Origin of the sequence: Anaerobiospirillum thomasii (assembly GCF_900445255.1) — a bacterium.
Classification (GTDB): Bacteria; Pseudomonadota; Gammaproteobacteria; order Enterobacterales; family Succinivibrionaceae; genus Anaerobiospirillum_A; species Anaerobiospirillum_A thomasii.
Genome location: NZ_UAPU01000007.1, coordinates 911,371 through 969,041, shown reverse-complemented (window position 1 = coordinate 969,041; position 57,671 = coordinate 911,371). Strand labels below are relative to the sequence as shown.

Below are 57,671 nucleotides of genomic sequence, written 5' to 3'. Positions count from 1 at the left end.
GGCGCATTAAGAACCTGTGTTGATCCTTCATGCCGCAAGGCTATTGCCTTAAGAGCCACCTCAGGTTCATCCATGGTTCAGGATGATCTTTCACAGGAAGTGCTGGCAGTTGATATGGAAGATTGTGTACGCATGAATGCTGACTGTATCGCTATTCAGACCTTCGTAGGAGCTGATGGTCAGTTATCATCATTAGATAATCTGTCACGTGCTGTAAATTTAGGCCAGAGATTCTCTGTACCTGTTCTTGGTGTGGTTGCTGTTGGCAAGCAGATGGAAAGAACAGACAGATTCTTCAAGCTTGCAACCAGAATGCTTGCCGAGCTTGGTGCCAATCTCGTTAAAACATATTACTGCGACAACTTTGAAGAGGTTGTAGCTGCATGTCCGGTACCTATTGTTGTTGCCGGCGGTAAGAAATTATCAGAGCAGGATGCTCTGACTTTAGCCTACAACTCAATCAAGGGCGGTGCCAAAGGCGTGGATATGGGTAGAAACATATTCCAGTCACTCCACCCTGTAGAGATGATTCAGGCTGTACGCAAGGTTGTACACGAAGGCTTTACTGATAAGGAAGCTTTTGAATTCTATACAGATCTTATCAACAAATAATTTCTGTTAAGGTAAGTTTTAAAAGGGCACTCTGGTGCCCTTTTTGCATTTGTGCGCGAGGCATGCACACTTTCCAATGGGTGAAAGTCCCTAGACCGGTAGCAGAGACAAGGTCAAAGCCGAACGCTAGACGGACACCGTGAGGTGTTGGTCGGAGGGAGCGGGCTAGCATAACTCAACGAGCTGACGAATAAAAATCAGATCAGGCATCAATTCGTAGGTGATTTTGCAATACAAGAAGTAGCCTAAATTCTGCCGTAAATTTTGGTGTATATCCTGCGGTGATAAGTTAAAGGAAGATATAGCTTACCCTTGGAGGTCTGTATGGTGAAAGCCATGCAGAAGTTGTATGAGGCCATAGTATGTCGTGAGTATCGACGAAGGGCTAAAGCATCAAATATGTCAAATGAAGTAGAACCCAATCTAGTTGAAATCTGAAAACACGGACACCACGAAGCGGAAGTAGCCTTAGTAATGGCAAGATAAGCTGGTGGAGACTAGCTAGGCAGGGATATAGCAACAAAGTAGCAGAAGGACATGGTAACTTTAGAGCAAATACTTTTCGTATGAGAACATGCTGAATGCCTGTAAAGCTGTAATCAGAAATAAAGGATCAGCAGGTATAGACGGGGTCAAATGCCAAGATCTTGTTAAATGGTTTTACGACCATCCATACATTGTCTCAAAGTCCATAGAGGATGGCTCGTTCAAGCCGTCACCAATAAAAAGGGTGTACATACCTAAAGACAATGGGGAAAAACGCCCACTAGGCATATCAACGACTGTTGATCGTACTGTGCAAAACGCCATAGCAAATAAGCTCATAGAGCTATATGACCCGAAATTCTCGGACAGTAGCTTTGGCTTTAGGCCGGGGCGTGGATGTCACGGTGCAGTAAACAGAGTTCTCCAATACGCCAATGAAGGCTACATCTATGTGTAGACATGGATTTGGCAAAGTTCTTTGATACAGTAAATCACAGTAAACTATTGCAGGTCCTATCCAACGAGATAAAGGACGGAAGGGTAATATCGCTAATTCACCGCTATCTGAGGGTGAAAATAATAGACGGAAACAAAGCAATCAAGAACAAAGTCGGACTCCACCTGGGCAACAATTTCTCACCGGTCTGTGCAAACATCCTCCTAAACGAACTCGACCAAGAGCTTGAAAAGAGGGGCGTCAAATTTGTAAGATATGCTGATGACTGCATGTTGTTTGCCAAGAGCGAGAGGGCTGCTAGGAGAATACTAGAAAGCACAACTAGGTTCATAGAGAAGAAACTCTTCCTAAAAGCAAACCTGGATAAAACTAGCGTTGGAAAGCTTGGTTATGACACAAAATTCCTAGGCTTTGAATTTCGCAATACAAAAGACGGATGGACCACTGTGCTTCACAAGAAGAGCAGAAAGAAATTCGTGGAAAAGATGCGGACTATCCTCACTAGGAGGTGCCCCAAAGGAATCGAGAAGACACGCAACACCTACAATACCTTTTTGAGAGGCTGGTATCAGTACTTTAAACCTTGCATTAGTAAGTCCACTATGAAAACCGAAGAGCAATGGATAAGAAGGAGAATACGTCAGATACTCATTGTGGCATGGAAAAGGAACTACACATGCTACAAGAACCTGTTAGGGTACACTAAAGGTAAACAAGAGGAGCACTGTCGTATGGTAGCTTTCTCCCACCTAGGCAAATGGGCAAAGGCGAAGCACTCTAATTATATACTGACAAACAAGCTCCTACATAGGGAGCTTGGATGGCAGTGTGTCGCTGACCTTGTAGAGGGATATACAGTACAAGATCAGTATTTTGTTTAATGGGAAAGCCCACTGCTATGAAGTGGCACGGTGGGTTTGACGAGAGGGGCGAAAGGGCCTAAAGCCTTTCCCCCTACTCTACTTTGTAGTAGCGCCAATTCTTATTTCCACATAAAGAGACTTTAGATAAGACAGGAGATGTAATGCACTAAAAGCTGTCTGTCTGTAATGTAGAGTCTTATGTCATAGTGATATATATCCTGAGACACCCTGAGGTGATGATACTAAAGAGGTAGGCAGCACATTATGTCTGTATATGTACTATAAAGATAATATAAGGCCTTACCTTATAGGATGAAACATAATATGCACTGCAATAAAAAAGGCCATGAACATGTCATAGCCTTGCTTAGTATCAATTAATCTTGAGCGTCTCTCCGTTATCAAGATTCTTAATCTTGACATCAAGCTGATTGAAAGGAATTTCAATGTTTTCTTTGGCAAAACGTAGCAGAGTCTGAGTGCTCAGATAATCATAAGTACCCTTTCTGTCTGCAATCTGGTTTACAAAGACCTCACACATAATGCTTACGCAGCTTGCATCAAGGCTCTTGACATAGATGCGAGGAGGCTTGTCTGTTGCAAGCGTTCGACAGCTTTTAACAATCTGTGTCAGGATCTGCTTGGCCCGTACCACATCAGCATCGTAGGCCACACCTACCATAAACTCAAGCATGGTTACAGTGTTGGTCAGAGACCAGTTGGTCAGTGCAGAGGTAATAAACTCACGGTTTGGAATTACTACCTCTTTGTTATCAAATGAAATAATGGTGGTGGCACGTATTCTGATACGGTTTACTGTTCCAGACAGACCATTTAGAGTAATGATGTCGCCTACACGGATCTGTCTTTCAAAGAGAATGATAAGACCTGATACAAAGTTGGCGAAGATCTCCTGCAGGCCAAAACCAAGACCCACAGATAAAGCAGCCACCAGCCACTGCAGATTATCCCAGCTGATGCCAAGGGCACTTGCGGCAAAGATAATACCTAAAGCTGTAATCAGATACGAGGTAATAATCTTTACTGTATAGCTTGTGCTCTTATGCCCTATGGAGAATTTGAGCATAAACAGACGCTCAAGCAGAGGCGGCAGGTTTCTGTTAAGAATTACCGAGACTATAAGGATGATTATAGCTGCAGTAAGATCTGCAAGAGTCAGTGAAATAGTAACAATCTCCTTGCCATCAACCACAGACTTTGAGGTCCACAGTGATATGGTATCAAGGAAACTTAATACGCCGGCCAAATCACTCCACTGCAGATACAGAAGACATGCAGTACCAACGAGTAGGAATATATTTATAAGTTTAAAGGCCTTGGTATTGATAAGCTCAAAGCGTAGCTGTTCAATTTTATTGGTCTTGTGACGCAGTGTTGACAGATCCGGTAGTCTGCCTTTGATATTTTTGCTGTTGCGGCGTGACTCCTCTTCAGTTTTGTTCTTTTCTAAAAGCTGCTTTATCTTTGAGGTGCGCAAAAGTTTGATTTCAGCTACATATAGCTCACGGCGTATGAGATTTGATACCAGCACATAGAGCATACATATATAAAATGTATAGGCAAAGCGATTAATCAGTTTGATGGCCGTATAGTAGTAGCCAAGTGAGAGCATTATGATTAAAGACAGAGGTACGGTAATGGCAAAGATGGACTGTACCCAGTCTTTAAACTGCAGATCCTCATTTTCAAACTTGGTCTTTAATGTCTTTAAAATAATATAGGTCAGATACAGACAGGAGCTGTACACAATCAAAAAGCCAAAGATATCAGCCGAAATTTTTATAGGCTCAATCTCTCTGATATTGGCAATGGTCAATACAGGAATAACTGCAAACCAGACTTTATCAATAAAGGCCCTTTGCATGACAACTTTATCAGGCGGTGTACTAAAGTGTCTTTGCGACAGAGAGTTGGTGCGCAGTATTTCAAGGAAGAACAGGAACACCACAACGTGCAGAGCCAGCATGCCCATGACGCGATAGTGTGATGTAGGATTTTCAAGGGCTGTATAGATAATAAGCGAGCCTATGATAATAATCAGCACTGCCTTTGGAATAATTAAAATAAATTTATTAAACAGGGCAATAGGAGTGACAAGATAGCCGTCTGTGGCCTTGTCAAGACGCATGGCAAGTTTATTGTCTATTCTGACTATATAGCGGCGGATAAAGGATATAAAGCCGCCAAGCAGCAGCAAAGGAATAACTACAGGTAGCAGTATATTGTCAGCATTGCTGATAAAACCATCTGAAAACAGCGTAGTCTTGATAGAAAGCAGCTGCAGTTTTATGGTTGTAGGCAAAGATACGATAAAGTCTCTGCCAAGAGGCAGATTTGAGGCCAGCCAGAACAAATGATCATTGATGAGGGCTGATACCTTGTTTTTTATATCTATGTACTCATTGTAGTTGAGCTTTAATTTGATAGCCAGAGTCTGTGCCTCTGACAGGCCCTGATAGAGCTGATCATAAAGCACACGTCTTTGACGCACTATACTCTCAATCTCTGTCTTGTGATCTTTAAGAGTAGGGTTTTCCTTGATGACATTATCTACATAGGAATTAATGTCAAAAATATTGTCTCTGAAGTTTCTAAGATCATACATCCAGATATTGAGATTAGGTATGAGCTCATCAAGATTGAATGATATCTGAACAGACGGAATCTCACTTTGCTGACGGTTTAAAAGACGCGAGAGAATAAGTGAGCCGTCAAGCTGATTGAGCTGTTCATTGAGGTTTTTCTCAATCTGTTTGACAGAGGCCAGGGCATTTTCCACATCAAGAAATTCCTGACGCATTCTGACATTGTCCTTAAGGCGGTTGTCAATGTAGTTGATAAGAGCCTTGTTTCTGTCAAACTGTGCCTTAAGGGCAGGAATGGACAGCAGCTCTTCATTTGCAGTTGGTGATTCATTGATAAGATTATCAGATATTATCTCATTCTGCCTGGTCTGCAGTGAGCGTATGTAATCTGTCAGATATTTATTTTCCAAAGACAGAATCTTGATTCTGTAATTTGATACATCCTGCAGCTGTGTTCTGTAGTTTAACTGCTTTTGTAAAAAGAGATTTTCAGCCTCAAAGTAGACTATTTTGGTTCTGACAAGCTGTATTTCATACTTGGACAGAGGCTTGGTCTCTGTAAGCTTCATATTGAGAGCATTTAGCTCATTTGTATTCTGAGTAATGATATCCTGGGCTTTATTTGGCAGTGACTGATAGTTTACATATTCACTGTTGGCCTGGTTGAGATTTTCCTGAACCTGCTTTTGACGGCCTGTAAGTTTATTAAGCTCCTCTGTTATCTCCTTTTCGGTAAGGTCTGAAACAGATGGGGGCTCTTTTGAGTACTGTTCATTGGCCTTGCCAAGCAGTTTCTCATATTTTTTAATCTGATTTGGCAGGTTTTCTATGGAGTCTGAAAAGCTTTTTTCATTCTCATGCAGAGTTATAAGCTTGTCATAATAGCTGTCAGTCTGTCTTAGAGTATTTATCTGCGACTGCTTGGCCTCATCAGACAGTGCTCCTTGTGAGTTTATCTCTTCAATATACTGCTCAATCTTTTTGCGCTCGTGTTCAAGGGCTGTCACATTCAGCGAGGTGTGGCTTAAAGGGTCTGTTACCTCATCATTTGCAATGACATCAAGCTGCTGTGTACTGCTTGTGATATTTTCTGTAGCGTTTGCCTGTGCACACAATACAGTGGCAAAAATGGCAAAACATAAAAAGCGCAGACTGTTGAGCATAGTTTTCCTAAAAATCATGATATATTAAGGCTATATCGTCTTTTATATAATAAATGCTGGTAAGAATAAAGAAAAATACAGTATAAAGATGAAATTAAATCTTAGTTTTATCACAACTGAGGCTTTTTCTGTAAAGACGATGAAAGACTCAGGCTGAAAAGAGATGTAACTGCCGTATCAGGTATGTTTTAAAAAGATAAACCTTCGTTTAAGAAACAATGGAATTGAGAGTGTAAATAAAGGCAGGCTTAAGTCTATACATTTATAAAAATTAAGTGTATAATTTTGCACGGGCGAAAAGTCCTGTAGAGATTACATACGGCAAGCCTCTCTTTAAAAGCTAAGATCAAAGATAAAGTTACCCTGTCAAAGCCTAATATAAGACGAGCTGCTCTCTGGGTTTTACATTTTATGTGAAGTGCATATATTTTATTGCATTTTATGTAAATTATATGTAAAATACGCCTCCATTATTGCCCTTAATGGGCTTACTGTTTATGAATTTTTTTAACGCGGGAGCAAACAGCATCCTGCAGTTAACCGGAGTTTGAGCTATGTACGCGGTTATATTTTGCGGCGGTAAACAGCACAAGGTCTCCGAGGGCGACGTGCTAAGCGTTGAGCTCCTCGATGCTGAAGCTGGCAGCACCATTGAATTAGACAAAGTTTTATTACTTTCAGATGGCACTAACATCAAGGTTGGCGCTCCTTACGTTGAAGGTGCAAAGGTTACTGCTGAGGTTTTAGGCGTTCACGGTGGCGAGAAGATTAAGATTGTTAAATTCCGTCGTCGTAAGCACCATCAGAAGGTTACTGGCCACCGTCAGTGGTACACAGATTTAAAGATTACCGGTATTGCCGGTTAGGAGTTAGGAATAAATGGCACACAAAAAAGCTGGCGGTTCCGTTCGTAACGGCCGCGATTCCCAGGCTCAGCGTTTAGGTGTAAAGCGTTACGCTGGTGAGTTAGTTTCAGCTGGCAGCATCATCGTTCGTCAGCGCGGTACCCACTTCCACCCAGGTGAGAACGTAGGTATCGGCCGTGATGATACCTTATTTGCCAAGAAGACTGGCAAGGTTCAGTTTGTAACTCGTGGTCCTAAGGGCCGTAAGTTTGTACAGATCGTTGAAGAGCAGGTTGCTTAATTCAGCTTGATTTGTAAAAAGGCCCCGCATCAGCGGGGTTTTTTATTCATAAAAACCTCTTTCCCTTATATTTTCTATATACTAGACATATATCTTCTTTAAGCTAAAAAGTTCAGTCCCCTGGAGGTATAAAAGTGAAATTCGTAGATGAAGCCACAATCCGAGTAGAGGCTGGAGACGGCGGTAACGGCTGTGTCAGCTTTCGCCGTGAAAAATATATCCCACGCGGAGGCCCAGACGGTGGCGACGGTGGTGATGGCGGTCATGTCTATTTCAAGGCTGACAATAATTTAAATACACTTGTTGACTACAAATTCACCAAATTCTATAAGGCAGGACGTGGCGAAAACGGCTCATCTGCCGACTGCACAGGTGCCCGTGGCGAGGATATTATTCTCAAGGTTCCTGTAGGTACCCGTGTCTCTGATGTACAGACAGGTGAGGTGCTTGGCGATTTAAGAGTGGAAGGCGAGATGCTGTGTGTGGCACGTGGTGGCCGTCATGGCTATGGCAATACACATTTTAAAAGCTCAACCAACAGAGCTCCACGTCAGAAAACCAATGGCACTCCAGGCGAGAAGAGAGTACTTGAGCTAGAGTTGCTGCTTGTTGCCGATGTTGGTCTTTTAGGTATGCCAAATGCCGGCAAATCAACATTTATCAGATCAGTATCAGCTGCAAGACCTAAGGTTGCAGATTATCCTTTTACCACACTTATTCCAAATCTTGGTGTGGTCAAGAGCACTGATGGTAAAAGCTTTGTTATTGCCGATGTGCCAGGTCTGATTGAAGGTGCCTCAGATGGTGCCGGTCTTGGTCATCGTTTCCTGCGCCATTTAGAGCGCTGTCGAGTGCTTTTGCATCTTGTTGATATTCTGCCTGTAGATGGCTCATCTCCTGCAAGAAATGCTCAGATTATTGAGTCTGAATTAAAAGAATATGCTCATGATCTGTATGAAAAGCCACGCTGGCTGGTGCTTAACAAGATAGATCTTGTAAACGAAGAAGAGGCCAAGAGTGTAGAGCAGGAGGTTATTGATGCCCTTGAGGTTAAACCTGAGCGCGTCTTTAGAATCTCGGCTCTTAACAAGAGCAATATCAATGAGCTTATCTTTGCTGTGCAGGATCTTGTAGATGAGATTAAACAGCGTGAACTTGACGCTCTTAACACCAAGGCAGATGTGGCCAGAGAGTCAGAAGAGTTCGTGTGGGCTGAGCCTACAGTTAAGCATGCTCCACCTGATGTTGTTGATGAGGACTATGAGCCTGAAGATGACGGCCCTGAATTTATCTACAGGAACTAGTAATGGCATCAGTTGAAATAGTAGTGGCTATAGCCAGGAATTTTGTTATTGGCAAAGATAAGAAAATTCCCTGGCATTTAAGCGACGATCTTAAGCATTTTAAGGCTGTAACTGTTCCTCATCCTATAGTGATGGGGCGCAGAACCTTTGAGTCTGTGGGCAGAGTATTGCCACAAAGAGAAAATGTGGTAGTAACCAGAGCTGCAGATCTTGGAGTGCATGATGAGCATCTGCATCTTGTCCCATCTTTACAGGCGGCCATTGAGCTCTTTAAAGACAGTGAAAAAATAATGATTACAGGTGGTTTTGCACTGTACAAAGAGGCTCTGGCATTGACTGATGTTATACATCTGACACGTATAAACAGAGATTTTGAAGGGGATACCTTCTTCCCTGATTTTTCACATTTAAATTTCAGACTTGAGAACAAGACTGAGCATTTTGCACCCGATCTTGAGTGCAGCTACAGTTTTGAAACCTGGGTAAGATAAATAATTAAGGCAGATTTCTCTGCCTTAAATTTTATGCATTTTTAATCTCAGAATAGCCTACAGATTTTACCGAGAAGATCCTGTCATCATCATAGCGCCAGGCAGAGAGTCTGTCGCCCCAGACACAACCAGTGTCCAAAGCTATAACATGCTCCTTTTGACATTTAGCTCCAAGGGCCGCCCAGTGTCCAAAGACAACTGTATACTGCTTGTTTTTGCCACGACCGATATCGCCCAGATCAAACCATGGATACAGCCCCTGATCTTTGACCTGTGAGGGGGCAATAGCCGAGTTTTTAAAATCAAGAGTACCTGCCGCATCGCAAAGGCGCATGCGGGTAAAGGCATTTAAAGTAAAGCGCCACAGCGCCAGACCCTGCATACCAGGAACATAGGCCTCAGGTGTGTTGCCATACATATTAAGTAAAAGGATCTGACGTTTTACATCATCTTTTAAAACAGCAGATAATTCCTTTGCGCGTCTTTTAGCATCGGCAAAGGACCAGAGAGGGTAAAGGCCTGCATGACATACAGCAAGCTGCTTTTGCTTGTCCACATGTAAAAAAGGCAGAGAGCAAAGATACTGTACATACTCATGACGGCGCTGTGAGTTGAGTAAAACCTCAAGATTATCTTTAGCACGCGACTTGACAATGCCTGCCTCTACTGCAAGAAAGTTTACATCGTGATTGCCCAGGGTGGCAGTGGCGTGATCGCCAAATGACATAATAAGATCGAGTGTTTTATCAGGATATGGTCCACGGCCTATAAGATCGCCGGTAAAGATAAGATAGTCTTTTTGAACATTGAATTCTATTTTGCACAATAGCTCTTTGAGCTCATTGTAGCAGCCATGCACGTCGCCTATACAATATGTTGCCATCTTGATTTAAATGCCTGATATTATTAGTGTATAAAAAAGATAAATTCAATTTTAAAGCATAGATGTATATTTGTGAATAATTACAAAAGAAAGAATAGGCCTTAGCTTGTTATAATAATGCTACTCTGATACGGAAATTTAACCATGCCTCTTATAAATAAAAGTTTTATTGCAGACAGGCTGATGCCGGCCATTGATATAGAGAAATTTATCTCACAGTATCTGCCTTTGAAAAAATCAGGAGCTCAGTCATTTACCTGCTGCTGCCCTTTCCATAAAGAAAAGTCACCATCATTTACTGTAACCCCGTCAAAGGGCATGTTCTACTGCTTTGGCTGTAAAGAGCATGGAACTGTGCTTGATTTTATAATGAAATATAAGAATTTAAACTTTGTGGAGGCGGTGCAGGAGGCAGCACAGTATGCAGGTTTGGAAGTAGTGTATGAAGAGGGCGGCAGTATAGACAAAGAACAGCTTGGTCGCTTTAATCTTTATTATGATCTCATGGATAAATGCGCCTCATTCTTTACCTCATGTCTGTATCAGAACCGCGAGGCTCTTGAGTATTTTGCCAAAAAAAGAGGTCTTAGCGAGGAGACTATAGTCAAAAGCAGGCTCGGTTTTGCTCCAAATTCCTATGAAAACTACTTTAAAGTCACGACAGGGGATAATGAGGCCTATACTAAGGCACTTGTAGAGCTTGGCATGCTCAAGTTATCAGAGAAGAACAATCAGCCTTTTCCTATGTTCAGAGGCAGAGTCATAATACCTATACTTGATATAAAAGGCAGGGTTATAAGCTTTGGAGGCAGAACACTTGGCGATGAAAAGCCAAAATATCTTAATACATCTGAAAGCCCAATCTTTAAAAAGAGAAAAGAGCTCTTTGGCCTGTATGAGGTGCTAAAGGCCCACAACAACAGACCATCACGTATAGTCATAGTCGAGGGCTATATGGATGTTATTGCCCTAAGACAGTATGGCCTTGATATTGCTGTAGCCTCACTTGGTACAGCCACTACAGAAAATCAGCTAAGACTGATGTTTCGCTACACTTCACAGGTTATATGTCTGTATGATGGTGACAATGCAGGACGCAAGGCTGCAGAGCATGCCTTTGAAACTATTACGCCTTTTATTGATGCCACTATGGATATGCGCTTTGCCTTTTTGCCTGCAGAACATGATCCTGACTCATTAGTCAGAGAAGGCGGAGCTGATGCTGTTAATGCCATTTTAGACAGCTCGCAGTCCTATCCTGAATTTTTAATCAAAAGTCAGCAGCAAAGATTTAATCTAAGCGATCCTTCGCAGATGGCGATTTTTCTAAACTCATGTATTGAGATTATTGGCAGAATTACAGATGATGTATTGTGCACTATCTGTATCAGACTTTTAGCCTCAACCCTTAATATTGAGCAGAGCGTGCTCTTTTCTATGTTAAAGCAGAAAAGTGTCCAGAAGCAGAATAATGCTTATACAAGGCAGGAGAGTGAAGTTAAAAAGGAGGATAGCAGGGATTTGCTCAACACTCCTATGCGCCGTCTTATTGCTTTTATTCTGCAGCAGCCTATGGTGGTACAGACTTATTATGAAAAATATCGTATCAGTGAGTTTGTATCCTTGTGCTCTAAGGCTAAAGTCAGAGGAGTAGGTGAGCTTGAATTTTATCTTTCATTAATTCACAGGGATAATGCTGTAAGTACGGCAGCCATTCTTGAGAGTGTCAGAGAGACAAAACGTGAAAGAACAGTAAGAGCTTTAGTTGATGTGTTATTTATACCTAAAAAATCAGATGGCTCTGAATTATCAATTGAAGACAGAGCCGAGCTGTTTTTCAAGCTTATTGCTCAGACTCTCTATGGGGCATTATCTGACAGAGTTGAGAGTTTAAAGCTTATGGGCAATAACATAAGTCAAAAGCAGTTAGAGGAGATGTTTGCACTAAACAAGATTATTAACAGGCGCTACAATTAGCCAAATAGCCTTGCTATGCCCTTATATACAGAAGAGCCTTGTATTTAAGTAAAATAATCTCTTTACTCACATAGGCTCTTTATGTATAATACGTGCACACCAAATATGTGGCCCATTAGCTCAGTTGGTTAGAGCAAACGACTCATAATCGTTGGGTCTCCCGTTCGAGCCGGGAATGGGCCACCACTTCTCAACCACAATCCCTTGATTATGATTTTTAAAAGACCCTAAGATCGCACACCAAACATACCGAGAATCAATCTTAATTTCATGACCAGAAGCCGGCCGCCGGACGCGACCAGATCTTCTTTTTTTATCTATCGTTTAAAGCTAAAACCCTCTTCTTTGGCATATGCTGCACGTGTCAGCGTATCTAATGGCTCAATGCCAAATGAGCGTATTAACTCAGACTGCCTTTTTAATATTCCTCCAGAGAATATTATAGATCCATTTTCTTTATCAATAGTGGCCTCTATAGCCTCCAGAGAGCGCAGTGTGCCTCTAAATGAGTTATGACAAAGCTTTACAGGATGCAGATTGTTTTTAATCTGCTCTTTATTAAAGACTTTATTAGCCTCGAGCATTTGTCTTTGCACCTCTGATGCAAGAGACAGTATGAATACTTTGGCATTTACTGTCTTATCGGTGGAGGCATTGAGTGTAGAGCCTCCAAGCTCGCCTTTAATGATACTATAGCCCACCTCTACATTATTTCTCTGCGCATATATTTCATTTGCCTCAATAACATTATCCACACAGTCAGAAACCAGAACTCTGGTGGCTATTTGTCTGCATAGCCTTGATATGGCATAGTATCTTGGGTAATAGCGTTGTTGAGGCTGCTCCTTTTTGTCAAAAGAGGAGTCAGTGTCTGCAACCTCATCACTATATTGAAATAAATCAACGAGCTTGTCTTTTAAAAGATTGGTATGAGCGGCAGTAAGCTCAGATGGCTCTTTACCTGCAATAACCTCCTGCCAGTTGCTGGCTATATCATAGGCATCATTGAGCTCTTTGATTAAAACCCGATATTTATTCATGCTCTCTTCATATATCTCGCGGGAGAAAATAAAGTGTACATACAGATTTTTCTCTTTTTGCCTTACAGGCTTGTAAGACTCATTATTTTCTCTTGCCATTTTACTTAGAATCTTCTGTGTATAAGACCATGGGAGCTGTATAGTCTTTCCTGCAAGCAGTTTAGGAGCAGTGTCTGTAATATCTGCGCTACTGCTAAAAACCAGACCCCTGTCTCTTAGCAGATCGCGTGATATTGCATCTACCTGCTCTTTGATAAGTTTGCTCTTGGCTATATTACAGTTGCACACAAAGGATATATTATGCTCAAGCATGGCCGAGATATTGTTGATAGACCAGAATCCCCTGTCACAGACTAAAGATATATTGTCGCCGGCGCCTCTGTCCACAAGCTGCCTGCATACTGACTCCACAGTCAGCACATCTGTAATATTGCCTGCATATGTAACAGTGGAAAACAGCTCATGTGTGCTCTGGTCAACCAGTGTTATAAAATTAATAACCTTGTTGTCTGTACCGCTTTTAGATTTGCCGTACTGTGCCTTAGTCAGGCAGTTGCCGGCATTGTCTACGTTAGTACCATCAAGAGCCAGAAACTGCATGTGCTTATTGCCATTTTTCTTTTTATGATACTGAGTTTTAAATTTGGCAAACTCATTTATAACGCCGTTTTCATCTATGTATTTATACAGTCTCTGTATATGATCTTTATAAGAGTTTATATCTAAATCAAGAGCGTGCTCTCTGACAAAAGCCTCAATCTCATAAGATATAGATTTAATACCCTTGGACAGACAGGTCATTATCATGTATACCAGCAGGATGTATTTGTCATCAGGCATAATCTTTTTAAGGATATTAAATGATGGCATCTTATCCATAAAGGATTTGAGCAGATAATAATCGCCAAACTTACGAGCAGTGCCGCAGGTCTTGGGGGTAGCAGAGCCAGAATTTCTAGCAACAGAGGCCTTGGTGCGTATGCCAGGTTTAGATGGATTTGCTTTAATATCATCCAAAATATCCTGAGAGTCGGCTAGTTTTTGTTTTATTTCCTTGATTTCAGCTTCTGAGCGTCTTTCGTACTCAAACTTTCCCTGCCCCACACGTATAACCTTCCATGGAATAAACTCAGGATTTTCAGAGAGAAAGTTAATATTAAAAACACACTCACCAATACCATCTTTGCTTTTGATAGATCCAATCTGAGTTGGTGCCACACGGGTTGAATAGCCTTTTTCAGCATTCCATACAGATTTCCCCTGCAAGAGAGCATAGGCATAGGTTCTCTTGCTGGCAACAACGTTCTTGAAAACTGGGTGATTTTGATTCTTATCTTTACTGGCCATGATGTCCTCCTATTGGGTAAATCGTACCATAAAACAAGAAAAAAGTCAAGGCATTTAGAAAAATAATTCAAAAAAAATTTGATTGATAACAAGGAATTTTTGGTAGGATAAAGAAAAATAAAAAAAACTAGGTATTTTTAACCTGCGATCTCAGGGAAAAGAGCATAGCTGTATCTGTATATATTGTTGTTTGCAAAATAAACCCGAGTTTAACAGTATTAAAAATTTAAAAACGCTATAAACGGCATATAAATCGCCATCATAGCGTTTTTATTTTGTGAATCTCTTTATTGCGAATTATGCCTGAGCCATATAAGATTGAATCTTGCAGTTGTCAGCACCGACTAGTTGTTCATAGCCACCAAAAACCTTTAGGCTTCTTGCTACATCCTTTGCATTCATAGCTCCAATCAATGAAGCCAAATTGACAGATTTCAGAATAATATCTATATGACTTTGCCCATTTTTTAATTTATTAATATATCTATCAATAGGAGTAAGCATAGGATCAAGAGGATCTATCTTTGTGTTTTCAATAGAATAAATGTTGTCGTGACATTGGGCATTAGTAAAATATCCATCAATACCATTAGAGCTATGAGCTACTATATTGGCGTTTCTTAAAGCACTGCTTATTTCATCTACACTAAGTTTATTGCCACTTTCTTCAATCTTGATTTGTAATATGCGCAATAAGATCAAAGCCATAACACAAATTGTGATATGTCCTGAAATATGCTCTTTATTTCGCACAAACATAGGTCTTATTGAAAAATTGCTTTTCATTACTCTAAAGCAATCCTCAATACGCACAAGCTTTTTGTAAGAGCTCAGAATATCAGCATCATTAAGCTCTTCTTTTATATCTTCAGGTTTTTTATAAACCATAGCACTAAAGCCGGCAAGACGTCTGCGCTTTTTAATTAGCTCTTCCTTTAATCCCTTTGCTATATACAGGCTTTCTTTTTTACCCTGTGCACTGTCTGCATCTGTAACTTTTACCTGTACTATAGAACGCCAGCCAGAGCTACATACGGGGGCCATATCTTTTTGGTCCTCAACAGCTTTGCGCGCTTTGATAATATCACTCTCAAGTTGTGCTATATCTCTTTTTTTACGAGACTCACTAAAGGTAAAGACAATCTGACATTCTACTTTTTCCTTACGCTTTTTACCTGTTGATGGGTCGGTAATATAACCGCTCTTTACATATGGAAGTTTACGGTAGTACAGATTATTAGCTCCGTATGTATTTATTTCTTTATCAATATAATCAAGATTTTCATCAAATATATCGATAAAGCTTACATCAGAAGCTCGTATATTGGTATCCTGTGCACTGGTCTTAGTGTATGATTTAAGATCTAGCATCTGAGATTCAAGTTCACTGCTAAGCGCCGTAACCTTTTGAGCTACAATAAAACCAAGTTTGTGATCTAAAAGATTTAAAAGGTTACCAAGTGAGTTTAGCCCTCTATCTGCAACAACGACTGCTGTTTTAATGTCATATTTACTCTTCATCTGCTCAATAAGAACAGGTAAAGTCTTATACTCTGAGGTATTTCCTGCAAAAATTTCAAAATCAATTGGTATGCCTTTATCATCAATGACTAAAGCTACAGAAATTAGTGGTAAGTCAAACCTATGCTCCTTCGATAAACCATGCATACGTACAAGTTGCTCACCATCATCTATGGCTTCATTGAACTTGGTTGTAAAGGCATCACTAAATTCCTGAGAATTAATGTACTCCTCAAACTCCTTAAGTGACATACCATCATTAAGTTTTTGAGCCTTGATATAGTTGATTACCTTACGCTCTAAAAGCTGTTTATCATCATATGGTGACTCAAAATAGCAGTTGGTGCAGTCATAGAAGACCATGGTCATCGAGCGATTGAAATTATCACAGATACGATTGTGTATATGGATAAAAATTTCATCCTTAAACTTATGGGCAAAGTCCAAAGCCCTGTATAGGTCGTGCAAGCCTATATCCTTAAGAGGCGAACATAAAAACTTTGTTTGATGATTAAAGGCCTTAAACTGAGATTTTGGATCAACCACCTTTAGAAAAGTCAGATAAGATAACACAGCATTTACATCAAACTGTACTGAGCTTTTACTGTTCTGAATATAGTAAATATGACGCTTTAACGTCAGTACGTTATCCCATAAAGGTTTTAAAGCCCAAAGCCCATAGTTAAGACTTATGGATACGGTCTTTCTTTGTAAATCTGCCTGGGAAATATCAATGCCTTTAATATGTTTCTCAACTAGATCTGCCCTTTGCTCTCTATATTGTTGAATATTGTGCAAGAAGATCCGAAGAGTCGGAACATGAACTTGTATTTCAGTGCTCTATTTGCACCTAAACCTGCGGTCAATTTTTAGCTCCCCTCGATTTGAAGTTTTGTTTCAAATCATAGTAACAAAAACTAACATTTCCTCTCCTTCGTTCTTACATTGGCATCTTTGGTATCTTAGAGTCTCCAATTTTTAAAGGAGGCTTTATGCCAAGGATAAATTACATTGCAAAACATAAAAAGAAAATTGGTAGTGGAGGACAAATGGATCCAGATACCTTAAAGCGGGCTTTAATTAAAGCCCTGACTATGACGGCAGCACAGCTGGAGCATGAGGGGTTTTCTCATGGCACGGCACAGCGTCTGCGTCGTAAAGTTGCTGAGCTCAAGTTAACCCGAGAGTCTATTGGAGGTATGACCAGTAAAGAGCTTCATAAACTCTACTATAAAAAGACAAGGCCTGTACAAAGCAACAATAAAATTATGCCTGATATAGATTACCTACAAGACAAATATATCAAGTCGCATCTTGAGGCAAAGACACCGTCACAAAAGAAACTGGCTTTAACCAGGAAGTCAGTGATTGAACTTTATTACTTCAATGATCCAAAAAATAAAGAGCTCGTTGAGAGTGGAGAGAGTAGCTTCTTGTCTTTATCTCGTGTATGCCATATATGGCGGGAGCATGAAAAACAGATTAAGAAGCCTGTCTATATGAAAGAGCATGAAATGGCTGGTGAGGCTGAGTATGACTTTACAGGAGTTAGATTGCCCTATGTGGTTAACGGCGCCACCCACTATGCCACATTTATCGTGGCTGTACTTACCGGATCGCGCTATATCTTTGTCAAAGCTATTGCCAATCAGTCTCAACCTGTGGTGTGTGATGCCATAGCTGACAGCTTTAGATATTTTGGTGGCTGTCCCCATGTCATACGCATTGATAATTTCAAAGCAGCTGTTAAGAAGGCTGCTCGTTATCAGGGTCAGCTTACAGATGAGATGATTAATTTTAAAGAGTTTTTTAATATAGGGGTCTTTACCTGTCGCAGCGGACGGCCTAAAGACAAGGGCGCTGTCGAGGCTGCCGTAAAGTATGTTACCCGTTATGCTCTGTCTATTGCCAACAACCACGTAAAAGACGGCAATCCTTTCAGTTCATTAGATGAGATAAACTCTTTTATCGCGCCTCATATTGCCAGGATGAATGAATGCAAGGTAAGGGGCATGAAGAGCTCAAGAAAGGAGCTTTTTGATATTGAAAAAGGTTTATTGCAACAGCCTGCCTCATGGGATTACAGGTTCTTTGAAAGCTTCATTATAACAGTGTCTGAGACTGCCCGCTTTACTTTTGAAGATCATACATACGCAATACCATCTAAATGGATTGGACAGAAAGTCACAGTGCATACCACTAATCAGACAGTTAGTTTTTTAAGCCTTGATACTGTTATTGTAAGTTATAAAAGAATGGATGGCGTAAAAGGCCTGTCAGCCATCCATGGTGTTATTGAAAAACAACACCTTATATATGACATCTTTAGCATAAAAAATCAAGAAGATTTACTGTTGGAGTGGGCAGAAGCTATTGGGGAGCATGTTAAAAGCTGGTGTGATTTCCAGCTCACGCACTGCAAATATGGATATGCTGACAAAATAAGATATATACACAAATTCCTGACCATTGTTAAAGCCAATAAAGCTCACTACAGCATCTTTGATCGCTGCGTCAAAGAGCATATGTACAAAGGCTTTGACAGTATCATATGTTCTGAGCTTATAAAGATATGGGAGAGATATGAAAAGCCTGCCATATACAATTATGATGACGTCTACAATGACAAGACCTATATGGCCCTTGGTGAAGCTGTCATCTTAGGACATTGCGATCTCATGCTCTGGCCATTGCCTCAAAAAGAAATCACATCACAAACCTCATCTACGCAGGGTTCTGAGAACCAATCTAGGCCTAAAGAATTTTTAAATGGCCATGCTGTATACGATGAGCGCTTTGCTTATATAAAAAATCAACTTAGCTAGGAGTTAATTATGTCACTTACAAATATTCAATCTTTATTACGTGAGCTGGATATGAGGGGAGCTTTAGAGCAGTTTAATGCATATGTAAACAACCCTCAGGAGCTGGAGGCCACCAGCATTGATACCATTTTGACCAATATGCTCACAGCTGAGCAGAATACAAGAAATAAAAGACGTCAGGAGTCTTTAATTAAAGCTTCTAGACTGCCGGTAAAGGCAGAGCTTTGCATGATATTAAAAGATCTAGAACGCAGTGACCCTACATTTATCAATAAGATAGATAGCTTAAGCTCTCTTGAGTTTGTAGAAAAGTGCTACAACCTGACCATATACGGTAAAGCTGGATCTGGTAAAACCTTTATTGCTTCAGCTTTAGGGAGACGCAACTGCTGTCTTGGCAACTCAACTTTATACTACTCAACCAAAGACATTATAGCCAACCTGCACATGAATTTAGGCTCTGCAAGCTACGCCACCAAGTTAAAAGTTATAACAGGTAAAAGCATGCTTATCCTGGACGACTTCTGCCTCACCCCATATGATGCTGACGAGAAAAGCATTTTATTTGACATTCTGGACAAGCGATATGGCAAAAAGAGCACAGTGATTCTCTCTCAAAAATCCCCAGATGCCTGGATTGATATTTTAAAAGGAGGTATTGATGGTGATTCACTGTCAGAATCTATTGTTGAGCGATGCTCTAACAATAATTACACACTTATTGTACCAGGCACTTCCCGCCGTACTTCTGTTGATGAAGATTAAATCAAAAGAGCATGCTCTTTTAAAACCTGGAGAATAATTATTATGACAACATCTAAATCAGATAAAAAAGCTTTTCGTGACGATCTGACCAAAGAGAAATTTGATGAGGCTGTATCTACCCTTAATAAGCAAGGTAAAAAACTGACTATACGTGCTATTAAAGAGCTTGTCGGAGGCGCTAATAAAACCATATCAGCATTTATGCGTCAGTACAATAAAACCATTATGGAGGCCAGTTTTAATGAAACTATGCCAGAAAGCTTCCAGCAGGACATGCAAAGGGTGGCATTAAACCTGTTTGAGTCTTTTAGAGATAAGATCAATGCCGACAGAACCCGACTGCAAAATGAGTATGATGCAAAGCATAAGGAAATAGGTGAGCTTATGTCAGAGGCACAAAAGGAGCTGCATCTAGCTCAGGAGAAGCTAAAAGAGCAAGATGCTCAAATTGCTAAAAAGGATGAAAGGATAAAAGAGCTTGAGTCTCTTTTAGCGGAGCAAACCAAGACCAACGCACATTTAACCAAGCGGCTGGAGCAGCAAAGCGATGACAAGCAGCAGGCTATACTGGAGGCTATAGCCAGGCTTGGTAAATAAAACTGGGTAAAGTAGACAAGGGCTGGCTTAAAAGCTGGCCTTTTTTGTTGAGTATCCACTTGATTATAATCAAAAAATTACAATTAAAGGAACATTTAAAGGTACAAGTTAAAAGAACATGTTCTTTTAATTAAAGGAGCATGTTCTTTTAATTAAAGGAGCATGTTCTTTTTAGACAAAAGGAGCGTGTTCCTTTAATTTACATATTATGTGACATATGACGCCAATATGTTAGATATCTCTCAAAAACAATACAAGTTATGGTGCTTTTAAAGATCTTCTAAAAAAATATTTCAAGATCTTCTAGCGTAGCACAGCCAGATCTTTATGGACAATATTTCCTTATGTATCAATATGTTGTTATTGAAATTTGTTTTGCTACACTAGCTAGATTTAAGCCTCATGGGTTCAAAGTAACGGGAATTTCTACAAAAATAAGGTATTGACAAATTAAAAATGATGATGAAATAATAAAAAAGTAAGCCAAAAGGGATGAGATTTTGTCTTTTTGTGAGCTAAAAATACCCCAGAAGGTCATATTAAAAATTACCACTCCACGGATCTTCTAACACAAGATCGTCAGATCTTCTTCGCAATATTCAACAATATTTTAAAGTAGGGGTTTGATATTCCTTGCGTAATTTGGTTAAGGCATCAGGATCTTTCTCAAGAAGCTTATCTAAAGGTCCAAGAGATTTAATAGTCTTCTGTTTTTGCTTTTTGACACCATTAACCTTTATAGATGTAACCTCAACAATGGAGACATATTGGACGCCTTTAGTTTTTTTAACGGCGACAATAGTAGACATAGCAAGACCCCCAATAAGCTTAACTATAGCACCATTATATCTTGTATCTAAATAATTCGCAATAGTTTGCAATAACAGAATTCAATAAGTTTTAAGTCAAAAAAATTGGCAATCCTCGATGGAAAGCCAATTGTATTAATTGTCGTGATTACAACCTAAATTTTTCATGCAATATATAGTAGTTTGCCCAGCCATTTATATTTACTGATCATTTTTTAAATAATTTACTGTTAGCAATGATTTTTTTAGTAAAACTCATTGCTTTTTTATTGTTTTTCTGTATACTATATATTACCAGTTTAAGTTATTTGTATAGTAGTGATTTTAGGGAGCTTTTCATGATTTATTACGAAATAACATATGCTGTTCCTCAAAGCAGGTGCTATACACAGTCTGAAATACGTGGTGGCAGGCCTATTAAATATCTGTATATGTACACTTCCTTTTTTAGAAATGAAAAAGGACAGTCCCGCAATAAGTCTGTTATCGTTGGTCGAGTCAGTGAGACTGATCCAACACTGTTTCACCCTAATGACAAATATTTTGCTATTACCGGTGCGGCCATCCCTCAGGTGGTATTAGATAAAAAGGAAGAGCGTAAAGCTAAAAAGCAAAAAAGAGGTTCAAAGATTACATCTATATCTCATGGTGTACCTGTGGTTAATGGTGATGTTGTTAAAGGCAGCTCTCTGATATTAAAAAAGATTTTTGAAAATACAGGTTTGAGTGACTGTATAAAAAAGATCTTTGATAAAAAAGAGTCTGACTATTTAACTGCAACAGCGTGTCTTATAGCCTCTGGTGATTCAACCATGAGTAATATTGATGACTTTTCAAAGACATTTGTCTTTGATGAGCCTGAGATTGGCTCTGTTAGTGATTCAACAATATCAAGGCTGTTTTCTCTTTGTGAACAGGAAGATATAGATTCATTTTTCGAATTATGGCTGAAAAAACATATGGATCTGAATGAGGCAATATGTTACGACGTAACTTCATTTTCCTCATATGCACAAGAGATACAGCATGCTGAGTTTGGTTATAACAGAGATAAAGAGGATTTGCCACAGGTTAATCTTGGCATGTTCTCAAGTATAAAAAGTAAAAAGCCACTGTATTATTCAATGTACAATGGCTCTCTGAATGATTCTACGCAACTACCATACGTAATCAATGATGCCAAGCGTCTTGGTATCAGCACGCGCAATGTCTGCACCTTTGACAGAGGTTTCTTTAGCCAGAAAGGTATTACTTTTCTTGACAATGCTGGGCTAAAACTCATTGTTGGTGTTTCTCTTAGCAGGTATAAGCAAGCCCTTGAGGTTATTGAGGCTCTGTCTAACTCTCAGGCATATAGGTTGCCAAAATATGAATTGTCTGAATATCCAGGAATTTACGGCCATCACATAGAGCATACAATAGAAGATGTAAAAGGGGTCCTGCATATTTACCATGATATGAATAAGTGTTATGACGATAATAAAATACTCAGTCAAGAAGTTGCCGCTGAGATTGAAAAAATCAAGGAAGTTAATGATGATGGTATGCCAATAACACAAAGAAAAGCTAAGTCTCTGTGCAAGTTTCACAATTGCATAAAAGATGACAGTAACCCTTGTGGATACGTATTTAAAGAGGATGAAGATAAAATAATAAAAGCTCAGAAGCTGCTTGGCTTTTTTGCACTGTTTACTACTAACTCTGATCTTAGTGGCGCTGATGTACTGTCTGCCTACAGGCACAAAGATGTGCAGGAAAAGATCTTTGATACTGCCAAGAACACTTTAGACTGCGATAGATTAAAAATTCATAACTCTAATACTGCAAGAGGTAAAATGTTTGTGATTTTTATGGCTCTAGTTGTACACAGCTTTATACAGGAAGTTATAAATAAGCTAAAGGTCGAAGAGCCAAAACGCTTTATTAAAATGACCTATGAGAAACTACTAAGAGAGCTTGATGATATAAGTATTAAACGCTCGAAATCGGATATTTTTCTGACCAAGGCTCTGACAAAAACCCAAAAAATCATCCTAGGTGCATTAGGTGTTGATCTGTCGGCTATAGAGCTGGTTTAAACCATGCGTTCTCTAAGATCTTGTATACTATAGGGCATGCAGAATTTAGGTTACAAACTGTCAAACTCGGGAGCTCAGTTGGTTAGAGCAAACGACTCATAATCGTTGGGTCTCCCGTTCGAGCCGGGAATGGGCCACCACTTCTCAACCACAATCCCTTGATTATGATTTTTAAAAGAGCATAGCTGTATCTGTATATATTGTTGTTTGCAAAATAAAAAGCAGCTAAAAACTGCTTTTGTACAGACTATATCAGATTATCTTTTGCACTTTGAGACAGGATCGGCAGTTGCTGTCTTATAGCCTGATGTGGTCAGAACCTGTATCTGTATACCGTTTTTATGATTTACCATACGGATTTTTGTATTTTTTCTGATAAGGCAGGAGTACAGCGTATCTACAAGCTGCAGTCCATTGGCTGTATCAACAGTAAGACGCATTCCGTCGGCACTGTTGCCTATCATGGAGGCACCGCCGCCTATAATGGCACCAATACCTGCACCTATTAATGTACCCTTGGTATTGCCCCCTATGATCTGACCTAGTACAGCACCACCTGCAGCGCCTATACCTACATTCTTGGTATTGTCATATTTTTTCTGATCTATACTGATAACTTCTATATCTTTAACTACGCCTTCTGTAAAGTATGCACTAGTACCTGCAGTTGATGTAGGGTTGGTGCATGCAGTCAGAGTAAAAGCTGTTACAACTGATATGGCAAGCAGCGAAAGATTAACTACTTTAATCATGTTGACTCCAAAATATTAACTTTTATCAATAAGATTTTAATGATTATTGTATGCTAAGTATAGGATATTTTGAAAAAATGCAAAATAATGTAGATACACGCGTATAACTTTTAGAGCAGCTGTATAGAAAAAAGGCTACAATAGCGCCGTTTGGTGCAGAGGATAGTTATGAAAGAGCTTAAAATTGAAAAACTCTCGGATCTTGGCGTTGGTATTGCCTATGATGGTGAGGATGAAGTCTATATTAAAAATGCTCTTGTAGGTGAGACAGTATTAACACAGATTAAAGATTATTTTGTCAAAGGATCAAAACGCCGCGAGGGTGTGGCTGTAAAGATTATAAGTCCATCACCTGACAGGGCTCAGGTGTTCTGCAGGCATTTTTTTGAGTGCGGCAGCTGTCATATACAGCATTTAAATACTAAGGCGCAGCATGAACTTAAAATACGCGCCATTAAAGATGCCCTTAGTGACTTAAAGCTAGATGACAAGATTGCAGATACTCTGCTTGGTGCAGACAGGGCTGATACAAAAGATCCATATCGCAACAAGAGCATAAGAAAATTTGCACTGCAGCAGGGGCAGATTATATGCGGTTTTTATGAGCCCTATTCTCATAAGGTTTTAGCTGTAGATATCTGCAGTGTTGAGCCTTTATGGTTTTCTGCCATATGTTCTGATTTGTGTCAGGCCTTTTGTCAGCACAAGATTGAGATTTATGATGAGACAGAGCACACTGGTACAGTAAGAGAGATACTGCTGCGAGAGAGTGGAGAGCAGCGTCTTGTCATGCTCTATGTTACAAAGGATGAAAGCGCAGAGCTTGATAACATTCTTTATGCCATGCAACAGAAATATCATCTTGATGTTGTTGCTCTGTCAGTGCGCCCGCAGCGTGACAACAGTCTAAATCGCGGTGAAATACGTTATCTGGGCAGCAAGAAGCATATCAGGGCCTCTATTCTTGATTTTACCTTCAATATAGGCGTCAACACCTTTATGCAGGTTAATGACAGAGCCATGGATAAAATGTACAAAGAGGTTATTGATTTTGTAAGCTGTGCTAAAAACAAAGATAAGGCTTTGGATCTGTGCTGTGGTGTAGGTACTATGACCCTGCCTTTAGCCCGTCATTTTAAAGAGGTCTGCGGTGTTGAGATAGTGCAAAGCTCAATTGATGCAGCGAAAGAAAATGCAGTTTTAAACCATATTGAAAATGTAAGTTTTGTCTGTGCCGATATGGCAGATTATCTTTTGCACAATGTAGGCGATGATGTAGGGGCCATTATTGCAGATCCCTCACGCGTGGGACTTAAAGAGCAGAGCTGCAAGGCTATATGCGCTTTAAAACAGCCTTTGCATTTGGCCCTGATCTTCTGCTCACTAAAGGCCTGTGAGCGCGATCTGCCGCATTTTATTAAATCCGGATTTAAGGTACATAAAATTATTGGCGTGGATATGTTTGAGCACAGTATGCATGTGGAGACTGTGTGTCTTTTAGAAAGACTATAGAGTGCGGTCAAATAACAAGGGGGCAGTATATCTGCCCCCTGTTATAAAATCTCTGTCTATGATGACAGACCGTTGTGATCAAGCACAACCTCTCTTTCAAAAACTCTTTCACAGTAGTGACAGCGCATCATGACCTGCTCACCTTCTTTAGATACTTTAAATCTAGGTGTTGCGCCTTTTTCCACATGGGTTATGCAGTTGCTGTTAGGGCAGTCAAAGGCTCCTACAGTTTCCTGTGGCAGATGCAGATCATATTTATCCACAACCTTGTAGTTGTCAATCTGATTTACAGTGGCATTAGGAGCTAAAAGGGCCAGCTGCTGTGTCTCTGATGGTGAGAACTTAACATCTTCAATCTTGATGATGTCCTTTGAGCCAAGCTCACCTGAGCGCAGGTTAAAGCCTACAGTAATATGATTGTGACGGCCAAGGAAGTTGAACAGGCGCAGAATATTCATAGCCTGACCTGGGGCTATATGATCAATAACTGTACCGTTTGCAATGGCCTCAACTAAAAGCTTATCTTTTGAGATCTCATTTGTATTGTTATTGCACTCTGACATATTAGATCTCCTTATTTAATACTAAAGATAAAATTGCCTGACGGGCAAAGACGCCGTTTTTGGCTTGCTCAAAGTAGTAGGCATGATGTGAAGCATCAACATCAAGAGTAATCTCATCAATACGTGGTAGCGGATGCAGAATCTTCATGTTGCGCTTGGCCTCTGAGAGCATGCTGGCCTGCAGAATATACTTAGAGCGCAGGTGCTGATATTCAGTTTCATCAAAACGCTCTTTTTGTACACGTGTCATATAGAGAATATCAACCTTAGGCATGATCTCCTCAATAGTCTCATGTACTGAATACTCAATACCAGCCCTATCAAGATGCTTGAGAATATAACCTGGCATGGCAAGTGACTGAGGGGAGACTAAATAGATTCTTGCGCCGTAAAGTGACAGAGCCTCGGCCAGGGAGTGGACTGTACGGCCGTATTTGAGGTCACCTACAAAAGCTATGCTGATGCCATCTAATGTGCCCTGTGTCTCTCTGATGGTGAAAAGATCAAGCATGGTCTGTGATGGGTGCTGATTGGCACCGTCACCGGCATTGATTACAGGTACAGGAGAAATGTCGGCGGCAAGACGTGCGACACCTTCCATATGATGGCGCATGACTAAAGCGTCGGTATATGAGGTAATAATTCTGATTGAGTCGCTTAAGGTTTCACCTTTTTTGCCAAGAGAGGTGTTTGAGGCATCAGAAAAGCCTATAACCTGGCCTCCTAGACGATGAATGGCAGTCTCAAATGACAGGCGGGTTCTGGTTGAACCTTCAAAGAAAGTTACACCAACTAATTTGCCTTTTAAGAGATCATCACGTGGATTGTCTTTTAGTTTCTGGGCTGTATCTAGGATAAGCTCAATATGATCACGATTAAACTCAGAGATTGAGATAATGTCTTTTTGAAAGAGGGCATTGGTCATAAAATTGGTCCCTTTTGACTGACTGTTACAGTTGGAACGGGACGCGCAGCTTCAGGATGTCGCTTTTTGCGCTGTTCCTGAAAGTTAAATTATACACAAAAATAAAGACTAAATAAATATTTTGTTAAGTACATCAAAAAAATCAGCACTAAAATGGCATATAAGCTTTGACACAGAAGGAACTTTGCTTACTTATGCGCGTCATACAGAGGCAGTCAATGTAAAAAAATCATCTTTTTTTCATCTTTGATGTTTACAATAGGTATTTTTTTAGGCATAATACACCGCATCTTTTGCAGGGGCATAGTTCTAATGGTAGAACAGCGGTCTCCAAAACCGATGGTTGAGGGTTCGAGTCCTTCTGCCCCTGCCACTTCAGATTAAATCCCAAAGTTTTTAAGACAGAATCATGAAGATAATTTTTTAATCTTCACGCTATCCTATTGTCTTTACGCGACAAAGTAAAAAACGCTAGAATTAAACTGTCGAGGCGCTGCAACGCTCCTTTATCATCACAGATTACAAACTTTTTGTGTCTGCTGTACACTAAGGTTTAGATGCATAAGTTTAAAGGTTTGCCATGTTAGATTTTTCCAGGTTTTATAATAAAAAAATCAAATGTGCAGGTATTGGTGAGGTTTTATTTGATGTCTTTGAGTCAGGAGCTCAGATAGGAGGAGCGCCTGCCAACTTTGCCTATCACTGTAAAAACAATGGTTTAGATGCTCTGCTCATAAGCTCTGTTGGCAATGACAGTCTTGGTTTTAGAGCAAGAAATCTGCTGGCCATGCGCTATCTGCCATCACTGCTTTTAGAAAACAGCAAACCTACAGGCTGCGTGTATATAAATCTAGATGACAATGGAATTCCTGCCTATACATTTGCAGATGATACTGCCTATGACAATATAGCCTTTACTGATGAGCTAAAGGAGATTGCATCTGAGCTTGATCTTATCTGTTTTGGATCGCTTGCACAGAGAAGTGAAACAACACATAACACCATAATGACTGTGCTTGAGAGCATGCCTGAGGGTTCCCTAAAGGTTTTTGATGTCAATCTGCGCGGTGGTTTTTACAATCGCTGCATAATAGAAAATTCTTTAAAACACTGTGATATTTTCAAGTGCAATGAAGATGAGCTTCCTGTTTTGTCTAAACTCCTTAATCTGAATGTAGAGACAGCTACTGACTTTTATGCCTATCTTAAAAGTGTGGGCATATACTGCTTTATCTTTACTGAAGGGGCAGTACAAAGCAGCGTGTATCTAAATGATGATCTGTCATGCATTAAAACACCTAAAGTTAGCGTTGCAGATACAGTAGGAGCAGGAGACAGCTTTACTGCAACAGTTGTAAGCTCACTTATCAAAGGTCTTAAATTAAAAGAGGCCCATGACAGAGCTGTTAAAGTCTCTGCCTATGTCTGCACACAAAAGGGGGCTATGCCAGATATTCCATCAGATCTGTAGCCGTTTGACATCACAAATACAAAGTGCCAAGTTTTATACAAAGCACTAAATGACTTAACAAAACTGATATAGAATATACAGACTTATTTTATTGCCAGGGATATTATATGCAGATTGTGTATCTCAATCATTCAGGTTTTCTGATCCAGACAGAAGATAAAAAAGTAATTGTGCTCGACTATTTTGGCGACAGCTCTGCGCACAATGGCTATCTTCACAGTCTTTTTGACAAAGACTATAAATTTTATCTGCTCTCATCCCACCACCATCACGATCATTTTGACAGGGCTATTCTTGATTTTCCTGTAGACAATAAAACCTATATTCTCTCTGATGATATTTTAAGCACCAATACTCTTGGCAAAGATGAGCTTGCCGATAACATACATTTTATCGGCAAGGGTGGGGTTTTTGATGATGGCAGTGTAGTTATAAAAGCCTGTGGCTCAACTGATGCCGGAGTATCTTTTGTTATCAACGTTAATGACAGATGTATTTTTCATGCAGGCGACCTTAACAACTGGCACTGGACTGATGAATCCTCGGTAGCTGAAATAAGGGCTGCCGGTATGTATTTCAAGCGTGAACTTGGGTATGTGGCTGGTGTAACTGATCATTTTGATGCCGTCATGTTTCCTGTTGATCCGCGTATGGGCAGTAATTTTGGTCTGGGTGCGCTGCAGCTGGTGCAGAGGGTTAAGGTCGATACCTTTATTCCAATGCATTACTGGAATTTAAAAGATAAGGCCATGGACTTTGGGCGTAAAGAGCTTGCGCCTTATGTAAAAAGATTTGTAACCATTGAAGGTTGCGGACAGATTATTAATTTGGATTAGCTAAGGGGATTTTTATGGAAATAAAAGCCAGATTTGATCATATGAATATCAATGTTCTTGATCTAAACCGCTCTATTGAGTTTTATCAAAAAGCTTTAGGCTTTGAAGAGGCAAGACGCAAGGAGGCCTCAGATGGCTCCTTTACACTTGTGTATCTTAAAGATAAATATACAAACTTTCAGCTGGAGCTGACCTATCTTAAGGACAGAGAAGAGCCATACGAGCTTGGTGACAATGAAACCCATCTTTGTGTCAGAGTTGAGGGTGACTATGATGAGTATTTTAAATACCATCAGGAGATGGGCTGTGTGTGCTATGTAAATGAGAAGATGGGCCTTTATTTTATAGAAGATCCAGATGGCTACTGGATTGAAGTTCTGCCGCTTAAAAAATAATTATGCTAAGAACTACATGGAAATTAAAGGCAGGAGTTAAACTGCCTTTTGCCCCGCAGGATTCAGATGCAAACACCATTGCTGCAAAAGCTCCTCAGCTATCTGTAAGTGAGGCGGATATTAGTGCCTCAGGAAAAACGCAGCTGACAGATAGTGACACTGCTGTTAAAAAAGCGCTGCGTCCTGTGCAGTGTGATCTTTACATAGAGTCAAGATCTGATATTGCCTATCTGCCGTCTTTGTGCTCATTTCTTAGCAGCAAAGGTATAAGTATGGCACCTTACAGTGATGATTATACGTATGCAGATACAGATGTGGTTTTACTGTGTGCAACTCGTCCTGAACTTCAATGCAGAGTCTTTGTTATGAGTGCAGACAAGGCACCTCTGTGGTCTTTTTTAAAACAGAATTTTGCAGATAGATTATAAAATGGACAGGACAGAAATTAAGGTTCTTGAATTTGATGAAGAGCTTGCTAAAAAGCTTTTTTACATTGACTGTCTGTGTCACACCCACCCCTGGACCTATGATGGCATCAAAGAGAGCTTTAACGATAACAGCAAGGTCATAGGTATCTATCATGACAAAGAGCTTATTGGCTTTAGTGTCATATCCTTGCTTTTTGATGAATGTGAGCTTTTTACCATAGGTATTGTGCCTGCCATGCAGGGACGTGGTTTTGGCTCAAAGCTTTTAGCCTTCAGTCTGTCTCTTGCCTACAGTCTTGGCGGGCGCAGATGCTTTTTGGAGGTAAGAGTGTCAAATGAAAAGGCTATTGCGCTGTATAAAGCCTATAACTTTGAGATTATGGGAGTGCGCCGAGGTTATTACAGCGCATACACAGGTCAAAAAGCCGAAGATGCCTACACAATGAGCTGTGAAATAAAGCCTTAGAGGCTAAAATGAAAAATTTTATCTATTTGTTTTGAAATTTTATTTTTCTCTTAAATAACGGTAAATACTCACTTTTTTCAAAGAATCTCACTCTTGTAGTGCAAAAAATTTATATTAATTAGGCATTTTTTAAGCTTAAATCACAACGCAAACTTACATTCAATAATATAATAACCCGGTAAACTCAGACATAGGTTCTGTTATTAACAACGATAATAGAAGGCTTTTTAGCCATAAGTTACAGGAAGACGCCATGTTAATAGGTATTCCAAAGGAGAGCTTACGCGGAGAGACCAGAGTTGCAGCAACTCCGGACACCGTAGGCAAGCTTATTAAATTGGGCTTTGAAGTTGCCGTTCAAAGCAATGCTGGTGCCGACGCTAGTTTTGATGATGCATCATACGAGCAGGCCGGTGCTAAAGTTCTAAAGGGTCGCGAGATTTGGAACAGCGACATTATTTTTAAGGTTAACGCCCCATCAGATGCTGAGGTTGAGCTTTTAAAAGAAGGCCAGACCTTAGTCAGCTTCATCAGACCAGCTCAGAACAGCGAGCTTGTTGAGAAGTTAAATGCCAAGAAAGTTAACGTGCTGGCTATGGACATGGTGCCACGTATTTCCCGTGCCCAGTCATTAGATGCTCTGTCATCAACTGCCAACATTTCAGGTTACAGAGCTGTAGTTGAAGCTGCCCACACCTTTGGCAGATTCTTCACAGGTCAGGTAACTGCAGCAGGTAAAGTTCCTCCTGCAAAAGTTCTGGTTATCGGTGCCGGTGTAGCAGGTCTTGCTGCAATAGGTGCAGCCCACTCTCTTGGTGCTATCGTTCGTGCTTTCGATACACGTCTTGAGGTGGCAGATCAGATTAAGTCTATGGGCGGTGAGTTCTTAAAGCTCGACTTTAAGAATGAGGACGGCGGCTCTTCAGACGGTTATGCAAAGGTTATGTCAGATGAGTTCATCAAGGCAGAGATGGAGCTCTTTGCAGCTCAGGCCAAGGATGTGGACATTATCATCACTACCGCTGCAATTCCAGGTAAGGCAGCTCCTCGTCTTATCACCAAGGAAATGGTAGAGTCCATGAAGTCAGGCTCTGTAATTGTTGACCTTGCTGCTGCAACCGGCGGTAACTGCGAGCTGACTCAGGAAGGCAAGATTGTTACTACAGCCAATGGCGTCAAGATCATCGGCTATTCAGATTTGGCCGCAAGACTTCCAGCCCAGTCATCACAGCTGTATGGCACCAACCTTGTAAACCTTGCCAAGCTTCTGTGCAAGGAGAAGGATGGCAATATCAACATCGACTTTGAAGATGTTGTACTGCGCAATATGACAGTATCCAAGGATGGCGAGATTACCTTCCCACCTCCAAAGATCAGCGTATCTGCAGCCCCAGCTGCCAAGCCAGCTGATGCTCCAGCTCAGAAGGTAGAGCAGAAACAGGTTTCAAACAAATTCAAGATTACCTGTGTAGCAATGCTTGTTGTTGCCTTTGCTCTTATCGGACTTTATGCCCCAGAGAAATTCTTACCACACTTTACCGTATTCGTACTTTCCTGCGTTGTAGGTTACTACGTAGTATGGAATGTTACCCACTCACTGCATACACCGCTGATGTCGGTAACAAACGCTATTTCAGGTATTATTGTGGTTGGTGCCGTGCTGCAGATCAGCTCAGGCAGCTTTATCGTTGGCCTCTTTGCCTTTATCGGTGTGCTTATTGCATCTATCAACATCTTTGGTGGTTTTGCTGTAACACGTCGTATGCTGGCAATGTTCAGAAAGCAGTAATGTAGGCCGGAGGAAGAAAAAATGGTATTTGGTCCTATACATATGGCCTATATTCTGGCCGCACTGCTATTCATTCTAGCTTTAGCAGGACTGTCAAAGCAGGAGACTGCAAAATTAGGTGCTCTGTCTGGCATCGTTGGTATGGTTATTGCCCTTCTGGCTACATTTGCTCAGATTGATACCTTCATGGGCTTTGGTCTTACCGTTGTTGCTATGGCTATCGGTGCCGTTATCGGTGTCTACGTGGCCCGCAAGGTTGCCATGACTCAGATGCCTGAGCTTATTGCATGTCTGCACAGCTTTGTAGGTATGGCTGCTGTTTTAGTTGGTTTCAACAGCTTCTTTGAGTTAGGTGTTGTTGCCCCACAGAACATCACAATTGCAGCTAATGCCTCTGCTGATGAAGTAATGGCTATTTTAAGTGCCATTCAGCAGCCTGTTGCCGAGAGCGCCCACGCTATGACCTCAGCTGAGCTCAACACTCACTTAGTTGAGATCTTCTTAGGCGTATTCATCGGTGCTGTTACCTTCACTGGCTCTATCGTTGCCTATGGTAAGTTAAACGGCACATTCAAGCTCCGTATCTTCAAGTCAGCTCCATTAATGTTACCAGGCGGTCATTGGCTGAACCTGGGTGCTTTAATTGTTTCACTGTTACTTTTAGTATGGTTCATGTCAGCTGATGTTACCCCAGTAACTCCGCTTGTAATCATGACAATTATTGCATTCCTCTTTGGTATTCACTTAGTAGCTGCTATCGGTGGTGCCGACATGCCTGTAGTTATCTCAATGCTCAACTCATATTCAGGTTGGGCAGCTGCAGCCTCAGGCTTCATGTTAAGCAACGACCTGCTGATTGTAACCGGTGCTCTGGTTGGTAGCTCTGGTGCTATTCTGTCATACATCATGTGTAAAGCCATGAACCGCTCATTCATCTCCGTAATCGCAGGTGGCTTCGGTAATGAAGGTGCTGCTGTTGAGGATGATGAGGTAGGCGAGTATCGTGAGCTCAAGGCCGCTGATGTTGCCGATCTGTTAAAGAACTCAAGCTCAGTTATCATTGCTCCAGGCTATGGTATGGCTGTAGCCCAGGCTCAGAATGCCGTTGCCTCATTAACTGAGAAGTTAAGAGAGCGTGGTATTGAGGTTCGCTTCGCCATTCACCCTGTAGCAGGTCGTCTGCCAGGTCATATGAATGTGCTCTTAGCCGAGGCTAAGGTTCCTTATGACATCGTTCTTGAGATGGATGAGATTAACGATGATTTTGAAAACACCGATACCGTACTGGTAATTGGTGCCAACGATACAGTTAACCCATCTGCTCTTGAGAATCCTAACAGCCCAATTGCAGGCATGCCTGTACTTGAGGTCTGGAAGGCACGTAATGTGGTTGTCTTCAAGCGTTCTATGAACGCAGGCTATGCCGGTGTTCAGAACCCACTGTTCTTCAAGGAGAACTCAAGCATGTGCTTTGGTGATGCCAAGAAGACAGTTGAAGAAATTGTTGCAAATATCTAAAACCGAAATAAAAGAAGGGGCGCAAGCCCCTTTTTTGTGTTCGCAGCAGTTTATTTAAAGTCCATTGGGGCTTAGTGTTTAAAAATATTGTTTTGTTTAAAGATGTTATAGGTGACATTATGAGTTATGTAAAAAATTTAAAAGTGCTGACCCTAGCTTTAGTTGCATGCTCTGTAGTTGGTGTTTCATCAGTAAATGCAGCTCCTGTAAGAATACCAAAAGATATTTTAAGTCTTGAGAGCAAGTGTAACGGAGGTGATGTAAACAGCTGTCTTAAGGCTGGCGACATCTTTAAAGAGGGCAAAAGAGTAAGACAGAACCTTGACAGAGCAGCTAAACTCTATACTAAAGGCTGTGATTTAAACTCAGGTGTATCATGTGAGCAGGCTGTTGGTGCCTACACACAAAAAGGCTCAAAAGAGGATGGACAGAAGATTATCAAGCTTATAAGAAAAGCCTGTGATCTTGATATGAAAGGCAGCTGTACTTTCATAGAAGAACATCCTGAGATTTTCAACGGTTAGATATAATTTACACAGATTTACAAAGGCGGCAGTTTTGCTGCCTTTTTTGCTTTTTATATTAGATATTTAAAAAATTGTGATGCTTTGGAAAGTTACAACGTAAATTCATTGCAAATTCTATGCTAAAATTATAAAAGTGGGAATTTGTGGTTTTTTGTGGTGCACAGTATGGCAAGTGGGCTGTTGTTCAGTGGCACAAATGTTTTGTCACTAGACGATAAAGGTAGAATTGCTCTGCCTGTCAAATATCGTCAGCTTATAAAAGAAAGCTGTGACGGCGAATGTTATCTTGCCAAAAGCCTCTTTGATGAATGTCTGTGGCTGTACACCAAACCGCAGTGGGATGAGCTAGTTGACAGCTTTACTGCATTAAATACCGTATCACAGACAGCACTGCGCTCAATACAGCGTACACTTTTAGGATCGGCAGTCTACTGCAAACTTGATGCACAGGGTCGAATCTTAATCCCACAGGAATTGCGCAGTCTGTGTCTTCTTGAAAAGAAGGCAACGCTAATTGGTATTAATAATAAATTTGAAATATGGTCTGAGACCTGTCTTGATAGACAGCGTATAAAGGACGCCGAAGTTTTACAAAATTTAAGTGACAGTGCTATTTTAAACGAGCTGGCCTCCATAGCACTTTAAGAGAACGACATGACATTTTCTCATATACCGGTTTTATTGAATGAATGCCTTGATGGTCTTAATATCAAGAGCGACGGCGTGTATATCGATGCCACGTTCGGACGTGGAGGTCACTCACGCGCCATTTTGCAAAGACTAGGCGCTAATGGAAAATTATTTGCCATAGACAGAGATCTGCAGGCAATTGAGGCTGCAGCATCTATTGACGATGAGCGTTTTTGCATTACGCATAATACCTTTTCAAATATAAAGGATGTAGCAGCCGAGCATGGCATTTTGGGCATGGTTGACGGCATTCTTATGGATATTGGCGTCTCCTCACCACAGCTTGATGATGCTCAAAGAGGATTTTCCTTCGACAGACAGGGTCCTCTTGATATGCGCATGGACAACAGCTGTGGTTTAAGTGCAGCTGATATTGTCAATACCTACAGCAGCGATGATCTGTCATATATATTCAAGGTCTATGGTGAAGAGCGTTTTGCACGCAAGGTGGCAGCTGCCATAGTCAGAGAAAGAGAAAACGCAAAGATTGAAACTACAACACAGCTTGCCTCAATCATTTCAAAGGCCATTCCAGGAGCACCAGGTCCCAAGCATAAGGCCACAAGATGTTTTCAGGCACTGCGTATTGCAGTAAATGCCGAGCTTGATGAGCTCAAGCAGGCCCTTGAAGGAGCTATTGATGTGCTGGGCAGAGATGGCAGACTGTGTGTTATAAGCTTTCACTCACTTGAGGATCGTATTGTAAAGACTTTCTATCGTGACAAGTCTTCAGCTCCTCCTATTCCACGCGGACTGCCAATTACCGACACCGAGCTTGCAGCGCTTAAGGCGCAGTATGCCAAACTTGAGTGTGTAGGCAAGGCCATTAAAGCCAGTGACAGTGAAATCATGCAGAATGTACGCTCACGCTCAGCCGTGTTGCGTGTGGCAAAGAGGCTATAGTCATGCACAAGAGCAATACAGCTGTAGACTATAATGATGTGCATGTGCAGGAGCATGTTATAGCCCTTGATGACAATGGCTATAACAATATTTCCTATACTCAGTCAGAGCCTGTAGATATCACAGCATCTTTAAAGACAGCCGAAAAGACTGTAAGCCGTGCTGCCAATTATGATTATGGCAAGCATAATGAGCTGCGCATTGTACGTGTTATTTTAAAGGATCTGTTAAAAAACAGTTTTACCTATTTTCTGTTGTGTGTGCTTACTGCTATGGCTTTGTACAAGATCCATCAGGTACAGCAGACACGTGATATAACAGCACGCTTCAATCAGGTTATAACAGATAATGAAAATCTGCATAAGAAGTGGCTTTTGCTGACTGCTGAAAAACAAAAACTATCAGAGCATACCAAGATTAAAGAGCAGGCTCTTGGCAAACTAAAAATGATATCGCCAAAAACTGATTCAGAGCTTGTTATCAATCTTAATTAATTATAAAAATGTCTGGCAATTTCATAGATTATTCACAATTTAAAATCAGCCGTTTTCGTATAGTCGTCACATGGATGGCTATACTGCTGTTATTTGGCTTTTTAATTACAAGACTATTATGGATTCAGATTCTGCATCCAGAAAGGCTTATAAGCGAGGGTAACAACAGAGTGGAGCGCCTTTACTCCTTTGAGCCGGCGCGTGGCCTTATAACTGACAGATTCGGCAAGATACTGGCTATTTCTGTGCCGGTTAAGGCTATTTATGCTGATGCTTTTGTTATCAATGACAAGAGAGTGATTCACGATCCTGATAAAATCAGGGCTATTGCCGCCATTTTACAGATGGATCCGCGCGATCTTTTTAATAAGCTTAGCAATAAAAGAAAACGCAATGTGCTTTTAAGCCGTCATCTAGCAACAGACAAGGCACAGGAGCTTGAAGCTTTAAAAGTGCCTGGCATTATGATACGTGACAATTATCAGCGCTATTATCCAACAGGTCGCATCAATGCCCATCTTATAGGTCTGTTAAATGCCGATGGCAAGGGTACCTACGGCGTGGAGCAGAGCTTTAACACCTATTTAAGTGCACAGAAGGCCTCACACAAGGCCATTAAGGATGGCAAGGGTCATATTATTGAAAATCTCAATGTTGTGCAGGAGGGCAGAGCCGGCGGTAATTTAAGACTGTCAATTGATGACAGACTGCAGACCTTTGCCTTTTCAAAGCTCATAGAGACTGTAGAGGAATTTGATGCCTCATCGGCCATGGTTGTGATGATTGATGTTAAAACAGGTGAAGTGCTGGTTATGGTCAATTATCCATCCTTTGATCCAAATGACAGAAGTCATTTTATAGCCGAGCATGCCACCAACAGAATTATTACCGACACCTTTGAGCCTGGATCTACTGTAAAGCCGATTATTGCGCTCTCAGCTCTTGAGAATAAAGCTGTAACCTGGAATGAGGTTTTTGATACACGTCCTTATGTGGTGGATGGCAAAACCATACGCGATACGCATTTTATGGAATACGGCACCCTAAAGGATATTTTAAAATTCTCATCAAATACAGGTATGGCCCATATTACACAGAGAATGGGTCCTGCTCCTGTTATTAATACACTGCAGCGCTTTGGCTTTGGTCAGGCTACAAGCTCTGGTCTTGTGGGTGAGTCAAGTGGCAGGCTGAATGAAAACAGAAGGTTCTGGGCTGAAATTGACAAGGCAACCTTGGGTTATGGTTATGGCTATACAGTAACAGCACTGCAGTTGGCCTCGGCCTATGCCACACTGGCCAACAACGGAGCAAGGCATCCTGTCTCCATTTTATCCGTGCACAAACAGCCAGAGCAGATGCAGGTTGGCAGCATTCAGGAGATAAAGCGTCTGCAGAGCGTACTTGAGACCATTGTGTCTGAAGGTACAGGCAGCAAGGCCTCCATTACCCGTTATCGTATTGCAGGCAAGACAGGTACAGCACGTGTGGCCACAAGAAAGGGTTATAGTGAAAATTATATTTCAAGCTTTGCAGGATTTGCTCCTATATCCAATCCACGCTTTGCCATGGTGGCTGTGGTCAGAGAGCCAAAAAAGAAAAGTTATTATGGTGGTGCAGTATCTGGTCCTATATTCAAAGATGTGATGACAAGGGCTCTGCAGCTGTATAATGTACCACCTGATGCACAGGAAAAACCTTAAAGCAGGTTAAGTAAATGAAGAGTTTATACGCTATTAAAAAATTTATGGGCTTTTCAGCAGAGAGCCAAGATAAAGATATTCTTTTTGAAGATATAGAAATTGATTCAAGAAAATGCAAGGCCAATGACGTATTTTTAGCCAGATGCGGCAGCAACCACAACGGTCTTGATTATATTGATGATGTAATTGCAAAAGGCGTATCCCTGATTTTAATTGACCCAAAGGCCAACAGAAAGGAAGCTAAAAAGCTGCTTGAGAATAAGGATGTCAAGTATTTCTTTTTAACAGCCACAAGATCCATAGGGCGTTTTGCATCATGGTTTTACGGCGAGCCTTCAACCAAGCTAAGACTTATAGGTGTCACAGGCACCAATGGCAAGAGCACAGTTGCCTATCTAGTGGCTACTATGCTCAATGCTCTTAACTATAAGTGCGCCATTTTCGGAACCTTGGGTTTTGGTTTTCCAGGTGAGCTTGAGCAGAGCTCCAATACCACGCTTGATGTTGTATATCTCAACCGCTACCTTGATCGCTATGTGCAAAAGGGAGCTGATCATGCTGTGCTTGAGGTTTCATCTATAGGCGTTGACCAGGGACGCATAGATCATCTGACCTTCTCAGTGGGTGCCTTTACTAATCTGACCCGTGATCATCTTGATTATCACAAGACCATGGAGGCCTACAAGGAAGCCAAGGCTGCTTTTTTAAGAAGACTTAATACCCAGAAGATTGTTATTAATACAGATGATCCTACAGGTCTTGAATTTGCCTCACAAAAAGAAGGCTGCACCTGCTATGGTATTGATTCAATGACACAGGTCAGTGCTCTAAACGGCAGACGCTGTATAAGCTGTGAGCATCTGAGCTTCAAGGATGACTGCTTTAATGTCAGCATTAAAACCTCATATGGCATGCTTGAAAATCAGAATGTGCATCTGCTTGGCAGATTCAATGTTTCAAACTATCTGTGTGCTGTTGGTATACTGCAGACACTTAAGATTACATTAAAGGAAATAGGTCAGGCCAGTGCCGCCATCAGGCCGGTGACAGGACGTATGGAGTGCTTTTCACAAAAGGGCAAGCCAAGAATTATTGTCGATTATGCCCATACACCAGATGGTGTGGAAAGTGCACTGCGCGCTGCCAGAAATCACTGTGAAAACGGAAAAATCATATGTGTTCTTGGCTGTGGCGGTGACAGAGACAAAGGCAAACGTCCAATGATGGCTATAAAAAGCAGTGTCTTTGCCGACAGAGTTATCTTTACCATGGATAATCCACGCAGCGAGGATCCTAAGAGCATTATTGATGACATGCTGCGCGGTGTCTCTCTTGCAAGCAATGTAAGCGTAGTGCTTGACAGAAAGGAGGCCATTGCCAAGGCCTTTGCACTTGCAGATGAAAATGACTGTGTGCTTATAGCCGGCAAGGGACATGAGGATTATCAGATTTTAAAGAATAAGACTATTCATTTTTCAGACAGAGAGCAGGCATGTGCCCTGCTGGGACTTAGCTGTGATTGATTTTAAGTTAAGCGAGCTTGCTGCAAGAGCAGATGGCAGACTGCACGGATCTGATGCAACTGTCAGACGTGTAAGCACCAATTCAAAGGACTGTGCTGACAGCAATACTCTTTTTGTGGCGCTCAAGGGCGAGCGTTTTGATGCGCATGATTTTATTGAAGATGCCAGAGCCAATGGCGCTTCATTTTTTGCTGTAAGTAAAAATGTCGATATTGATACTCCATATATAGAATGTGGCGACACACTGCGTCTTTTAGGCAAGGCCGGTGAGATTGTCAGAGATAAAAGTGGAGTTAAAGTCTGCTCAGTGACAGGCTCATGCGGTAAAACCACAGTAAAAGAGATGTGTCTGTCAATTCTTTCATGCATGGGTAAAACACTTGCTACCAAGGGCAATTTCAACAATGATGTGGGTGTGCCGCTTACTCTCTTGCGCCTTGATGAGAGCTATGACTATGCAGTTATTGAACAGGGTGCAAGTCATCTAAACGATATAAAAAGAACCTGTGAATTTGTAAAGTCACAGGCCTGTGTTATTACCAATGTAGGAGCTGCCCACATTGAGGGTTTTGGCTCTTATGATGGCGTGTACAAAGGCAAATCTGAGATTCTTGATGATGTGCTAGAGCGCGGTGGCTTTGGTGTTGTTCCATCTGACAGTGCCTATTATGAAAGATGGCTTGCAGATTATGCTGACTATTGCAAAAAGGGTCAGTTAAAGACCTTTGGTTTTAAAGAAGGCTCTTTTGTCACAATAACCAATCTTAAAGAATCGCTTGATGGCTGTGCCTTTACCCTGGTGTGCGAAAACTTCAGTGCCGATATAAAGCTTAATCTTTTAGGCCGTCACAATGCCCAGAATGCAGCCGCTGCCTGCGCCTTATGTCTGTGCATGGGAGCTGATAAAGAGGCTGTTGTCAGGGGGTTGAATGATGTGCAGGCCACTCAGGGGCGCTTTAATATTGTTGACAGAGGCGATTTTATCTTAATAGATGATTCATACAATGCCAGTGTCAATGCAGTTTTAGCCGCCATCGACACACTATCGCACTTTAACGGCTTTAAAATATTCGTGTTCTCTGACATGGGAGAGCTTGGAGATGAGGCTGTGGCACTGCATCAGAAAATAGGTGCTTATGCAAGGCTGCACAATATTGACCGCATGCTGTGCATGGGACCTCTGTCCATGCATACTGTCAAGGTTATGGGCAATCATGCCATGCACTTTGCCAATCACGAAAGTCTGTATACCTTTTTAGATTCAATGCTCAATGAGCATGTAAAGCCAGTGGTGCTGGTCAAAGGCTCACATGCTATGCATATGGAGAAAATTGTTGAGCCTTTAATGAATAGGAAATGTAAAAAATGCTAATTTTGCTGTCTGAGTGGATATCGCAGTATATACCATCATTTAGAGTTGTTGAGTATCTGACTTTTCGTGCCGTAATGTCACTGTTTACAGCCCTGGCCCTGTCATTGTGGCTAGGTCCTGCAGTTATACGCTCGCTGCAGATGCTGCACTTTGGTCAGGTTATAAGAAAAGACGGTCCTGAAAGCCATCTTAAAAAGCAGGGCACACCTACGATGGGCGGTCTTTTAATCAATGGCACCATTGTTGTAACCATGCTTTTGTGGTGTCGCTTTGACAATCCATATACCTGGTACACCATAGCCACTCTTCTCTTTTACGGCGCCATAGGTTTTGCCGATGACTATTTAAAAGTTGTGCGCCACAACTCAGACGGTCTTAGAGCTAAATACAAGTATTTCTGGCAGTCAACGGCTGCCATTGCTCTTGCCTGCTGTATCTATGGCTTTTCCACAACCGAGGCCGAGACTACACTGGTAGTACCGTTTTTCAAGGAGTTTATGCCTGATATTGGCTTTTTACTCATACCTCTGGCCTATTTTGTACTTACAGGCTCTTCAAATGCTGTAAATCTAACAGACGGACTTGATGGTCTGGCCATTACCACCACAATCACTGTGGCTGCAGGTCTTGGCATTATTGCCTATCTGACCTCAAATGCCAATTATGCACAGTATCTGTTTATTCCATTTGTACCAAATGCCTCCGATCTGGTTATTGCCTGTACAGTAATTGTAGGTGCAGGTCTTGGCTTTTTATGGTTTAACACCTATCCGGCCGAGGTGTTCATGGGTGATGTAGGCTCACTGGCCTTAGGTGCAGTGCTTGGTATTATTGCCATTTTAATCCGTCAGGAAATACTGCTCTTTATCATGGGCGGTATCTTTGTGCTTGAAACCATAAGTGTGATTTTACAGGTGGGCTCTTATAAAATGCGCGGGCGCCGTATCTTTAAAATGGCTCCTATCCACCATCATTTTGAAAAGGGCGGCTGGCCTGAGCCACGCGTCTTTATGCGCTTTTGGATTATAACTTTAGTGCTTGTTTTAATCGGCCTTATCACTTTAAAGCTGCGTTAGGTGTTGTATGAACAGTAAATTAAATGGTAAAAAGATTGCAGTTATAGGTCTTGGTATTTCTAATATTGCAGTTGTTTCATATCTGTTAAAGCACGATCTTAAGCATCTGGCCGTGTTTGATACAAGATACAATCCTCCTCATCTGGAGGAGCTTCCTGCAGGGCTTGATATCAATCTTGGCCCTCTTGATGCAAAGGTTTTAAAAGAGTTTGACATGATAGTCATCTCCCCAGGTCTGCCTTTGTATCATGATGCTTTTAAAGCCATTGTCAATGACGTTGAAATCATTGGTGATGTAGAGCTTTTTGCCCGTGAGCTCAATGAGAATAAATCAAAGGCTAAAATAGTCGGTATTACAGGCTCCAACGGTAAATCAACAGTTACAGCTCTTACAGGTCATATGCTCTCACAGGCAGGTCTTAATGTGGCTGTGGGTGCCAACTTTGGCAATGCTGTGTTTGATATTTTAGATGACAGCATTGATGTGTATGTGCTTGAGCTGTCATCATTTGAGCTTGAGACCACCTCATCACTGCACATTGATGCAGGCGTGATTTTAAATGTTACAGAGGATCATCTTGATCGTTATGATGGCTCTATTGAGCTGTACAGACAGGCCAAACACCGTATCTTTGCCAATACCAAAAATATTATTGTCAACCGTGAAGATGCTGGCACCTATCCTAAGAATGCAAAGTATTGCGCAAGCTTTGGTCTTGATGACAAAGACTATGGCCGCAAAGTTGTAGGTGGTGTGACCTACCTTACCATCAATGGTGAGGAGTTTATAGATACAAGAGAGCTTACCATCTATGGCACACACAATGAGCTCAATGTGCTGGCCGCTATGGCTCTGTGCGACTGTCTTGGCATAGACAGACAGGTACAAAAAAGTGCCGTCAAATCGTTTATAGGTTTGAGTCATCGCTGTCAGCTCGTACGCGTACTTGACGGTATAAGTTTCTACAATGACTCAAAAGCCACTAATGTGGCATCAGCAGAGGCTGCCATTGTAGGTCTTAGTGGCAAGCATAAAAAGGGAATTATTCTGCTCGCCGGGGGGCTTGGCAAGGGTCAGGATTTTACTCCTCTTAAGCGGTATCTTGGCCGTGAGGTTAAATTTATGTACTGTTTTGGACAGGATGCAAAACAGTTAATTGATCTAAACCCTGAATATACCAAGGGGGTTTTGAACTTGCGTCAGGCTTTAAATGAGGCCTTTATGATGGCATCAGAGGATATGGCAGTGCTGCTATCCCCAGCCTGTGCCTCATTTGATCAGTTCAAAGGCTATGAGGAGCGTGGACGTGTTTTTGCCAATATGGTCAATCATCTGGACAGCAAGTAGAAATGAGCGCCGCTTCATATAAGGGGCTGCAGTATGACAGAGTATTGTTGCTGTGTGTGATAGCCCTTCTGGTTATAAGTGTGGTTCTGGTAAGTTCTGCCTCTGTGATGGAGGCATTGAGCCGTTTTGGCGATGAAAATCACTATTTAAAAAGACAGCTTATCTACATAGTTGCAGCTTTGATTATAGGCATAGTGACGGTTGCAGTACCTACGGACATCTATGAAAAATACATAATCTATGTGCTGTTTATAACCTTTGCGCTGTTGCTTTTGGTGCTTATTGTAGGCCGTGAGATCAATCAGGCCAAACGCTGGATAGATTTGGGTTTTGTTAATCTGCAGCCGGCCGAAATTTTAAAGCTGGTCTGGATTATGTTTTTTTCAAGCTACTGCTCGCGCAAAATTGAAGAGGTGCGCGAGACCAGAAAAGGCTTTTTAAAGGCAGGTGGCTTTATTGCCTTTATTGCACTGCTTTTAATTTTGCAGCCTGACTTTGGTTCGCTGGTGGTGGTTACCGTGGTGACCATGTCCATACTCTTTGCCGCCTGCGCAAGGTTGCTGCAGTATCTTATTATGTTTGTAGGTGTGGCCTTTTCTATTGCCGTGGTGGCAGTGCTGGCGCCATATCGTGTGCAGCGTCTGCTGACATTTTTAGATCCATGGAGTGATCCGTTTGGCAGCGGTTATCAGCTGACACAGTCTTTAATGGCCTTTGGCCGTGGCAATCTCTTTGGAGAGGGCCTTGGCAACTCTATTCAGAAATTAGGTTATCTACCAGAGGCTCATACTGATTTTATCACCTCAATCTTTGGTGAGGAATTTGGTTTTGCAGGCATGTGTGTACTTATTGCCATTGAGTTTTTAATAGTCTACAAGGCTTTGCGTCTGTCATTTTCTATATTGCGAGAAGGCGCCATTTTTCAGGGTTTTGTAGCCTACGGCATAGGTGTCTGGCTCTGTCTGCAGACAGTTATTAATATTGGCGTGGCCTCAGGTGGCCTTCCGACTAAAGGTTTGACTTTGCCACTTGTCAGCTATGGCGGTTCATCTTTGATGGTGACCATGGCCGGCATAGCCGTGCTTTTGCGCATTGATTTTGAATGGCGCAACAACATTATTCAAAAAGAGCTCAAAAGACGCTACAGAGAGCAAAAAGAGAATTTTATAGGTTAAAAAATGCAGTTAAAACGTGTTGTTATTATGGCCGGCGGTACCGGCGGTCATGTGTTTCCTGCTCTGGCTATTGCCACTGCTTTAAAAGAGCAGGGTGCAAGTATTTTATGGCTTGGCACTAGGGGTAGAATGGAAGAGGCTTTAGTGCCAAAGTATGGCTTTGATATTGAGTATATAGATGTCAGAGGCATAAGAGGCAACGGGGCTTTAAGAAAGCTTACAGCGCCTTTTATGATTTTAAAGTCCATAATGCAGTCACGCGCCATCTTAAAAAAATTCAAGCCTGATCTGGTGATTGGCATGGGAGGCTATGCCGCAGGTCCTGGCGGTATGAGCGCCTATTTGTGCTCAATACCTTTGGTGCTGCATGAGCAGAATGCCTCAGCCGGTATGACCAACAAGATACTCTCACGCTTTGCCAAGGTTATATTTTTAGGCTTTCCTGGTGCCTTTGAGGGTTCAAATGTGGTGCTTACAGGCAATCCTGTGCGCAAAAGCATAGTGGCACTGCATGATAGACAGCGTGATTTTACAGGTCGCATCAATATACTTATTGTAGGCGGTTCATTAGGTGCCAAGGCTTTAAATGATATAGTGCCTGGTATTATCAACAACCTTAATGTTGAGGCACAGACTATTTCTGTTACGCATCAGACCGGCAGGGATAATTCAGATAAAACCTATAAGCTCTATCGCAAGGATAAATTTGAGGTCAGCGTTGTTGATTTTATAGATGATATGGATAAAGCCTTTGAAGAGGCTCATCTTGTTATCTGCAGAGCCGGCGCTCTAACTTGCGCTGAGGTGGGAGTTGCAGGTCTGCCTGCCATTTTTGTACCACTACCAAGTGCTGTTGATGATCATCAGACCAAAAATGCCATGACTATGGTCTCAGAGGGCGCCTCTTTGCTGGTGGCTCAAAAGGATCTTTCAGATAAGCTACCTGAGCTTCTGCAGGGGCTTATAGATGACAGATCTAAACTTGAAAATATGGCGCAGCAGGCTAAAAGGATAGCCAGCATTGATGCAACTGACAAAATTATTAAAAAACTCTCTGAGTTGTAATCTTTTATCATTTTAATTTCATTATACAAAAGTACTGATATAGTAGAAAAAATTACAGGTTTTTTAAATGAAAGACATATGCTCAAAAATTAAACTTGCCGTACCGCTGATGCACAAAGTAAAACGTATTCATTTTGTTGGTATAGGCGGATCTGGAATGTGTGGAATTGCTGAGGTGCTGCTCAATGAAGGCTACAGCGTCTCAGGATCTGATATTGCCAGAAGCAAGGTTACAGAGCGTCTTGAGTCTTTAGGTGTCACAGTATTTGAAGGCCACAGAGCAGAGCACGTACAGGGTGCCTCGGTAGTTGTAGTGTCATCTGCCATCAACAAGGAAAACCCTGAGGTCAAAGAGGCCATAGAAAAACGCATACCTGTGGTCAGACGAGCAGAGATGCTCGGCGAGCTTATGCGCTATCGCTATGGTATTGCTGTAGCCGGCACCCATGGAAAAACCACAACTACAAGTTTAATTGCCAGTATCTATGCAAAGGCGCAGCTTGATCCTACCTTTGTTATAGGCGGTCTTTTAAATTCAGCAGGCACCAATGCCCGTCTTGGTACCTCACGCTATCTTATTGCCGAGGCCGATGAGTCAGATGCCTCATTTTTACATCTGCAGCCTATGATGACTGTGGTGACCAATATCGAGGCTGATCACTTAGATACCTATGACGGCGATTTTTCCAAGCTTGAAGATACATTTATAGAATTTTTACACAATCTGCCTTTTTACGGTGTAGCCATAGTCTGTATTGACTGTCCTACCATCAAAAAACTGCTGCCGCGCATAGGACGCACTGTGGTTACTTACGGCATCAGTGATGAGGCTGATTTTAAAGTAATTGATTACAAACCTAAGGGGCTGGGATCCAGCTTCACTATTATAAGAAAAAATAAGGATCCTCTTAAAATCGACTTATCTCTACCAGGTCTGCATATGGCCAAAAATGCAGCCGCAGCTGCGGCCGCGGCATCAGAGGAGGGAATATGCGATGAGGATATTGTTTCTGCTCTGTCAGAATTTCAGGGAGTGGGTCGTCGTTTCCAGATGTACGGCGATTATAATGCTCCTCATGGCATGATTACTCTTATTGATGATTATGGACATCATCCTACAGAAGTTGCCGCCACTATAAAGGCCGTAAGAGATGCCTATCCAGACCGCCGTCTGGTCATGGTCTTTCAGCCACACCGCTATTCCCGTACACGCGATCTGTATGAGGATTTTGTCAAGGTTCTGCAGAGCGTTGATGAGCTCGTGCTTTTAGATGTGTACAGCGCAGGCGAGGAGCCAATTGCAGGCATTGACGGACGCCATCTGTGCCGTTCAGTCAGAATGCAAAACCGCCTTGAACCTCATTTTGCAGCTTCAGTTATTGATGTTCCTGAAATTTTAGACGCCATAGTCAAGCAAGGCGATGTCGTTTTAACTCAGGGTGCAGGTAATGTTGTATCTGTAGCCAGGACATTAAAACATAGGTGGAGTTGTTATGAGTTTAAAGAAGTATAAAAAGTTTACGAGGGGCTATTATCTGCTTGGAATTGCCAGTATCATATTTGTCGGCTACTCTATGATCTGCGTTTTTTATCATTTTCAGGATGTTTTACGATCAGACAGATTAATGCCGGTAAGAGCAGTTGTTGTCGATGGTGTGTTAAAATATCTGTCACGCAAGGATATTGCAGATATAACAGGCAGAACTGCTGCAGGCTCCAATATAACAACATTGGATACTGAAGAGGTACGCAGTGCTCTGATGCAGAATCCGTGGATAGCCTCTGCCTCTGTAAAGAAGAAAATGCCCGATACTTTAGATGTATCTGTAGTAGAGCATGTCCCTGCGGCATATTTTAATCATGGATTGTTTGATGCTAAAACCAGGGAGCCTTTTTATCCTAATATGCGTGATTTTAAAGAGCCTTTGGTCAAACTTGAGGCCACGCATGATTACCTGGCTCCTACAGTTTATGATCAGACTGTAAAATTTATCAGTGAATTTCAAAATACACCTTATGAGGTGGTAAAGGTCAAGCTTGACAGTGCCAGAGGATATCATGTCACATTATCCAACGGCATAGAGCTACGCCTGGGGCGTGACGAGGCCAAAAACCCTCTGTCACAGCGCATCAAAACCTTTATTGAGGCATTTTCCAAGACAGACATTGATGTCAATAATGTGGAATATGTTGATTTAAGATATGATTCTGGTTTTTCAATAGGTTGGAAAAACAAGTAGGTCTCCTGGCAAGGATTTTATATGTTTAAAGCAAAAAATACAAAAGACAGTGTTAAAAACAATTCCAGCAGAGATACTGTGGTTGCTATTGATATAGGCTCTAGCAAAATACGTCTTATTGCAGGCAATATTGCAGAGGACGGCAATTTAAATATTACCTATTACACCGAGAGATATTCAGACGGTATTATATCCGGTGCTGTAAGTGATCTGCAACGTGTCTCAGAAATACTCTCTGAGATTGTGCAGCAGTATGAAAGCGACAACAAGACTACGCTGATGCACTGCAATATAGGTATTTCAGGCAAGCATATAGACTCCAAAAATGAAAGAGGAGATATTGTAGTTCCTTCTGGCATTGTAAGTGCTATTGACAAGAGCAAGGCAATAGAAATGGCCCGCAGCGTCAAAGTCAAGGACGGCAATCATATTATTCATGTTATACCGCAAAGCTATGAGCTTGATAACAACTATATGGTTTCAAACCCTATAGATCAGTATGCCATGCGTCTTGGTGTCAATGCCCACATTATCTCCTGTGCTGAAAGTCAGGAGAACAATTTCAGAGCAGCCATTGAAAAGGTATCGCCAAATGTTGAGATTGATAATGTGATTTTCTCAGGCCTTGCCTCTGCCAATGCCGTTCTTACAGAACCGCAAAAGGAGCTTGGTGTCTGCCTTATTGATTTTGGCGAGGGTACTGTTGATGTATGCGTCTATGACAGAAACAAACTTGTAGCCACCTTCAGCTTAGACAGAGGCGGTCGCAGCATCACCGAGGCCATTGCTTCTGAATTTCATATTCCGCTAAGCTATGCCGAGGAGCTTAAAAAGCAGTATGGTGTGGCTTTTGCCAAATATCTGTCTGATGAGGATTACAATCAGCTCTATAACATCAATGCCTCCTTTGCCGACGGAGTGGAGAACAATGTTATAGTAAAACGCGGCCGTCTTGCCGAGGTTATTCAGAATGCGCTTATGGATATTTTCAACTCCATCTGCAACAATATTGAATATCTTGCCCGTCAGTCCCCTGATGCCTATAATTTAAGCGTGGGCTTTGTGCTCACCGGCGGCATGGCCAATCTGCCAGGCATTGATATTTTAGCCTCAAGCGGTCTGCAGCCTGACAGAGATGTTGATTCAACCCGTCTTGTAGGCGTCAAGATAGGTATACCTTTGGGTGTTGAGGCCAAAAGTGAGCTTGCAGATCCAAGCATGGCCGTACCTATAGGTCTTCTGCGCTATATGCCGGTTATTGAATCAGTGCACAAGGAAGATGGTGTGCAGCCTAACAGCAAGGTCGGAAAAATGTTCAGAGCTGTAACTGACTGGTGGAAAAAGGAATTTTAAAATTCAAACAGCTTAGTATATTTTGAGATATGAGCTATATAAATAGATAAAAATAAAGTACATTTTTAAAATATGTATATAATAGGTTTTGAACTGATTGTTGTACCAGGCAGAGCCTCTTGCAAGCGAGATTTTTTATGAGCGATTTTAAACTAGACAGTGTAACAAATGATATGGATCAGGTAAGCAACTGTATTCATCCATCCTGCCCATGTAAGATTCGCGTGGTAGGCGTTGGCGGAGGCGGCTGCAATACACTGCAGCACATGATAAATCAGAAACTCACTGGTGTAGAGTTTATTTCAGTCAATACTGACTCTCTGGCTCTGACCAAATCTACAGCCCACAAAGTGGTACAGATAGGTGTCAAGCTTACCAGCGGTCTTGGTGCAGGCTGTGATCCACAGAAAGGCCGTAAGGCAGCTGAAGAATCACGTGAAAAGCTCAAAGAGCTGCTGCACGGCTCTGATATGGTATTTATCACTGCCGGTATGGGCGGTGGTACCGGCACCGGTGCCTCTCCTATTATTGCAGAGCTTGCCCAGGAGGCAGGAGCCCTGACTGTGGCAGTTGTAACCAAGCCTTTTAAATTTGAGGGCAAGAGACATATGGTAAATGCCGAGGTAGGTATTTCCGAGCTCTCAAAGCGTGTAGATTCCATTATTGTTATAGATAATGACAAGCTTTTAAAGAACCTTGGTGCTAATATCTCAATTGTAAATGCCTTTAACGAGGCCAATGACGTACTGTTAAATGCGGTAAAAGGCATTACTGATTCAATTACCAAGCCAGGCTTTATCAATCTTGACTTTGCCGACGTAACCACAGTAATGTCAGGCCGCGGCCATGCCATGATTGGCAATGGTATGGGCAAGGGAGCCAACTTCGTTGAAGATGCTATTCAAAAGGCCATTCATTCACCCCTTATCGAACAGGTTGATATCTCATCAGCTGCAGGTCTTCTGGCCAATGCTATAGTCAATCCAAACTTCCCAATTGCCAAGTGGGAAGATATCTGCAATGAGATTCAAAGCTATGCCGATGAGGATGCTGACTGTAAATTCGGTCTTACCTTTGATGACAAGATGGCCGAGGATCAGATTTCTATCACCATTTTAATAGCTGGCATCTCAGGCTCTGATGTTCCTGTTGAAAATTCATCTGCTGTGGCCAGAGCTCAGGCCTCTATACGCCACAACAACAGTGCTGCAAGAGCACAGGAGAGCGGATTTTTTACAAGATCACAAGAGGGCATGGAGGTACAGACAGCAGCTCCGGCTTCTCCTTTGAAAACCAATGTAAATCCTTTTGCACCAACAGCAACTCCAAGCAATCAGGAGAGCACAACCATCCATCTGATGGAGCCGCAGGAGGTCAAACTTGGTGAGGCTGATGATTCATCTGAATCTCAGTTATGGGAAGTACCGCCAGTTTTAAGAAACAGAGCTGACTGATTTAGGATTTTGTCCATACATAGAAGGCGGCAGTGTCCGCCTTTTTCTTATTTTTTATGGTTATTGTATCTGCATAATGTGATCTTAATTGTGTTGTTTTGAGCTTATGATTATGAGCTGAGCATTTTTTTTAAATAGATGCTAAAATTATGTATATAATTAAACGAATATATTTTTTCAAAAGATAAATCTCTGTCCAGCGAGAGTTAAAATGAGCGATTTTCAAATAGAAAGTGTTGGCGGTAGCCAGAACCTGCAAACCCCTCATGCTTGCAAGATCCGCGTAGTAGGCGTCGGTGGCGGCGGTGGTAATGCAATTCAATACATGATTAATCAGAGTCTGGGTGGTGTTGAGTTTTTAACCATAAATACAGATGCACAGGCTTTGTCACGCTCATCATCACATAAAGTGGTACAGATTGGTGCCAAGCTTACTCACGGTTTAGGTGCAGGATGTGATCCTAATATAGGACGCAATGCGGCAGAGGAGTCTCGTGAGGATATTAAAAAGCTTCTTACTGATTCAGATATGGTATTCGTAACCGCCGGTATGGGCGGTGGTACCGGCACAGGTGCCGCTCCTATTATTGCTGAGATCGCAAGAGAGCTTGGTGCTCTTACAGTAGGTGTGGTTACCAAACCATTCAGATTTGAAGGCAAGAGACATATGGTAAATGCCCAGTCTGGCATTTCAGAGATGTCAAAGCGTGTAGATTCCATCATTGTTATTGACAATGACAAGCTATTAAAGAATCTTGGCGCTAATATTTCAATTGCCAATGCCTTTAATGAGGCTAATGATGTGCTGTTAAATGCAGTCAAGGGCATAACAGATTCTATCTTGGCTCCAGCCTTTATCAACATTGATTTTAATGACGTCAAGATGGCTATGAAGGGCCGTGGCAATGCCATGATTGGCAATGGTATTGGTAAGGGTGCCAACTTCGTTGAAGATGCTATTCAGAAGGCTATTCACTCACCACTGATTGAGCAGGTTGATATTTCATCTGCAACAGGTCTTCTGGTTAATGCCAGAGTCAATCCAAATCTTCCTATCAACAAGTGGGAGGATATATCCAATGCTATTCAGCATTATGCTGCAGAGGATTCAGACAGCAAGTTTGGTCTTATCTGGGATGAGAAGCTTGATGAAGATGAAATTCATGTAACTATTATTATTACAGGCATTTCAGGCTCTGATGGCGGTAATGAAGGTTCGGCAGCTGTGGCCAGGGCTCAGGGTCCTATACGCCGCAATGCTGCTATGCAGGCTCAAAAGAGCGGTTTTTACAATATGTCTCAGACTAATGCCCAGAGTCAGAGTGAACCGCAGTATATTGAGCCAGGCAAGAGCAATGCCTCTATTCCTTCAGCTAATCCATTTACAGCTCCTGCAGGCTCTTCTAATGTCAACCGCGAGATTGAAGCTCCGGCCGCTCCTATTGAGGAGGTTAGAATCAGCAGCCCTATGAGCAGCAAGGATAGTGAAGAATCACAGCTGTGGGAAATTCCTACTGTACTGCGCAACAGAGCAGATTAACAAACAAAAACGGCAGCTTAGGCTGCCGTTATAATTTGTACCAGGCTTTAATTTAAAGTATAAAAAAAGGGCGCCTTGATGCGCCCGTTTTTATGTTATGCACTCTATTTTGCCTGTAGCTGCTCCATAGCATATCTGCATGCTACAAGATGATTGTCCCCGCAGCTTTCAAGTCTCTGCTCTTCACCTTTGTAAGAGCAGTTTTTATAACAGCGGGAGGCAAAGCGACAGCCTTTAGGTGGATCTATAGGTGATGGCAGATCACCTGTGAGCAGGATGCGCTGTTTTCTCTTCTCTCTGTCCATAATTGGAATAGCTGAGATCAGGGCATTGGTATATGGATGGCATGGAGCATCATAGATTGACTCTTTTGGAGCCACCTCAACCATTGAGCCTAAATACATTACACCTATTCTGTCAGAGATGTGTTTTACAGCGCCAAGACCATGGGCGATGAAAAGATAGGTGAGTTTGAACTCATCTTTAAGATCGCCTAAAAGATTTAATATCTGAGCCTGAATGGATACGTCAAGCGCAGATACAGCCTCGTCACAGACAATAAGCTTTGGCTCAACTGCAAGAGCTCTGGCAATACCTATTCTCTGTCTCTGACCGCCTGAGAACTCATGTGGATAGCGTGAGCGATAGGAGCTTGACAGACCTGTACACTCTAGAAGAAGAGCTACGCGCTTGGAGATTTCGGCCTTTGAATGGGTTTTATTGACAATCATTGGCTCTGAGATGATTTCCTCCACGGTCATACGCGGATTTAGCGATGAGTATGGATCCTGGAAAATCATCTGTATATCTTTGCAGAATTTGCGTCTTTGGGCCATTTTGATGGCACCAATATCAGTGCCTTCATACCAGATCTCACCTGATGTAGGCTTATACAGACCTGCAATCATTTTACCAAGAGTGGTCTTACCGCAGCCAGACTCTCCTACAAGGCCAAAACATTCGCCTTTATAGATGTCTATAGATACATTGTCCACGGCCTTGAGAGTGCTCTTTTTGGAATTTAAAAAGCCACTTTTTAAGGTAAAGTGCTTGCTCAGATTACGCAGAGACAAAAGCACTTCTTTTTTATTCTGTTGTTCCATACAAATTATTCTCCTGCCTTGATACAGCGTACCTGTCTGTTGCCTATTGAAACAAGTGCAGGCAGTGAGGCTCTGCACTCATCTGTACACTGTGGGCATCTGTCGGCAAAGGCACAGCCTGGAGGCACCAGCTCCGGAGGAGGTACCATGCCGTCAATGGTATACAGGCGCTTGGTTGTATCATCAAGGCGCGGAATAGACTTTAACAGTCCATTGGTATAAGGATGCAAAGGAGAGGTTAAAATCTCATCTGTGGTGCCATGCTCTACAATACGGCCGCAGTACATAACAGCAACCTTGTCTGCAGCCTCTGCTACTACACCCAGATCATGGGTGATAAGCAGTACAGAGATGTTGAAGGTCTCACGCATCTTATAGATAAGATCGAGAATCTGTGCCTGAATGGTTACATCAAGAGCTGTTGTAGGCTCATCTGCAATCAAAAGCTCAGGCTCGCAGGCCATGGCTATGGCAATCATTATTCTCTGACGCATGCCGCCTGACATCTGATGTGGATAGTCGCCGGCTCTTTTGGCAGGATTTGGAATGCCTACAGTATCTAAAAGATAGAGCATTTTCTCATAGGCCTGCTTTTTGTTCATATCAGTATGTTCGCGTATGCTCTCTATAATCTGATCGCCTACAGTAAAGATAGGGTTTAAGGAGGTCATTGGCTCCTGGAAGATCATAGATATTTTATTGCCGCGAATAGAGCGAAGCTGTCTGTCTGTCTTTTCAAGCAGATTCTCACCATTGAACTTTATAGTGCCGTTTACAACTTTGCCATTGGAACTTAATAGTCCCATGATGGATAAAGAGGTAACGGACTTGCCAGAGCCTGACTCTCCTACAAGAGCCAGAATCTGCCCGCGCTCAATAGAAAAACTTACATCCTTGATGGCCTGCACTGCACCGCGTCTGGTCTGAAACTGTGTAGTTAAATGTTCAACTTCAAGTAACATTGTTATCTCCTAGCGCTTTCTTGAACGAGGGTCTAGAGCATCACGCAGACCGTCGCCAAAGAGGTTGAAGGCAAGCACTGTAAGCGTAATGGCAAGGCCAGGGAAGATTAAGGTATGCGGAGCTGAGAAGATAAAGCTGCGTGAACGGGCCAGCATGTCTCCCCACTCTGCAAACGGAGGCTGTACACCAAGACCTAAAAAGCCTAAAGCCGCTGTGTCAAGCACAGCAGTTGAAATACCTAAAGTGGCTCTGACCACAATAGGAGAGGTAATATTTGGCAGAATATGTCTGAATATAATTCTTAAATTGGTATCACCAGTCACAATGGCTGCCTGAATATAGTCATTGGCCTTTACTGATATAACACAGGATCTGGCTATACGGGCATACTCTGGAATTGATACCAGACCAATGGCTAAAACAGCCTTGTCAAGACCGCGGCCTAAGGCTGCCATAAAGGCTATGGCCAGCAGAATTGATGGTACAGAGAGCACCACATCCATCATACGCATGATTATATTATCAAGACGACCGCCATAATAACCGCCCATGGCGCCTAGGATGGTACCAAGAGTCAGGGAAATGGCTACAGCTGACAGGCCTACGCTAAGTGATACCTTGGTGCCATCAAGCACACGTGAGAAGATATCACGACCTAACTGATCTGTACCAAACCAGTGCTCGGCATTTGGAGCTATAAAGGCCTTTTCCATGTTGGCAAGATTTGGGTCATAAGGCAGTATCTGCAACCCCATGGCCTGAGTTGCTGCAATAACAATAGCAGTGGCAGCCAGCAATAGAATAAAGATAAGACCTGTAAGCGCAGCCTTGTTGGAGGCAATGGCTGAGGCCATATCAGCAAAGCGAGACTGCTTTGGAGTTAAAGTAACATCTGTCATTTAGGCTCCCTCCTGTCCGTATTTGACTCTAGGATCAAGAGCGGCATAGAGCAGATCAACAATCAGATTCATAAATACGAAAATAAAGGCCACAATTAAAACCACACCCTGAATGACAGGGAAGTCTGAACGTAGAATGCACTCTACAGCATAGGCTCCGATGCCTGGCCATGAAAATACAGTTTCAGTAAGCACAGCTCCTGAGAGCAGGGCGCCAAACTGTAAACCTATAACAGTGACAATAGGCAAAAGGGCATTGCGAAAGGCATGACGTCCGATGACAGCATAGGAGCTAAGACCCTTGGCTTTAGCTGTTCTTATATAGTCCTGATGCAGCACATCAAGCATTGAGGAGCGTGTCATACGGGTAATGATGGCCATGGAGTAGGCTGCAAGTGTTATACCTGGCAGCGCAGCATGGGACAGTGCATTGAAAAATGCCTCATAATCGCCGATGATAAGAGTGTCGTAGAAATAAAAACCTGTGCCGCCAAATGGCTTCATCAATGTATCAATACGACCGCCAGATGGTACAAGGTGCAGATATCCTGAAAAAAGGATAATAAGCAGAATACCAAGCCAGAATACAGGCATAGACACGCCAATAAGGGCGGCTGTCATGGTCATATTATCAATAATTGAATTCTTTTTGACTGCAGATATGATACCGAAAATAACGCCTATGATGGAGGCAACTATAATGGCAATGATTGCAAGCTCAATGGTGGCAGGCAGTCTGGCCATAAGCTCTGAGGCAACTGGAGTATTGGTAAAGTATGAAACACCAAAATCCCCCTGCAGAACGCCTGTCATATAATCTATATACTGCGTGATAATAGGTTTGTTCAGACCCATCTGTTCACGCCATGCGGCTGCTTTTTCTATGGTAGCGTGCTGACCTAGAACAATCATGGAAGGATCAGGAGAGAAGACACGCATAATCAGAAAGACCAGAACTGATACTAAAAAGAGTACAGGAATAAGCATCAGCAGTCTTTTTATAAGGTAGACAAACACCTATGTTACCTCTTTAAAAAGTAAATTGCGTTGTACATAAAAAAAGCCCAGCAAACACGGCCAGGCCCCATTCAAATAATGATTTATTATATCCTAAAGCAGGTAAATTTCAAAGAAAACAAGGCACCATCATGGGGCAAAAAGGTCCTGTGTATAAGACATTTATACTAGTTCTGGCTGAAATTTTGGTGTTTAGGGTCAATAAAAAGTTGACGGGAATGTTAAGAGAGTGCTGGAGATATAATAAAGGCGGTTATACACCGCCTTTAAACAAGTCAATGAAAATTATTTCTTCTCAGTGCCCTGGAAGAAGAACAGACCTATCTTATGATAGAGAAGATTCTCGATATTTGGTCTGTAGGCAACTAACTGACGGGCGTGAGAAATTGGCAGAATAGGGCACTCCTCGGCCAAAATCATTTCAGCCTTCTCATAGATGGCATTACGCTCGGCACCTTCTGGAGTGGCTGCACCCTTGGCGATTAGATCTCTGTATTCCTGATTTACCCATCTTGGGTTGTTGTTGATAGGATCATCGTCGGCAAAGAGATACAGGAAGTTGTCAGCATCGCCATTGTCACCGTTCCAGCCTAAGAAGCCAATATCCCAGTAGTCGGTTAGAAGCTTGTTCTTGAAGGTAGCCCAGTCATAAACTAAAAGTTCTGCCTGAACACCAACCTTGCTTAAATAGCCCTGAACAGCCTCGGCTAAGACCTGACCGCCAACCGGATTGTACTGACGGGCACCGGTGTAAACCATGATCTTGAGGCTCTTTACACCCTTCTTGGCCAGGATCTCTTTGGCCTTTTCAGGATTGTAGGCTATAGGTTTTACATTCTTTGAATAGCCTGGTACGAAAGTAGGCAGGAAGGTTGTGGCTACAGATGCATAGTCTTTGTATAAAGACTGTACAAGCTCTGGTACGTTAACAGCCATGGCAAGAGCATGACGTACTTCCTTGTCCATGGTAGGGCCGTTCTGTTTAGGATCGAGGTTAAAGAACATATAGTTGGTGTTCATACCCTCTTCGTTCTGAATTACATTGCCGCCCTGCTTGACCTGATCCATAACGTTGGCATCAAGACCGAAAGCTACATCAATCTCACCGTTGTTAAGAGCAACAACACGGGCAGATGTCTCAGGAATGGTTCTGATGATAATATTGGCAGTCTTGGCCTTCTCGCCCCAGTAGTCATCAAAGCGGGTTAAAATAACCTGCTGACCTCTGTCCCAGGCTACAAACTGATATGGGCCGGTGCCGACAGGGTGCTCGTTTACATTGTTGTTGTATTTCTGCAAAGCTGTAGGGCTGACAATTGGTGCGGCAAAGCACATGGCCAGATTGTGCAGGAATGGGGTTGAAGGCTTTTTCATCTTGATGGCGATGGTGTAGTCATCAATTACCTCGGATGAGGCTACATCACCAAAAACGAGTGAAGCATATGACATTTTGGCCACGGCATTTTCAGGCATTTGACGATCGATGTTGAATTTTACAGCCTGGGCATTGAATGGGGTGCCGTCATGGAATTTAACACCCTGACGCAGTTTAAAGGTATAGGTAAGTCCATCTTCTGATACATCGTATGAAGTTGCAAGCA

Annotated in this window: 49 protein-coding genes and 2 tRNA genes (2 of these 51 only partly in view); 38 read left to right on the top strand and 13 right to left on the bottom strand. The window is 42.0% G+C overall.

The window, feature by feature from the left end; all coding sequences use genetic code 11:
• From lsrF to DRZ93_RS13905, 3 genes are all read left to right on the top strand, one after another.
• Positions 1–612, top strand: partial view of a 3-hydroxy-5-phosphonooxypentane-2,4-dione thiolase gene (lsrF, locus tag DRZ93_RS11455; RefSeq protein WP_113743509.1) — the 3' portion only. The gene continues 270 nt to the left of window position 1, outside the view; 612 of the gene's 882 nt are visible here — the last part of the coding sequence; the start codon falls outside the window, past its left edge; it ends in the stop codon at positions 610–612.
• A gap of 574 nt (positions 613–1,186) precedes the next feature.
• Complete coding sequence (locus tag DRZ93_RS13910; protein ID WP_113746619.1) at positions 1,187–1,555, top strand: reverse transcriptase family protein; 369 nt, start codon at positions 1,187–1,189, stop codon at positions 1,553–1,555.
• Positions 1,556–1,557: 2 nt separating this feature from the next.
• Positions 1,558–2,436, top strand: coding sequence for a reverse transcriptase domain-containing protein (locus tag DRZ93_RS13905; RefSeq protein ID WP_113746642.1), 879 nt, complete (start codon positions 1,558–1,560; stop codon positions 2,434–2,436).
• A 355-nt stretch (positions 2,437–2,791) separates the two neighbouring features.
• Here DRZ93_RS13905 and DRZ93_RS11440 read toward each other — a convergent pair whose 3' ends face one another.
• Positions 2,792–6,187 carry a mechanosensitive ion channel domain-containing protein gene (locus tag DRZ93_RS11440; protein ID WP_172458228.1) on the bottom strand — a complete coding sequence of 1,132 codons (3,396 nt, stop codon included), beginning with the start codon at positions 6,185–6,187 and terminating at the stop codon, positions 2,792–2,794.
• 554 nt (positions 6,188–6,741) lie between these two features.
• Here DRZ93_RS11440 and rplU point away from each other — a divergent pair.
• The 4 genes from rplU (at position 6,742) to DRZ93_RS11420 (ending at position 9,128) form a co-directional block, all read left to right on the top strand.
• A complete protein-coding gene (rplU, locus tag DRZ93_RS11435; RefSeq protein ID WP_113743511.1) occupies positions 6,742–7,053 on the top strand; it encodes a 50S ribosomal protein L21 in 312 nt (103 codons plus the stop codon).
• Positions 7,054–7,066: 13 nt separating this feature from the next.
• Positions 7,067–7,333 carry a 50S ribosomal protein L27 gene (rpmA, locus tag DRZ93_RS11430; RefSeq protein ID WP_113743512.1) on the top strand — a complete coding sequence of 89 codons (267 nt, stop codon included), beginning with the start codon at positions 7,067–7,069 and terminating at the stop codon, positions 7,331–7,333.
• A gap of 134 nt (positions 7,334–7,467) precedes the next feature.
• Complete coding sequence (gene cgtA / locus DRZ93_RS11425) at positions 7,468–8,637, top strand: Obg family GTPase CgtA (RefSeq protein WP_113743513.1); 1,170 nt, start codon at positions 7,468–7,470, stop codon at positions 8,635–8,637.
• Positions 8,638–8,639: 2 nt separating this feature from the next.
• Positions 8,640–9,128: a dihydrofolate reductase gene (locus DRZ93_RS11420; RefSeq protein ID WP_113746640.1), complete on the top strand. Its 489-nt coding sequence runs from the start codon at positions 8,640–8,642 to the stop codon at positions 9,126–9,128.
• Between the two features lie 31 nt (positions 9,129–9,159).
• On the opposite strand, the gene DRZ93_RS11415 is transcribed toward DRZ93_RS11420, so the two are convergent.
• Positions 9,160–10,011: a symmetrical bis(5'-nucleosyl)-tetraphosphatase gene (locus DRZ93_RS11415; protein ID WP_113743515.1), complete on the bottom strand. Its 852-nt coding sequence runs from the start codon at positions 10,009–10,011 to the stop codon at positions 9,160–9,162.
• Between the two features lie 144 nt (positions 10,012–10,155).
• On the opposite strand from DRZ93_RS11415, the gene dnaG reads away from it, so the two are divergent.
• Together dnaG and DRZ93_RS11405 are read left to right on the top strand one after the other, a co-directional pair.
• Positions 10,156–11,988 (top strand): DNA primase, encoded by a 1,833-nt coding sequence (dnaG, locus tag DRZ93_RS11410; RefSeq protein WP_113743516.1) that lies wholly within the window; start codon positions 10,156–10,158, stop codon positions 11,986–11,988.
• 109 nt (positions 11,989–12,097) lie between these two features.
• Positions 12,098–12,174 (top strand) — tRNA-Ile (locus DRZ93_RS11405).
• 131 nt (positions 12,175–12,305) lie between these two features.
• Here DRZ93_RS11405 and DRZ93_RS11400 read toward each other — a convergent pair.
• Positions 12,306–14,375, bottom strand: a complete 2,070-nt coding sequence (locus DRZ93_RS11400) for an IS1634 family transposase (RefSeq protein WP_113746639.1) — start codon at positions 14,373–14,375, stop codon at positions 12,306–12,308.
• 297 nt (positions 14,376–14,672) lie between these two features.
• Positions 14,673–16,694 (bottom strand): IS1634 family transposase, encoded by a 2,022-nt coding sequence (locus DRZ93_RS11395; RefSeq protein WP_172458226.1) that lies wholly within the window; start codon positions 16,692–16,694, stop codon positions 14,673–14,675.
• Positions 16,695–16,888: 194 nt separating this feature from the next.
• Between DRZ93_RS11395 and DRZ93_RS11390 the strand changes: the two genes are divergently transcribed.
• The 3 genes from DRZ93_RS11390 to DRZ93_RS11380 are packed head-to-tail and all read left to right on the top strand — an operon-like array spanning position 16,889 to position 20,083.
• On the top strand, positions 16,889–18,721 hold the full coding sequence (locus DRZ93_RS11390; RefSeq protein WP_113745656.1) for a Mu transposase domain-containing protein: 1,833 nt from the start codon (positions 16,889–16,891) through the stop codon (positions 18,719–18,721).
• Between the two features lie 9 nt (positions 18,722–18,730).
• Positions 18,731–19,486 (top strand): ATP-binding protein, encoded by a 756-nt coding sequence (locus tag DRZ93_RS11385; protein WP_113742986.1) that lies wholly within the window; start codon positions 18,731–18,733, stop codon positions 19,484–19,486.
• A 42-nt stretch (positions 19,487–19,528) separates the two neighbouring features.
• Complete coding sequence (locus DRZ93_RS11380; protein ID WP_113745655.1) at positions 19,529–20,083, top strand: DNA-binding protein; 555 nt, start codon at positions 19,529–19,531, stop codon at positions 20,081–20,083.
• 599 nt (positions 20,084–20,682) lie between these two features.
• Here the strand turns inward: DRZ93_RS11380 and DRZ93_RS11375 are convergent.
• Positions 20,683–20,892, bottom strand: a complete 210-nt coding sequence (locus DRZ93_RS11375; RefSeq protein WP_113746637.1) for a hypothetical protein — start codon at positions 20,890–20,892, stop codon at positions 20,683–20,685.
• A gap of 338 nt (positions 20,893–21,230) precedes the next feature.
• Here DRZ93_RS11375 and DRZ93_RS11370 point away from each other — a divergent pair, with 338 nt between their 5' ends.
• Complete coding sequence (locus DRZ93_RS11370; protein WP_172458019.1) at positions 21,231–22,970, top strand: IS1634 family transposase; 1,740 nt, start codon at positions 21,231–21,233, stop codon at positions 22,968–22,970.
• 257 nt (positions 22,971–23,227) lie between these two features.
• Here the strand turns inward: DRZ93_RS11370 and DRZ93_RS11360 are convergent, their stop codons facing one another.
• Positions 23,228–23,722, bottom strand: coding sequence for a YMGG-like glycine zipper-containing protein (locus DRZ93_RS11360; RefSeq protein WP_113743517.1), 495 nt, complete (start codon positions 23,720–23,722; stop codon positions 23,228–23,230).
• Positions 23,723–23,890: 168 nt separating this feature from the next.
• Between DRZ93_RS11360 and rlmD the strand changes: the two genes are divergently transcribed.
• Positions 23,891–25,234: a 23S rRNA (uracil(1939)-C(5))-methyltransferase RlmD gene (gene rlmD / locus DRZ93_RS11355; RefSeq protein ID WP_113746636.1), complete on the top strand. Its 1,344-nt coding sequence runs from the start codon at positions 23,891–23,893 to the stop codon at positions 25,232–25,234.
• A 56-nt stretch (positions 25,235–25,290) separates the two neighbouring features.
• On the opposite strand, the gene pyrI is transcribed toward rlmD, so the two are convergent.
• Together pyrI and pyrB are read right to left on the bottom strand one after the other, a co-directional pair.
• Positions 25,291–25,797: an aspartate carbamoyltransferase regulatory subunit gene (gene pyrI, locus DRZ93_RS11350; protein ID WP_113743519.1), complete on the bottom strand. Its 507-nt coding sequence runs from the start codon at positions 25,795–25,797 to the stop codon at positions 25,291–25,293.
• Position 25,798: 1 nt separating this feature from the next.
• Positions 25,799–26,722, bottom strand: coding sequence for an aspartate carbamoyltransferase (pyrB, locus tag DRZ93_RS11345; RefSeq protein WP_113746635.1), 924 nt, complete (start codon positions 26,720–26,722; stop codon positions 25,799–25,801).
• A 297-nt stretch (positions 26,723–27,019) separates the two neighbouring features.
• On the opposite strand from pyrB, the gene DRZ93_RS11340 reads away from it, so the two are divergent.
• From DRZ93_RS11340 to ftsZ (DRZ93_RS11225), 24 genes are all read left to right on the top strand, one after another.
• Positions 27,020–27,095: transfer RNA gene (locus DRZ93_RS11340), tRNA-Trp, on the top strand.
• A 207-nt stretch (positions 27,096–27,302) separates the two neighbouring features.
• Positions 27,303–28,193: a carbohydrate kinase family protein gene (locus DRZ93_RS11335; RefSeq protein WP_113746634.1), complete on the top strand. Its 891-nt coding sequence runs from the start codon at positions 27,303–27,305 to the stop codon at positions 28,191–28,193.
• Positions 28,194–28,300: 107 nt separating this feature from the next.
• Positions 28,301–29,029 (top strand): MBL fold metallo-hydrolase, encoded by a 729-nt coding sequence (locus tag DRZ93_RS11330; protein ID WP_113743522.1) that lies wholly within the window; start codon positions 28,301–28,303, stop codon positions 29,027–29,029.
• Between the two features lie 14 nt (positions 29,030–29,043).
• On the top strand, positions 29,044–29,424 hold the full coding sequence (locus DRZ93_RS11325) for a VOC family protein (RefSeq protein WP_113743523.1): 381 nt from the start codon (positions 29,044–29,046) through the stop codon (positions 29,422–29,424).
• A gap of 2 nt (positions 29,425–29,426) precedes the next feature.
• On the top strand, positions 29,427–29,852 hold the full coding sequence (locus DRZ93_RS11320; RefSeq protein ID WP_113746633.1) for a hypothetical protein: 426 nt from the start codon (positions 29,427–29,429) through the stop codon (positions 29,850–29,852).
• A gap of 1 nt (position 29,853) precedes the next feature.
• Entirely contained in the window at positions 29,854–30,318 is a 465-nt protein-coding gene (rimI, locus tag DRZ93_RS11315; protein ID WP_113746632.1) for a ribosomal protein S18-alanine N-acetyltransferase, read from the top strand.
• Positions 30,319–30,571: 253 nt separating this feature from the next.
• The gene (locus DRZ93_RS11310; RefSeq protein WP_113743526.1) at positions 30,572–32,107 is read left to right on the top strand and encodes a Re/Si-specific NAD(P)(+) transhydrogenase subunit alpha; all 1,536 of its coding nucleotides are present in this window, start codon (positions 30,572–30,574) and stop codon (positions 32,105–32,107) included.
• Between the two features lie 21 nt (positions 32,108–32,128).
• Positions 32,129–33,625, top strand: coding sequence for a Re/Si-specific NAD(P)(+) transhydrogenase subunit beta (gene pntB / locus DRZ93_RS11305; RefSeq protein WP_113743527.1), 1,497 nt, complete (start codon positions 32,129–32,131; stop codon positions 33,623–33,625).
• Between the two features lie 119 nt (positions 33,626–33,744).
• Positions 33,745–34,149 carry an SEL1-like repeat protein gene (locus DRZ93_RS11300; protein ID WP_146741119.1) on the top strand — a complete coding sequence of 135 codons (405 nt, stop codon included), beginning with the start codon at positions 33,745–33,747 and terminating at the stop codon, positions 34,147–34,149.
• A gap of 168 nt (positions 34,150–34,317) precedes the next feature.
• A complete protein-coding gene (mraZ, locus tag DRZ93_RS11295) occupies positions 34,318–34,797 on the top strand; it encodes a division/cell wall cluster transcriptional repressor MraZ (protein ID WP_113743529.1) in 480 nt (159 codons plus the stop codon).
• A gap of 9 nt (positions 34,798–34,806) precedes the next feature.
• Complete coding sequence (gene rsmH, locus DRZ93_RS11290; protein WP_113743530.1) at positions 34,807–35,745, top strand: 16S rRNA (cytosine(1402)-N(4))-methyltransferase RsmH; 939 nt, start codon at positions 34,807–34,809, stop codon at positions 35,743–35,745.
• 2 nt (positions 35,746–35,747) lie between these two features.
• Positions 35,748–36,239 carry a cell division protein FtsL gene (locus tag DRZ93_RS11285; protein ID WP_113743531.1) on the top strand — a complete coding sequence of 164 codons (492 nt, stop codon included), beginning with the start codon at positions 35,748–35,750 and terminating at the stop codon, positions 36,237–36,239.
• Between the two features lie 74 nt (positions 36,240–36,313).
• Positions 36,314–37,942: a peptidoglycan D,D-transpeptidase FtsI family protein gene (locus DRZ93_RS11280; RefSeq protein ID WP_172458223.1), complete on the top strand. Its 1,629-nt coding sequence runs from the start codon at positions 36,314–36,316 to the stop codon at positions 37,940–37,942.
• 14 nt (positions 37,943–37,956) lie between these two features.
• Positions 37,957–39,465, top strand: a complete 1,509-nt coding sequence (locus DRZ93_RS11275) for a UDP-N-acetylmuramoyl-L-alanyl-D-glutamate--2,6-diaminopimelate ligase (protein WP_113743533.1) — start codon at positions 37,957–37,959, stop codon at positions 39,463–39,465.
• Positions 39,458–40,837, top strand: a complete 1,380-nt coding sequence (locus DRZ93_RS11270; protein WP_172458221.1) for a UDP-N-acetylmuramoyl-tripeptide--D-alanyl-D-alanine ligase — start codon at positions 39,458–39,460, stop codon at positions 40,835–40,837. The genes DRZ93_RS11275 and DRZ93_RS11270 overlap by 8 nt, the downstream gene beginning before the upstream one ends.
• On the top strand, positions 40,831–41,913 hold the full coding sequence (gene mraY / locus DRZ93_RS11265; protein WP_113743535.1) for a phospho-N-acetylmuramoyl-pentapeptide-transferase: 1,083 nt from the start codon (positions 40,831–40,833) through the stop codon (positions 41,911–41,913). The genes DRZ93_RS11270 and mraY overlap by 7 nt, the downstream gene beginning before the upstream one ends.
• Positions 41,914–41,920: 7 nt before the next feature.
• Positions 41,921–43,261, top strand: a complete 1,341-nt coding sequence (murD, locus tag DRZ93_RS11260; protein ID WP_113746628.1) for a UDP-N-acetylmuramoyl-L-alanine--D-glutamate ligase — start codon at positions 41,921–41,923, stop codon at positions 43,259–43,261.
• Between the two features lie 2 nt (positions 43,262–43,263).
• Positions 43,264–44,436, top strand: coding sequence for a putative lipid II flippase FtsW (gene ftsW, locus DRZ93_RS11255; RefSeq protein ID WP_113743537.1), 1,173 nt, complete (start codon positions 43,264–43,266; stop codon positions 44,434–44,436).
• Between the two features lie 3 nt (positions 44,437–44,439).
• Positions 44,440–45,501: an undecaprenyldiphospho-muramoylpentapeptide beta-N-acetylglucosaminyltransferase gene (gene murG / locus DRZ93_RS11250; RefSeq protein ID WP_113743538.1), complete on the top strand. Its 1,062-nt coding sequence runs from the start codon at positions 44,440–44,442 to the stop codon at positions 45,499–45,501.
• 67 nt (positions 45,502–45,568) lie between these two features.
• A complete protein-coding gene (gene murC / locus DRZ93_RS11245; RefSeq protein ID WP_113743539.1) occupies positions 45,569–47,014 on the top strand; it encodes a UDP-N-acetylmuramate--L-alanine ligase in 1,446 nt (481 codons plus the stop codon).
• Positions 46,995–47,741 (top strand): cell division protein FtsQ/DivIB, encoded by a 747-nt coding sequence (locus DRZ93_RS11240; RefSeq protein WP_113746627.1) that lies wholly within the window; start codon positions 46,995–46,997, stop codon positions 47,739–47,741. The genes murC and DRZ93_RS11240 overlap by 20 nt, the downstream gene beginning before the upstream one ends.
• 21 nt (positions 47,742–47,762) lie before the next feature.
• Complete coding sequence (gene ftsA, locus DRZ93_RS11235; protein ID WP_113743541.1) at positions 47,763–49,094, top strand: cell division protein FtsA; 1,332 nt, start codon at positions 47,763–47,765, stop codon at positions 49,092–49,094.
• Between the two features lie 137 nt (positions 49,095–49,231).
• Positions 49,232–50,548 carry a cell division protein FtsZ gene (gene ftsZ, locus DRZ93_RS11230; protein WP_113743542.1) on the top strand — a complete coding sequence of 439 codons (1,317 nt, stop codon included), beginning with the start codon at positions 49,232–49,234 and terminating at the stop codon, positions 50,546–50,548.
• A 211-nt stretch (positions 50,549–50,759) separates the two neighbouring features.
• Positions 50,760–52,088: a cell division protein FtsZ gene (gene ftsZ / locus DRZ93_RS11225; RefSeq protein ID WP_113743543.1), complete on the top strand. Its 1,329-nt coding sequence runs from the start codon at positions 50,760–50,762 to the stop codon at positions 52,086–52,088.
• Between the two features lie 104 nt (positions 52,089–52,192).
• Here ftsZ (DRZ93_RS11225) and DRZ93_RS11220 read toward each other — a convergent pair whose 3' ends face one another.
• The 5 genes from DRZ93_RS11220 to DRZ93_RS11200 form a co-directional block, all read right to left on the bottom strand.
• Positions 52,193–53,191: an ABC transporter ATP-binding protein gene (locus DRZ93_RS11220; RefSeq protein WP_113746626.1), complete on the bottom strand. Its 999-nt coding sequence runs from the start codon at positions 53,189–53,191 to the stop codon at positions 52,193–52,195.
• A 5-nt stretch (positions 53,192–53,196) separates the two neighbouring features.
• Complete coding sequence (locus tag DRZ93_RS11215) at positions 53,197–54,153, bottom strand: ABC transporter ATP-binding protein (RefSeq protein ID WP_113743545.1); 957 nt, start codon at positions 54,151–54,153, stop codon at positions 53,197–53,199.
• 9 nt (positions 54,154–54,162) lie between these two features.
• A complete protein-coding gene (locus tag DRZ93_RS11210) occupies positions 54,163–55,053 on the bottom strand; it encodes an ABC transporter permease (protein WP_113746625.1) in 891 nt (296 codons plus the stop codon).
• Positions 55,054–56,070, bottom strand: coding sequence for an ABC transporter permease (locus DRZ93_RS11205; RefSeq protein WP_113743547.1), 1,017 nt, complete (start codon positions 56,068–56,070; stop codon positions 55,054–55,056).
• Positions 56,071–56,355: 285 nt separating this feature from the next.
• A protein-coding gene (locus tag DRZ93_RS11200) for an ABC transporter substrate-binding protein (RefSeq protein WP_113746624.1) crosses the window boundary here: on the bottom strand, positions 56,356–57,671 show its 3' portion. It continues 250 nt past the right edge of the window; only the last 1,316 of its 1,566 coding nucleotides appear in the window; its start codon lies beyond the right edge, outside the window; the stop codon is at positions 56,356–56,358.

Excerpts from the sequence above, each read along its gene's own strand:
- DRZ93_RS13910 (WP_113746619.1), top strand. The coding sequence starts at position 1,187 with ATGCTGAATGCCTGTAAAGCTGTAATCAGAAATAAAGGATCAGCAGGT.
- DRZ93_RS13905 (WP_113746642.1), top strand. The coding sequence starts at position 1,558 with ATGGATTTGGCAAAGTTCTTTGATACAGTAAATCACAGTAAACTATTG.
- DRZ93_RS11440 (WP_172458228.1), bottom strand. The coding sequence starts at position 6,187 with ATGCTCAACAGTCTGCGCTTTTTATGTTTTGCCATTTTTGCCACTGTA.
- rplU (WP_113743511.1), top strand. The coding sequence starts at position 6,742 with ATGTACGCGGTTATATTTTGCGGCGGTAAACAGCACAAGGTCTCCGAG.
- rpmA (WP_113743512.1), top strand. The coding sequence starts at position 7,067 with ATGGCACACAAAAAAGCTGGCGGTTCCGTTCGTAACGGCCGCGATTCC.
- DRZ93_RS11420 (WP_113746640.1), top strand. The coding sequence starts at position 8,640 with ATGGCATCAGTTGAAATAGTAGTGGCTATAGCCAGGAATTTTGTTATT.
- DRZ93_RS11415 (WP_113743515.1), bottom strand. The coding sequence starts at position 10,011 with ATGGCAACATATTGTATAGGCGACGTGCATGGCTGCTACAATGAGCTC.
- dnaG (WP_113743516.1), top strand. The coding sequence starts at position 10,156 with ATGCCTCTTATAAATAAAAGTTTTATTGCAGACAGGCTGATGCCGGCC.
- DRZ93_RS11400 (WP_113746639.1), bottom strand. The coding sequence starts at position 14,375 with ATGGCCAGTAAAGATAAGAATCAAAATCACCCAGTTTTCAAGAACGTT.
- DRZ93_RS11390 (WP_113745656.1), top strand. The coding sequence starts at position 16,889 with ATGCCAAGGATAAATTACATTGCAAAACATAAAAAGAAAATTGGTAGT.
- DRZ93_RS11385 (WP_113742986.1), top strand. The coding sequence starts at position 18,731 with ATGTCACTTACAAATATTCAATCTTTATTACGTGAGCTGGATATGAGG.
- DRZ93_RS11380 (WP_113745655.1), top strand. The coding sequence starts at position 19,529 with ATGACAACATCTAAATCAGATAAAAAAGCTTTTCGTGACGATCTGACC.
- DRZ93_RS11375 (WP_113746637.1), bottom strand. The coding sequence starts at position 20,892 with ATGTCTACTATTGTCGCCGTTAAAAAAACTAAAGGCGTCCAATATGTC.
- DRZ93_RS11370 (WP_172458019.1), top strand. The coding sequence starts at position 21,231 with ATGATTTATTACGAAATAACATATGCTGTTCCTCAAAGCAGGTGCTAT.
- DRZ93_RS11360 (WP_113743517.1), bottom strand. The coding sequence starts at position 23,722 with ATGATTAAAGTAGTTAATCTTTCGCTGCTTGCCATATCAGTTGTAACA.
- rlmD (WP_113746636.1), top strand. The coding sequence starts at position 23,891 with ATGAAAGAGCTTAAAATTGAAAAACTCTCGGATCTTGGCGTTGGTATT.
- pyrI (WP_113743519.1), bottom strand. The coding sequence starts at position 25,797 with ATGTCAGAGTGCAATAACAATACAAATGAGATCTCAAAAGATAAGCTT.
- pyrB (WP_113746635.1), bottom strand. The coding sequence starts at position 26,722 with ATGACCAATGCCCTCTTTCAAAAAGACATTATCTCAATCTCTGAGTTT.
- DRZ93_RS11335 (WP_113746634.1), top strand. The coding sequence starts at position 27,303 with ATGTTAGATTTTTCCAGGTTTTATAATAAAAAAATCAAATGTGCAGGT.
- DRZ93_RS11330 (WP_113743522.1), top strand. The coding sequence starts at position 28,301 with ATGCAGATTGTGTATCTCAATCATTCAGGTTTTCTGATCCAGACAGAA.
- DRZ93_RS11325 (WP_113743523.1), top strand. The coding sequence starts at position 29,044 with ATGGAAATAAAAGCCAGATTTGATCATATGAATATCAATGTTCTTGAT.
- DRZ93_RS11320 (WP_113746633.1), top strand. The coding sequence starts at position 29,427 with ATGCTAAGAACTACATGGAAATTAAAGGCAGGAGTTAAACTGCCTTTT.
- rimI (WP_113746632.1), top strand. The coding sequence starts at position 29,854 with ATGGACAGGACAGAAATTAAGGTTCTTGAATTTGATGAAGAGCTTGCT.
- DRZ93_RS11310 (WP_113743526.1), top strand. The coding sequence starts at position 30,572 with ATGTTAATAGGTATTCCAAAGGAGAGCTTACGCGGAGAGACCAGAGTT.
- pntB (WP_113743527.1), top strand. The coding sequence starts at position 32,129 with ATGGTATTTGGTCCTATACATATGGCCTATATTCTGGCCGCACTGCTA.
- DRZ93_RS11300 (WP_146741119.1), top strand. The coding sequence starts at position 33,745 with ATGAGTTATGTAAAAAATTTAAAAGTGCTGACCCTAGCTTTAGTTGCA.
- mraZ (WP_113743529.1), top strand. The coding sequence starts at position 34,318 with ATGGCAAGTGGGCTGTTGTTCAGTGGCACAAATGTTTTGTCACTAGAC.
- rsmH (WP_113743530.1), top strand. The coding sequence starts at position 34,807 with ATGACATTTTCTCATATACCGGTTTTATTGAATGAATGCCTTGATGGT.
- DRZ93_RS11285 (WP_113743531.1), top strand. The coding sequence starts at position 35,748 with ATGCACAAGAGCAATACAGCTGTAGACTATAATGATGTGCATGTGCAG.
- DRZ93_RS11280 (WP_172458223.1), top strand. The coding sequence starts at position 36,314 with ATGGCTATACTGCTGTTATTTGGCTTTTTAATTACAAGACTATTATGG.
- DRZ93_RS11275 (WP_113743533.1), top strand. The coding sequence starts at position 37,957 with ATGAAGAGTTTATACGCTATTAAAAAATTTATGGGCTTTTCAGCAGAG.
- mraY (WP_113743535.1), top strand. The coding sequence starts at position 40,831 with ATGCTAATTTTGCTGTCTGAGTGGATATCGCAGTATATACCATCATTT.
- murD (WP_113746628.1), top strand. The coding sequence starts at position 41,921 with ATGAACAGTAAATTAAATGGTAAAAAGATTGCAGTTATAGGTCTTGGT.
- ftsW (WP_113743537.1), top strand. The coding sequence starts at position 43,264 with ATGAGCGCCGCTTCATATAAGGGGCTGCAGTATGACAGAGTATTGTTG.
- murG (WP_113743538.1), top strand. The coding sequence starts at position 44,440 with ATGCAGTTAAAACGTGTTGTTATTATGGCCGGCGGTACCGGCGGTCAT.
- murC (WP_113743539.1), top strand. The coding sequence starts at position 45,569 with ATGAAAGACATATGCTCAAAAATTAAACTTGCCGTACCGCTGATGCAC.
- DRZ93_RS11240 (WP_113746627.1), top strand. The coding sequence starts at position 46,995 with ATGAGTTTAAAGAAGTATAAAAAGTTTACGAGGGGCTATTATCTGCTT.
- ftsA (WP_113743541.1), top strand. The coding sequence starts at position 47,763 with ATGTTTAAAGCAAAAAATACAAAAGACAGTGTTAAAAACAATTCCAGC.
- ftsZ (WP_113743542.1), top strand. The coding sequence starts at position 49,232 with ATGAGCGATTTTAAACTAGACAGTGTAACAAATGATATGGATCAGGTA.
- ftsZ (WP_113743543.1), top strand. The coding sequence starts at position 50,760 with ATGAGCGATTTTCAAATAGAAAGTGTTGGCGGTAGCCAGAACCTGCAA.
- DRZ93_RS11220 (WP_113746626.1), bottom strand. The coding sequence starts at position 53,191 with ATGGAACAACAGAATAAAAAAGAAGTGCTTTTGTCTCTGCGTAATCTG.
- DRZ93_RS11215 (WP_113743545.1), bottom strand. The coding sequence starts at position 54,153 with ATGTTACTTGAAGTTGAACATTTAACTACACAGTTTCAGACCAGACGC.
- DRZ93_RS11210 (WP_113746625.1), bottom strand. The coding sequence starts at position 55,053 with ATGACAGATGTTACTTTAACTCCAAAGCAGTCTCGCTTTGCTGATATG.